The organism is Arcicella sp. (genome assembly GCF_964672035.1).
In genome coordinates this window covers 1-49,110 of sequence record NZ_CBABQS010000031.1, presented here as the reverse complement: position 1 = coordinate 49,110, position 49,110 = coordinate 1, and the positions used below count along the sequence as shown (strand labels likewise).

Annotated in this window: 43 protein-coding genes; 18 read left to right on the top strand and 25 right to left on the bottom strand. The window is 36.3% G+C overall.

Features of this window, described 5'->3' with window-relative positions; genetic code table 11:
• Window positions 1-552 precede the first annotated feature (552 nt).
• The 5 genes from rnc to AC1W31_RS10605 all read right to left on the bottom strand — a co-directional run bounded on the left by rnc (window position 553) and on the right by AC1W31_RS10605 (window position 4,749).
• Window positions 553-1,284: a ribonuclease III gene (gene rnc, locus AC1W31_RS10625; protein WP_481734420.1), complete on the bottom strand. Its 732-nt coding sequence runs from the start codon at window positions 1,282-1,284 to the stop codon at window positions 553-555.
• Window positions 1,285-1,453: 169 nt separating this feature from the next.
• Window positions 1,454-2,704 (bottom strand): beta-ketoacyl-ACP synthase II, encoded by a 1,251-nt coding sequence (gene fabF, locus AC1W31_RS10620; RefSeq protein WP_481734419.1) that lies wholly within the window; start codon window positions 2,702-2,704, stop codon window positions 1,454-1,456.
• Window positions 2,705-2,854: 150 nt separating this feature from the next.
• Entirely contained in the window at window positions 2,855-3,091 is a 237-nt protein-coding gene (locus AC1W31_RS10615; RefSeq protein WP_481734418.1) for an acyl carrier protein, read from the bottom strand.
• Window positions 3,092-3,213: 122 nt separating this feature from the next.
• Window positions 3,214-4,122, bottom strand: a complete 909-nt coding sequence (locus AC1W31_RS10610; RefSeq protein ID WP_481734417.1) for an ROK family protein — start codon at window positions 4,120-4,122, stop codon at window positions 3,214-3,216.
• A gap of 102 nt (window positions 4,123-4,224) precedes the next feature.
• Window positions 4,225-4,749, bottom strand: a complete 525-nt coding sequence (locus AC1W31_RS10605; protein ID WP_481734416.1) for a YkgJ family cysteine cluster protein — start codon at window positions 4,747-4,749, stop codon at window positions 4,225-4,227.
• A gap of 139 nt (window positions 4,750-4,888) precedes the next feature.
• On the opposite strand from AC1W31_RS10605, the gene AC1W31_RS10600 reads away from it, so the two are divergent.
• Window positions 4,889-5,719, top strand: coding sequence for a rhomboid family intramembrane serine protease (locus tag AC1W31_RS10600; RefSeq protein ID WP_481734415.1), 831 nt, complete (start codon window positions 4,889-4,891; stop codon window positions 5,717-5,719).
• 146 nt (window positions 5,720-5,865) lie between these two features.
• Here the strand turns inward: AC1W31_RS10600 and AC1W31_RS10595 are convergent, their stop codons facing one another.
• Window positions 5,866-6,378 (bottom strand): RNA polymerase sigma factor, encoded by a 513-nt coding sequence (locus AC1W31_RS10595; protein WP_481734414.1) that lies wholly within the window; start codon window positions 6,376-6,378, stop codon window positions 5,866-5,868.
• A gap of 544 nt (window positions 6,379-6,922) precedes the next feature.
• On the opposite strand from AC1W31_RS10595, the gene AC1W31_RS10590 reads away from it, so the two are divergent.
• From AC1W31_RS10590 to AC1W31_RS10575, 4 genes are all read left to right on the top strand, one after another.
• The gene (locus AC1W31_RS10590) at window positions 6,923-7,555 is read left to right on the top strand and encodes a hypothetical protein (RefSeq protein WP_481734413.1); all 633 of its coding nucleotides are present in this window, start codon (window positions 6,923-6,925) and stop codon (window positions 7,553-7,555) included.
• Window positions 7,556-7,652: 97 nt separating this feature from the next.
• Window positions 7,653-8,228, top strand: a complete 576-nt coding sequence (locus AC1W31_RS10585; RefSeq protein WP_481734412.1) for a DNA-3-methyladenine glycosylase I — start codon at window positions 7,653-7,655, stop codon at window positions 8,226-8,228.
• Window positions 8,229-8,370: 142 nt separating this feature from the next.
• A complete protein-coding gene (locus tag AC1W31_RS10580) occupies window positions 8,371-9,108 on the top strand; it encodes a polyprenol monophosphomannose synthase (protein ID WP_481734411.1) in 738 nt (245 codons plus the stop codon).
• A 95-nt stretch (window positions 9,109-9,203) separates the two neighbouring features.
• Entirely contained in the window at window positions 9,204-9,746 is a 543-nt protein-coding gene (locus tag AC1W31_RS10575; protein WP_481734410.1) for a CopD family protein, read from the top strand.
• Window positions 9,747-9,849: 103 nt separating this feature from the next.
• Here the strand turns inward: AC1W31_RS10575 and dxs are convergent, their stop codons facing one another.
• The 9 genes from dxs to AC1W31_RS10530 form a co-directional block, all read right to left on the bottom strand.
• Window positions 9,850-11,811: a 1-deoxy-D-xylulose-5-phosphate synthase gene (gene dxs / locus AC1W31_RS10570; RefSeq protein WP_481734409.1), complete on the bottom strand. Its 1,962-nt coding sequence runs from the start codon at window positions 11,809-11,811 to the stop codon at window positions 9,850-9,852.
• Window positions 11,812-11,983: 172 nt separating this feature from the next.
• Entirely contained in the window at window positions 11,984-12,112 is a 129-nt protein-coding gene (locus AC1W31_RS10565) for a hypothetical protein (protein ID WP_481734408.1), read from the bottom strand.
• 194 nt (window positions 12,113-12,306) lie between these two features.
• The gene (locus AC1W31_RS10560) at window positions 12,307-13,218 is read right to left on the bottom strand and encodes a rhomboid family intramembrane serine protease (protein ID WP_481734407.1); all 912 of its coding nucleotides are present in this window, start codon (window positions 13,216-13,218) and stop codon (window positions 12,307-12,309) included.
• Window positions 13,219-13,332: 114 nt separating this feature from the next.
• On the bottom strand, window positions 13,333-14,124 hold the full coding sequence (locus AC1W31_RS10555) for a rhomboid family intramembrane serine protease (protein ID WP_481734406.1): 792 nt from the start codon (window positions 14,122-14,124) through the stop codon (window positions 13,333-13,335).
• Between the two features lie 87 nt (window positions 14,125-14,211).
• Entirely contained in the window at window positions 14,212-15,702 is a 1,491-nt protein-coding gene (gene cysS / locus AC1W31_RS10550) for a cysteine--tRNA ligase (protein WP_481734405.1), read from the bottom strand.
• A complete protein-coding gene (locus AC1W31_RS10545) occupies window positions 15,703-16,086 on the bottom strand; it encodes a HEPN domain-containing protein (protein WP_481734404.1) in 384 nt (127 codons plus the stop codon).
• Window positions 16,079-16,405 carry a nucleotidyltransferase domain-containing protein gene (locus tag AC1W31_RS10540; RefSeq protein WP_481734403.1) on the bottom strand — a complete coding sequence of 109 codons (327 nt, stop codon included), beginning with the start codon at window positions 16,403-16,405 and terminating at the stop codon, window positions 16,079-16,081. The genes AC1W31_RS10545 and AC1W31_RS10540 overlap by 8 nt, the downstream gene beginning before the upstream one ends.
• Before the next feature lie 192 nt (window positions 16,406-16,597).
• Complete coding sequence (locus tag AC1W31_RS10535; protein ID WP_481734402.1) at window positions 16,598-17,587, bottom strand: DUF418 domain-containing protein; 990 nt, start codon at window positions 17,585-17,587, stop codon at window positions 16,598-16,600.
• Complete coding sequence (locus tag AC1W31_RS10530) at window positions 17,588-17,887, bottom strand: hypothetical protein (protein ID WP_481734401.1); 300 nt, start codon at window positions 17,885-17,887, stop codon at window positions 17,588-17,590.
• A 216-nt stretch (window positions 17,888-18,103) separates the two neighbouring features.
• Between AC1W31_RS10530 and AC1W31_RS10525 the strand changes: the two genes are divergently transcribed.
• Genes AC1W31_RS10525 through AC1W31_RS10515 form a run of 3 tightly spaced genes read left to right on the top strand, consistent with a single transcriptional unit; the run spans window position 18,104 to window position 21,200 of the window.
• Window positions 18,104-19,279, top strand: coding sequence for a hypothetical protein (locus AC1W31_RS10525; RefSeq protein ID WP_481734400.1), 1,176 nt, complete (start codon window positions 18,104-18,106; stop codon window positions 19,277-19,279).
• A 59-nt stretch (window positions 19,280-19,338) separates the two neighbouring features.
• A complete protein-coding gene (locus tag AC1W31_RS10520; RefSeq protein WP_481734399.1) occupies window positions 19,339-19,869 on the top strand; it encodes a DUF4296 domain-containing protein in 531 nt (176 codons plus the stop codon).
• Window positions 19,866-21,200, top strand: coding sequence for a DUF58 domain-containing protein (locus tag AC1W31_RS10515; RefSeq protein ID WP_481734398.1), 1,335 nt, complete (start codon window positions 19,866-19,868; stop codon window positions 21,198-21,200). Before AC1W31_RS10520 ends, AC1W31_RS10515 begins: the two co-directional genes overlap by 4 nt.
• A gap of 116 nt (window positions 21,201-21,316) precedes the next feature.
• Here AC1W31_RS10515 and AC1W31_RS10510 read toward each other — a convergent pair whose 3' ends face one another.
• Window positions 21,317-22,324 (bottom strand): Gfo/Idh/MocA family oxidoreductase, encoded by a 1,008-nt coding sequence (locus AC1W31_RS10510; RefSeq protein WP_481734397.1) that lies wholly within the window; start codon window positions 22,322-22,324, stop codon window positions 21,317-21,319.
• A 291-nt stretch (window positions 22,325-22,615) separates the two neighbouring features.
• Here AC1W31_RS10510 and AC1W31_RS10505 point away from each other — a divergent pair, with 291 nt between their 5' ends.
• Window positions 22,616-23,905 carry an ATP-binding protein gene (locus AC1W31_RS10505; protein ID WP_481734396.1) on the top strand — a complete coding sequence of 430 codons (1,290 nt, stop codon included), beginning with the start codon at window positions 22,616-22,618 and terminating at the stop codon, window positions 23,903-23,905.
• A gap of 100 nt (window positions 23,906-24,005) precedes the next feature.
• On the opposite strand, the gene ilvA is transcribed toward AC1W31_RS10505, so the two are convergent.
• Entirely contained in the window at window positions 24,006-25,274 is a 1,269-nt protein-coding gene (ilvA, locus tag AC1W31_RS10500) for a threonine ammonia-lyase IlvA (protein WP_481734395.1), read from the bottom strand.
• A gap of 301 nt (window positions 25,275-25,575) precedes the next feature.
• On the opposite strand from ilvA, the gene AC1W31_RS10495 reads away from it, so the two are divergent.
• A complete protein-coding gene (locus tag AC1W31_RS10495) occupies window positions 25,576-26,832 on the top strand; it encodes an efflux RND transporter periplasmic adaptor subunit (RefSeq protein ID WP_481734394.1) in 1,257 nt (418 codons plus the stop codon).
• Between the two features lie 94 nt (window positions 26,833-26,926).
• On the opposite strand, the gene AC1W31_RS10490 is transcribed toward AC1W31_RS10495, so the two are convergent.
• Window positions 26,927-27,274 (bottom strand): four helix bundle protein, encoded by a 348-nt coding sequence (locus tag AC1W31_RS10490; RefSeq protein ID WP_481734393.1) that lies wholly within the window; start codon window positions 27,272-27,274, stop codon window positions 26,927-26,929.
• A 141-nt stretch (window positions 27,275-27,415) separates the two neighbouring features.
• On the opposite strand from AC1W31_RS10490, the gene AC1W31_RS10485 reads away from it, so the two are divergent.
• The 5 genes from AC1W31_RS10485 (at window position 27,416) to AC1W31_RS10465 (ending at window position 36,302) form a co-directional block, all read left to right on the top strand.
• Window positions 27,416-28,093, top strand: a complete 678-nt coding sequence (locus AC1W31_RS10485) for an ABC transporter ATP-binding protein (RefSeq protein ID WP_481734392.1) — start codon at window positions 27,416-27,418, stop codon at window positions 28,091-28,093.
• A 217-nt stretch (window positions 28,094-28,310) separates the two neighbouring features.
• Window positions 28,311-28,667 (top strand): four helix bundle protein, encoded by a 357-nt coding sequence (locus AC1W31_RS10480; protein WP_481734391.1) that lies wholly within the window; start codon window positions 28,311-28,313, stop codon window positions 28,665-28,667.
• A 67-nt stretch (window positions 28,668-28,734) separates the two neighbouring features.
• Window positions 28,735-31,149 (top strand): ABC transporter permease, encoded by a 2,415-nt coding sequence (locus tag AC1W31_RS10475; protein WP_481734390.1) that lies wholly within the window; start codon window positions 28,735-28,737, stop codon window positions 31,147-31,149.
• 83 nt (window positions 31,150-31,232) lie between these two features.
• The gene (locus AC1W31_RS10470; RefSeq protein ID WP_481734388.1) at window positions 31,233-33,701 is read left to right on the top strand and encodes an ABC transporter permease; all 2,469 of its coding nucleotides are present in this window, start codon (window positions 31,233-31,235) and stop codon (window positions 33,699-33,701) included.
• Between the two features lie 174 nt (window positions 33,702-33,875).
• The gene (locus tag AC1W31_RS10465; RefSeq protein WP_481734387.1) at window positions 33,876-36,302 is read left to right on the top strand and encodes an ABC transporter permease; all 2,427 of its coding nucleotides are present in this window, start codon (window positions 33,876-33,878) and stop codon (window positions 36,300-36,302) included.
• Between the two features lie 80 nt (window positions 36,303-36,382).
• On the opposite strand, the gene AC1W31_RS10460 is transcribed toward AC1W31_RS10465, so the two are convergent.
• A complete protein-coding gene (locus tag AC1W31_RS10460; protein WP_481734386.1) occupies window positions 36,383-36,892 on the bottom strand; it encodes a Uma2 family endonuclease in 510 nt (169 codons plus the stop codon).
• Window positions 36,893-36,934: 42 nt separating this feature from the next.
• Between AC1W31_RS10460 and AC1W31_RS10455 the strand changes: the two genes are divergently transcribed.
• A complete protein-coding gene (locus AC1W31_RS10455) occupies window positions 36,935-39,319 on the top strand; it encodes an ABC transporter permease (protein WP_481734385.1) in 2,385 nt (794 codons plus the stop codon).
• Between the two features lie 129 nt (window positions 39,320-39,448).
• Complete coding sequence (locus AC1W31_RS10450; RefSeq protein WP_481734384.1) at window positions 39,449-39,991, top strand: hypothetical protein; 543 nt, start codon at window positions 39,449-39,451, stop codon at window positions 39,989-39,991.
• A gap of 112 nt (window positions 39,992-40,103) precedes the next feature.
• Here the strand turns inward: AC1W31_RS10450 and AC1W31_RS10445 are convergent, their stop codons facing one another.
• The 6 genes from AC1W31_RS10445 to AC1W31_RS10420 form a co-directional block, all read right to left on the bottom strand.
• Window positions 40,104-41,384 (bottom strand): adenylosuccinate synthase, encoded by a 1,281-nt coding sequence (locus AC1W31_RS10445; protein ID WP_481734383.1) that lies wholly within the window; start codon window positions 41,382-41,384, stop codon window positions 40,104-40,106.
• A 149-nt stretch (window positions 41,385-41,533) separates the two neighbouring features.
• Entirely contained in the window at window positions 41,534-42,787 is a 1,254-nt protein-coding gene (locus AC1W31_RS10440; protein WP_481734382.1) for an ATP-binding cassette domain-containing protein, read from the bottom strand.
• A gap of 142 nt (window positions 42,788-42,929) precedes the next feature.
• The gene (locus AC1W31_RS10435) at window positions 42,930-43,418 is read right to left on the bottom strand and encodes a Fur family transcriptional regulator (protein ID WP_481734381.1); all 489 of its coding nucleotides are present in this window, start codon (window positions 43,416-43,418) and stop codon (window positions 42,930-42,932) included.
• A gap of 284 nt (window positions 43,419-43,702) precedes the next feature.
• A complete protein-coding gene (locus AC1W31_RS10430) occupies window positions 43,703-45,949 on the bottom strand; it encodes a RelA/SpoT family protein (RefSeq protein ID WP_481734380.1) in 2,247 nt (748 codons plus the stop codon).
• 163 nt (window positions 45,950-46,112) lie between these two features.
• On the bottom strand, window positions 46,113-47,042 hold the full coding sequence (locus tag AC1W31_RS10425; protein ID WP_481734379.1) for a DUF6089 family protein: 930 nt from the start codon (window positions 47,040-47,042) through the stop codon (window positions 46,113-46,115).
• Between the two features lie 235 nt (window positions 47,043-47,277).
• Window positions 47,278-47,820 carry a YfiT family bacillithiol transferase gene (locus tag AC1W31_RS10420; RefSeq protein ID WP_481734378.1) on the bottom strand — a complete coding sequence of 181 codons (543 nt, stop codon included), beginning with the start codon at window positions 47,818-47,820 and terminating at the stop codon, window positions 47,278-47,280.
• A gap of 1,087 nt (window positions 47,821-48,907) precedes the next feature.
• Between AC1W31_RS10420 and AC1W31_RS10415 the strand changes: the two genes are divergently transcribed.
• Window positions 48,908-49,110 (top strand): DUF4377 domain-containing protein (locus AC1W31_RS10415; RefSeq protein WP_481734377.1); only part of this gene is annotated, 203 nt, incomplete at its 3' end.

Here is a 49,110-nt window from a genome sequence, read left to right as displayed (position 1 = left end):
AAAGGGCTTGATATTTTGAGAGAAGGTTTCAAAAATAACAACCAAAGATTTATTAAAATTTGGGATGAATTTTTGAATACATTTGCTCGATGGATTCAAATTCAACTATCTCATTATCAATACTTAACAAAAAACATCGGGTAGAGTAGGAAACGGGAAACGTTGTAAATGAATTTACGATAAAAATGCTAAAAATTAAAAGGTATTTTTAGCATTTTACATCATAACTTAAAATTAAACAAAGCTATCGTTGAGAACCTATTGTGAAACTTCCGCTCCAAATTTGAAGACTTGTCCAATCTAAGCCTTAGATAATGAGCCATCACTAATACAGCCCCATATCATTTTACCTTTAGAGGATACCCAAAAGTAACTACTACCTTGCGCAAGATGATGAAATTTCAGAAATGAAAACTGAAATATCCACCATGAAGGCAATGTTAGAAACTTTGCTAAATAAATTGGGTGGCTCAAATTTAAACATGACTTAAATTGAGAAAGCCTCTAATTTTTAAAAATTAGAGGCTTTCTCAATTTAAAATAAATATTTTCTCAACTCAACTCCATCCTCTCACAAGCTTTCATGGCAGCGGTTTGTTCGGCTTTCTTCTTAGAATATCCTTGCCCAATCGAAAACTCTTCTTCGGCTACAAAAATTGTGGCCGTAAATTCTTTGTTGTGCTTCGCTCCTTCTTCCACAATGTCAAATCTGATGGTTTTTCCTTCTTTCTGCGCCCACTCAATGATGAGGGATTTAAAATTGGGATTATTCGACACAACGGTATCAATATCAAAATGTTGCGTTAAAATTTTCTTGATGATAAATGAACGAGTAAAACGAAAACCTTTGTCCAAATAGATAGCTCCCATCAATGCCTCGAAAGCATCACCGTACATGGAAGTTCGGGTGAGAACAGTTTTACGGTTTCCGTCATATTCCACCAATTTGTCAATTCCCATTTTGCGAGCCACCACATTCAGCGACTCACGGCTTACCATTCTCGAACGAATTTCGGTTAAAAATCCTTCATCTTTAAAGGGGAATTTTTTAAATAAATATTCCGCCGTAATCATTCCCAAAACTGCATCTCCCAAAAATTCAAGGCGTTCATTTGACTCTCTATAGCTTTTAGAAACAGTTTCTTTCGACACCGAGGCGTGCATAAATGCCAAACGATACAGGGTAAGATTAGACGGACTTTCGCCTATGATGTGTTCGATGGCATTTTTCAGCTTTTTGTCCTTGGGGTCGCTGGAAAAAAAATCAAGAATGGGTGAAAGCATATATTTTAATTGACAATTGACAATCAATAATTAACAATTGGTTAAAGACAGTAAAGATTGATAACAAATGATTTTACGATAAAACCACCTTAAGGGTCATATCATAAAATACTATCTTAGCAATTAACTGATTAAATTATCAATTGTTAATTATCAATTGTTAACTGATTTATATTTTCTTAAAAATTACGGTAGCATTATGTCCTCCAAAACCAAAACCATTACTCAGCGCAATATTAATTTCACGGGGTTGAGCAGTATTTAAGGTCAAGTTTAGTGCATTATCTACTTCTGGATCATTGGTGAAATGATTAATGGTTGGGGGAACTAAATTATGCTGCATAGCCAAAATACAAGCAACTGCCTCAACAGCTCCTGCACCACCCAACAAGTGTCCAGTCATGGATTTTGTTGAACTGATGTTCATTTTATAAGCATGATCGCCAAAACAATCAATAATGGCTTTCAATTCCTGTGGGTCACCCAAAGGCGTTGAAGTACCATGGGTATTGATATAATCCACTTCTTCAGGTTTGATTCCAGCATCATCTAAGGCATCTTGCATAGATAATAATGCCCCTAAACCATCGGGATGTGGCGCTGTGATGTGATAAGCATCCGAAGAAAAACCTCCTCCGATTAATTCACAATATATTTTTGCCCCACGAGCAATTGCGTGGTCATAATCTTCTAAAATCAAGGCACCTGCTCCTTCTCCAACTACGAAACCATCACGGTCTTTATCGTAAGGGCGTGAGGCTGTTTTTGGGTCATCATTACGCTCTGACATTGCACGCATGGCGGTAAATCCACCAACACTGGCAATTGTTACAGCAGCTTCTGAACCTCCCGTTACGCAAATATTGATTCTACCCAAACGGATATAATTGAAAGCATCAATAATGGCATTATTTGCGGATGAACAAGCCGACACTGTGGCATAATTAGGTCCACGAAATCCATGACGAATCGAAATATTTCCTGAAGCCGAATCGGCAATCATTTTTGGAATGAAAAAGGGATTGAATTTTGGTATTCCTTCGGTTTTTGCGAAATAAAGTACTTCATCTTCAAAAGTTCTTAGTCCACCAATTCCTGAACCCCAAATTACTCCAACTTTATTTTTATCAATTGTTTCTAAATCAAGACCCGAATCTATGATGGCTTCATCAGAGGCAACGATACCGTATTGCGTAAATTGATCCATTCTTCGAGCATCCTTTAATGGAATAAATTTGGTAATATCAAAGTTTTTTAACTCACAAGCAAAACGAGTCCGAAACTTTTCAGCATCAAATTTCGTGATATAGTCGCAACCGCTCACACCGTTTTTAAGCCCCTCCCAAAATTCAGGAACGGTATTTCCGATTGGCGTCAAAGCACCAATACCCGTAACAACAACTCTTTTAAAACTCTTCATGTTTAAGCAATTCTCGTTTATAATAAAAGACAACCTTCAAATTTGAACAAATTAATCTGAAAATCAATAAAAATGTGCTAATCTGTCATAAAAAAATCGTTCAATCAGAACCATAATTTTATTTTCAAATTAGCACATAAAGAAGTTCAATTACTTAGCGTTTTCTTCAAGATATGTAATTGCTTGACCAACTGTTTGGATATTTTCAGCTTGATCATCTGGAATAGAAACGTTGAATTCCTTTTCAAATTCCATGATTAATTCTACTGTATCCAATGAGTCTGCACCCAAATCATTTGTGAATGAAGCCTCTGTTGTAACTTCTGCTGCGTCAACGCCCAATTTCTCGACGATAATGCTCTTTACTTTTTCTGCAATGTCTGCCATTTTAAGAACGAATTTTGGTTAGAAAAACGGTGCAAAGATGATGATAATTATTCTATTATCAAACTATTTTTTGCTTCCGTGCTTCTATGAAAAGAATTGTGTTAATTATTATAAAAATTTTACTAAAAACATAAGGAAGCCGCTCCTAAAAGTCCTGCATCATTACCCAAAGTAGCACGGGTGATATTCAGTCCATCAGCGTGATATTTGGTAAGCCAATGGGCAAATTTTGCTTTCATGGATGGCAAAATAAAATCGAAAGAGGCCGAAAGCCCTCCTCCTACTAAAATATGATTAATATCAAGAATGGCAATTAAATGGCAAAGATTTTCACCTAATAATTCTCCTACGCTGGCAAAAACCTGAAGGGCTAATGTATCGCCTTCCGAAGCCGCCGCAACCAATCCTGTTGTACTAATGGTTTCATCATCAGGTAATTGTGTAATTTCTTTATAGGTCTTACGCATAGCGTTAGCCATATCCAACAATTCATTTTTACCGATATTTCTCTCTAATACTTTCCCGTTAGCCGAGGGCGTATGTCCTGGTTCCATGGCATTGCCACGTCCCCCCGTAAATACTTTTTTGCCGATAATGGCAGCTCCACCTACGCCTGTACCTAAAGTAATAAAAATATAACTTTCTTGAATACGTTCTTCTCCAAAATAAAATTCACCTAAAGCGGCCGCATTTGCATCGTTTTCTAAGTAAAAATCAACGTTAGGAAAACGTTTTTTAAGAATTTCAACCATTGGAACATTGTTCAATTCAGGAATTGCGGTAATTTCAATGGGCGTGGTTCTGGCTAAATTAATCATTCCCGGCAAGCCAATTCCTACTTTCACTATATCTTTATTATCAATAAGTTGCAATGAAATTGCTTCACCTAAGCGTTCTTCAAAATGCCCTGATTTACGCCAACTCACAGTGTCGTGACTATAAAAATTAGAGATTTGTCCTGTCTCAGAATTTACGATTCCCATTTTGACGTTTGTTCCGCCAATATCAATACCTAAATACTCTGCTGCCATTAAATTGTCTTTTATTTTTTTAACTGTGGGTCGATAGTTTCAAAAGTCAAAATTAGTATTTATTTTTCAAAACATCACGGTTTATATTGAACCTTTATTAAATCATCGCACACTTTCATGCTTATCGCCTAATCCTGCACTTTTGAGTTGCTCGACAATTTCAAAGACGGCTGGACAAACTTGTGTATTCTCCAAAGTCAAAGGTAAAATTCCAGCAATATTTTTACGGTCAGTGTGCGGATATTCACGACAGGCTTTTGGGCGATGGTCGTAAATGGAACAATAATTATCCGAACCTAAAAACGTACACGGCGTTGAATTTAATACATAATCCTGGTCTGAATCAAGGTGCAAATGTTGCTTTACGAGTTCAGCAGGGCGAATTCTGAGATGTTTGGCAATTCTATCAATATCAACATCTTTGAAAATTGGACTCGTTGTTTTGCAACAATTGGCACATTTCAAACAGTCTATTTCGTCAAAAACTTCTTCATGTTTTACGTGAAATTCTTGGTCTAAATTCTTGAGTTTCTTATTTTTGAGACGGTCAAAGAATTTTTTATTTTCTGTAAATTTCAACCGATTTTGTCTGTGAAATTCCTTAATAGTTTCTTCTGTGTAAATCATGGAATGATGTTTGAGAATTCAAAATTACAGAATAATGAACTCAATTCACGAGATTTTAATTTGTTTGTAACATAGGTTTTAGATTTTAGGGGTTGCGGGTTAGGGATAAAATCTGCAAAACTGTCAAAATAAATAATATATGAGCAGTCCAATCACATTGCTTTTGACGTTAATCACCGTCATCTTTTCTTATCAAGGCTTACAAAATAAGTCATTTTTCGATAAATATGCCTTTAATATTGAGAGCATATTGAAGTACAAGGAATATTATCGCTTAATTTCTTCGGGATTTTTGCACGGTTCTTGGTGGCATTTACTCTTTAATTTATATGCTCTATTTTCTTTCGGTGAAACCCTTGAATCAGTCATTGGAAACACTAATTTTCTGTTTATCTACTTCGTGAGCTTGATTGGCGGAAACGTTTTATCACTTTATGTTCACCGTTTTGATAGTCAATATTCGGCCATTGGGGCATCTGGAGCAGTATGCGGGATAATTTTTGCCAGTATCGTCATCTTCCCTAACATGAAAATTGGGATGTTTCTGATGCCTTTTGCTATAACCAGCTGGATGTACGGATTGCTGTTTGTATTGATTTCCATTTACGGCATAAAATCACGTTTGAGCAACATCGGGCATGATGCGCATTTGGGTGGAGCTTTGCTTGGAATGTTGGTAGCGGTGGGACTGTATCCAGAAAGTTTACAAGACAATTATCTTCCAATTGTCTTGGTCGTTACGCCCACATTGGCATTTATCTTCTTGATTATTAAACACCCAGGTTATTTATTTATCGAAAAGTTTACCTTTAACCAGAAAGATTATAAAAGCATTGATGATGAATATAATGAACAAAAAAACGCTCGGCAACAAGAAATTGATGAGATTTTAGAGAAAATTCACGCTAAAGGTTTTGATAGTTTATCGGAGCGAGAGAAAGAAGCATTAGAGCGATTTTCGGAGAAATAATTTTTTAGTCTTTCAAACGTAAAAACAAAAAAGCCGAGCATTGCCCGACTTTTTGAACCTTCTTCTGTTAACCAAAAAACTAATCAATTATCTGTTTAAACTTGATTAAAGTGTTTATTGATGAAATATAACTCTTTAATAATCAACTAATTAGAGTAGGCATACATGTATAACCTATCCTTTAATTCTTTCCTCGCAATGTGAATTCTATTCTTTACTGTACCAATTGGAATATCTAATTTTTCTGCAATTTCATGGTATTTGAATCCTCTAAAGTGCATCATGAAAGGTGTTTTGTAAGCATCTTCTAATGAACCAACTGCTTTATTAATGTCATTCATCGCAAACGAACTGATCGCTTCATTATTTGTGCTACTTTCCATCGAATTGATAAAATGTAAATTATCGGTAGTATCAATAAATGTATTCTTTCTCACCATCCGTTGATAGTTAGTGATGAAAGTATTTTTCATGATTGTGTATAGCCAAGCTTTTAAGTTTGTGCCTTCGGTGTATTTATCACGATTTGTAAATGCCTTCAATAAAGTATCCTGTAATAAATCGTTAGCTTCTTCATAATCTCGAGTCAGCTTCATGGCAAAAGGCTTCAAAGATTTTGAAACTTTTCCGATATGAAATGTAAATTCTAAGGCTGTCATAATTTTAGCGATTTGATAATTTGTTGAACAAATTTACAAAAACATTAAACAAAAAACAAAACATTTTACGATAAATATTTTAAATATTATTTATTTGTTTATCTAACATTAAAATGTGCACGCTAAAATACTTGTTTATGATTCCTAAAACTATCAATATCTAAATATAACACATAACTATACGGAAAAACACTTCTTCCTATGTTCAATTTAAGTAATTATATCTGTTTAATTATTTTCAATAACTCATCAACAAAATTATTTGTTTTATTTGCCAATTTAAACAATACTATCATATTTGACGAGTCATAAATAACTCAGAAATCAATAATTATAATTCTAAAAATCTATGCCAATTAGTGATAGTTTATAAAATCCATCTACGTAATTATCGAATTATCAGACTGATCATAACCTTGGATTAAGTCTCAAATGAATATTAATTCTTAGAAAGAATGGATATTAAGAATTTAAGTTATCTCAAAGACACATTAACCAAGCATAAATTCGCTAATTTTACTATCATACATAAAACTTCAAAAATATGTCCTTTAAAAGTTTTTCTTTGCTAATTGCGCTCTTGCTTTCGGTTTATTCATCAATATTTTCACAAGGTAAAGTTGGGCATTTTTCTTTGGGTTTTCAAAGTGGTGTATTAGTGCCTTTTGGTGATAATAAAGGTATTGCCTCAGAGCAAATCGGAATTAGTAATGGGTTGACTTTCAAATATTTTCCGTCCGAACACTTTTCGATGGGCATGAGTTTGAGCATGATGAACAATCATTTTCAAGGCCAGATAAAAGCCAGTGACGTACCGATTACCCAAGTACCTTTTACTTTTGATTTTAATTGGTATCCGACCGATTGGCGATTGAAACCATATATTGGCTTTGGGGCAGGGTTGAGTTTTTTTACCGTTAAGCCAGTGAGCGGTTTGGTTAATACTTTAAAGGAAATTCCAGATACTTATACAACGCCTGCCTATTTAGCTTCGGGAAAGGGAGGATTGCAATATCGATTAAATGATCGATTTAGTATATATGCCGAGGGGGTGTACTATATGGTAAACGAACCTGGGGAAGCATTTCTTTGGAAACAAAATGACGGAACGGTTTATAGACAATTTTCTAATAAAGCCTCTTTTACGTTGGGATTATTATATCATTTTGATGAGTAATTTTCAAAATCGAAATACAATACGTAAACTTATTTTAATTATTGAGAATACAAAAACACCTTCTAATTAATACAGGAAGACTTTTTGCAGAATTATTATGGAAAGTAGTGAAAATATTCAACGTTGCCAATGGGTCAATAACGACCAAATTTATATTGACTATCATGACCATGAATGGGGTATCCCATTACATGATGATGATAAATTATTTGAATTTTTAATCCTCGAAGGTTTTCAAGCAGGATTGAGTTGGATTACGATTTTGCGAAAAAGGGATAATTTCAGAAAGGCTTTTGATAATTTTAAAGCCTTAAAAATTGTTAAATATGACGAGCATAAAATTTCAGCATTAATGCAAAATACAGGTATTATTCGCAATCGTTTGAAGATTAAAGGAACCATCACAAATGCGAGATTATTCCTTGAAATCCAACAAGAATTTGGGAGTTTTGATACCTATATTTGGCAGTTTACGAATGGACAAGTTATTAATAATCAACAAAATAGCACAAAATGCATTCCTGCAAGTAGTGCTATTTCAGATACCATGAGTAAAGCCTTAAAAAAGCGAGGATTTAAGTTTATTGGCACCACAATTTGCTATGCTTTTATGCAGGCAACTGGCATGGTGAACGACCATCTGATAAATTGTGTAAGTTATAAGCGATCATGAATTCCAAAATTTGGTGTGGTTTTCGTACCTTTGCAATCACACAGGAATGACAGGTTGCATAGAAAAATGAAAATCAGTAGATAAGATTTTTGGATAAATATTCTTATTTACTACTAATTCCTCTATTTTTAAATAATATTCAATGAATCCACGCATCGTAATTATTCCTACTTACAACGAAATTGAAAATATCGAAGCCATTATTCGTAAAGTTATGAGCCTTGAACCAACTTTCGATTTATTGATCGTTGACGATGGTTCGCCCGATGGTACCGGGCTGAAAGTAAAACAATTACAAACAGAATTTGGCACAAATCGTTTACATCTTCAAGAACGTCAAGGTAAATTAGGCTTAGGTACTGCCTACATTCACGGCTTCAAATATACCCTTAATTTGGGTTATGACTATATTTTTGAGATGGATGCCGATTTTTCTCACAATCCTGATGACTTAGTGAATCTCTATAATGCCTGTGCCAACAACGGTGCTGATATGGCCATTGGCTCACGTTATATAAATGGTGTAAATGTGGTCAATTGGCCCATGAGCCGAGTTTTAATGTCTTATTTTGCGGGATATTACGTTCGATTTATCACAGGAATTCCTATCATGGACGTTACGGCAGGTTTCAAATGTTATACGGCTAAAGTGCTGAAAACCATCAATTTAGATGCTATAAAATTTGTGGGATATGCCTTTCAAGTGGAGATGAAATTCACTTCGTGGAAATATGGTTTCAAGATTGTAGAAGTACCAATCATTTTTACTGACCGCACGAAAGGACAATCAAAGATGTCAGCAAATATCTTCCGTGAAGCTATTTTAGGCGTTATACAAATGAAATTTAATAGTTTTTTTAAAAAATATGATAGAGGATAAAGGGAGAGTGTAGTTATAAGAAATGGAGTAAAATATTTTACTTATTTTTTAATTTATTCCTTCTGTTCCATTATTTCGTTTATTTCCTTCAAAATATGACCTACGAACACGTCAAGGCAATCCATATCATCTTTGTAACCGCATGGTTTGCGGGACTTTTCTATTTACCACGCCTTTTTGTGTATCATACCGAAGCGAACCAAAAGCCTGTTGTGGAACGTGATATTTTGCAAAAAGAATACCTCAGAATGGCGAAAGTTTTATTCAACGCCATTATGATTCCAGCGATGTGGCTGACAATAATTTCTGGCATCACCATGGTTTATTGGACTTGGTGGGATTCTTTTGCTGCTCACGGTTGGTTGCATATCAAACTTTTATTCGTTTTGGGTTTGATTATTTACCATTTCTATTGTCGAAAAATAATTTTAGAATTACGTCAAAATAAATTTAGATTTACGGGGTTTCAATTACGCCTTTTCAATGAAATTGCTACCATTTTCCTTTTCGCCATTGTATTTTTGGTTGTGCTGAAAAACTCCGTTGATTGGATTTGGGGATTGGTTGGACTCTTAACTTTTGCAGTTGTCATTATGTCGGCTGTGAGAATTGTGAAGCGAATTCGGGAGAAGAAATAATATTAAAAATACATTAAAAACCCCAATCAAATCAGTTTGATTGGGGTTTTTAATGTTCAGCCTTCCCAAATAATTTAGAATTTTTGTAAAGATTATATACTTATTAATTCAATAGCAACGTAACTTCTTCCGTTTTCTCCTTTCTTTTGAGCGCTCCTGAAATTACCCTAACTGCCTCCGCAATACCTTCGGGGTCAAATCCGCATTCTTTATGGAGTTCAATTTGCTCTCCGTGCTCAACCACTCTATCAGGAATTCCGAGTCGTTTTACTTGAGCTGAATAACCATTATCCAACATAAATTCTGCCACTGCCGAACCAAATCCTCCTTGAATACAACCATCTTCTACGGTGATTACTTTATCGTATTTTTGGAAAATCTCGTGTAACATCGCTTCATCCAATGGTTTCACAAAACGCATATCGTAGTGGGCTGGATTGATGCCTTCTTTTTCCAACAATTCACAGGCAGTAACAGCATAATTTCCAATGTGTCCAAGCGTCAAAATCGCTACGTTCTCACCATCTTTAATTTTACGTCCTTTGCCAATTTCCATCAATTCAAATGGTGTTTTCCAATTAGGCATAACACCTTCTCCCCTTGGATAACGAATTGATATACAAGATTTTAAATCTTTAAAATTATCCTGAGAAACTGTAAACATAATGTCCCGTAATTCCTTTTCATTCATCGGAGCAAAGACAATCATATTTGGAATACATCTCATGTACGCAATATCATACGCCCCGTGATGCGTTGGACCATCGGCACCCGCAAAACCCGCACGGTCGAGACAGAAAATAACAGGTAATTCCTGAATCGCTACATCATGCACCACTTGGTCGTAGGCACGTTGCATGAAAGTTGAGTAAATATTACAAAAAACCGTCAATCCTTGTGTTGCCATACCTGCCGAAAATGTTACGGCGTGTTGTTCGGCAATGCCCACATCAAAAGCACGGTCGGGCATTGCTTTCATCATAATATTCAACGAACTTCCCGAAGGCATGGCGGGTGTAACCCCCATAATCTTGGCATTTTGTTCGGCTAATTCTACGATGGTATTTCCGAAAACCTCCTGATACTTAGGAGGTTGCGGAGTTAAATAAACTTTTTTCTTAATTTCTCCCGTGATTTTGTCGAATTTGCCGGGAGCGTGCCAAAGGGTTTGGTCTTTTTCGGCAAGGGCATAACCTTTACCTTTTGTGGTGATACAATGAAGAATTTTAGGACCGGGAATGTCTTTCAAATCATTCAAAACGGTTGCTAAATATTCAACGTCATGCCCATCAATTGGACCAAAATATCTTAGGTTCAATGATTCAAACAAGTTACTTTGTTTTAGCAAAGTAGCTTTTAAACCATTCTCAATTTTAGAAACAATGTCTTGCGCAGATTTGCCAAATGTGGACATTTTACCCAACAAATTCCAGACTTCATCTTTCACACGATTATAGGTGTGCGAAGTAGTAATATCCGTCAAATATTCTTTCAAGGCTCCAACGTTCGGGTCAATCGCCATGCAATTATCATTCAAAATAATTATCATGTTGTTCGAAATTGCGCCTGCATGATTCATTGCCTCGAATGCCATCCCTGCCGTCATTGACCCATCGCCAATGACCGCAATATGTTGACGGTCTTTTTCACCTTTATATTGCGAAGCCACCGACATCCCCAAAGCGGCCGAAATGGAAGTAGATGAATGACCCACGCCAAAAGCATCATATTCACTTTCTTTTCGTTTTGGGAAACCAGAAATTCCTCCGTAGAGACGATTGGTGTGGAACTGTTCCCTTCTACCCGTCAAGATTTTATGTCCGTAGGCTTGATGTCCTACGTCAAAAATTACTTGGTCATAAGGCGTATTGAAAATATAATGCAAAGCCACCGACAACTCAACCACCCCCAAAGATGCCCCAAAATGACCGCCAAACACAGAAACATCATCAATAATGTATTGACGAAGTTCATCACAAATTTGGAGTAATTCCGAGCGGTCTCGTTTCCTTAAATCCTCTGGGGAGTTAATTTGAGCCAATATTTTGCCAGGGGTGATTTTCATAAATGTCGTGTTGTCGAAATGATAAATAGATAACCATCAAAAATATGAAATGTTTGATGGTATTGTATTTAATAATACAAATTTACAAAATTTTTCTGAGGTTATCGTAAACGTAAAAACGGTCAAGAATTTTGGGCTTGACCGTTTTTGTTGGCAATGTATTGTATAAAATCTAAGCGAAATTTAAAGTATCTACTTTCATAGCTTCGTAAGCGGCAATCAATTTGTCCATTACTTCAGTTTTAGTATGAATTGAAGCTGATGTACTTACGCTATATTCTTCTCCTTCCTCTGCAGTCAATGTAAGAACATATTCATACAAACGTGAGGCAATCGCAAGTTTTTCTTCTTGAGTTATTGATTCACTAATTTATTTTTGATAGGATTTTAAGATAAGATTATTCATAGTTAGATAATGAAATCGGAATTATAGAAATTGCAAATCACTTTCTGCTTCATACCTAACCCCTAAATTCTAATCCTCAACACCTAAATTTACTTCTGCGAAGCCTTAAACAACTTTTGCTTTTCTTCCTTCGTTAAACTTTCATAGCCCGAACGAGAAATTTTATCTAAGATTTCATCTACTTCATCATCGTCTGGATACGCACCACCTACGCTTGCTGGCGTATTTGAATACATAGATTCTTTCTGACGGTGAACCACTTTGATGGTTGGTTTTTCAGTACGTTTGAAAAGATTTTGAAAGAATTCAACCGTAGTATCAATGGGCATTCCCCAATCTCGACCCGCTTGCAATTGTTTTACATATAAGTAACCCAATAAAGCTCCGCCCATGTGGACGATTCCTCCGCCAGCGTTTGTGCCAATGGCACCTGCCAAAGAAATTAAGAAGAAGAAAAGGGCAATATATTTAATTTTGACGGGCCCAATCAAGAACAAAAAGAAGGTATAATCAGGCATTAAAGTAGCGGCAGCAAACATAATTGCCATAACACTTCCCGATGCTCCGATAATTGTTGTGTTGATTGCCCCTTGATAATAAGGAATAAAATTGAAGGCAATTAAGGCTAATGCTCCGCCAAAAATTGCGCCCAATATGTACAAATTTATTAATCTACGGCTTCCTAAAAATTCTTGAATAATTGCCCCAAACCAATAAAGCATCAACATATTTGGCAACAAGTGCGAAATAGGATTGACCGCATGAAATAGAGAGTAGGTCAGAATTGTCCATGGACGAAAGAGAAATATAGACATGGCAGGTGTAACGCTGAAATAAGAAAGTAGCGTTTCAAAAATATCAGGTCTTTTGAAAAATACCGTTGCTGTAATCAAGAATACTAACATGACTACATAAACCGCCACATTCAACCATATTAGTTGAATTAAACCGTTGTTACGCTTGGCGAAAGCGTTTTTGAAGTCATCTAAAATTCCACTCATTTTATTTCCGAGGCGATCGTCGCTCGATTCGATAATTGTTAGTCCGATGTTTGTGTATCGTAATATAGTAACGTTTTAGCAAGCAAAAAGTTACGTAATAAAGATACAAAATTTTTAATAAAAACTATTCCGTTTTGTTCCCCAAATTTTAATTAAAATGAAAGCAAAAATCATACCCCCAATATGGGCAAAATGTGCAACATTATCGCCAGGCATTTTGTTGAGTCCCGCATAGATTTCGTATAGTGCATAAAAGGTTACAAAGTACTTAGCTTTAATGGGAAACGGGAAAAATAAAAGCATCAATTCGGTATTGGGAAATAGCAAACCAAAACCTGCCATAATACCAAAAACTGCTCCCGAAGCCCCAATCATCGGTGTGTTTAAAACAGCCTTCAAACTTTCTTCTGCTATAAAGACGGATTCTTTGAGGGTAACGTTGCTTGTATCCTGTAATAAAGTATAAACGCTTGATGGAATTCCTTCTGAATAAAATCCGGCTATTAAACTTTGAAACTTTGTTAAATCAGGATTTAAGATGTACGCTTCCGTAACGGCTTGTAGCGTTGAGAAATCATAATATTTTAATCCCATGTACAAAACGCCTGCCCCGATTCCCGTAACTAAATAAAAAATTAAGAATCTTTTTTCTCCCCAGTACATTTCTAAGATGGGCCCTAAAAAAAATAGCCCTAACATATTACTGAAAATATGTCCAATGTTTGAATGCACAAACATATACGTCACCAACTGAGTTGGGATGAATTGTTCGGAAGAAAAATAATGCAAACCGAATAACGAAACAATCATTCTATCGTATTGTGGATTGATTGACTGAACGCCAAAAACGATTATGTTAATGACAATAATTGCCTTAATAATAGGCGTTAAACTGGGTGTTCTCATGTGTAATTATTTGTGAGTTGTGAGTTGGTGAGTTGTGATTTTTGAGTCCGATGATAAATCATAACTCACCAATCACTAAATCACAACTTATTCTTCATAAGCCCAATCAATACGAGTTTTCATGTCCTTGATTACTAAGCCATTAGCTTTGAAATAAGTTCTAATTTCGTCGATTTTGTCGTATTGTTTAGCTTCTTTATATTCTCGGTAAAGTGATAACATTCCTTTGGCAAGGGCTTCAATTGAATTATTTGGTTCTTCTAAAATTCCCAAAATATCTTCAATAATAGCGACAAATTTTTCCTTCAAAAGGTTGAATGCTGTCTCGCCAATTTGGGCCGTTTGTACTTGTCCCATGTATAATTGATTAATTTTTTTCAAGAGATTGAATAAACCTGCAATCGCCACAGCAGTGTTTAAATCATCGTTCAATCCATCAAAACAGCCTTGAATTCCTTTTTCAATTTCAGCCATTTGCTTTTCATCAACAACTATTGAATCATCCGCTACGTATTCAATATTTTTAATGATTCTCAAGCCGTTAATCAAGCGTATATAACCCTTTTGAGCAGCTTTAAGTGCATCATTCGAGAAATCGAGCGTACTTCTGTACTGTGATTGCAACATAAAAAAACGCACCGTCATGGGACTGTAGGCCTGTTCTAACAACGGATGTGAACCCGCAAAAAGTTCGGCAGGAAGGAAAGAATTTCCGAGCGATTTAGACATTTTTTGACCATTTACGGTCAACATATTTGAGTGCATCCAATAACGAACGGGTTCACGTCCATTTGCTCCTTTGGCTTGAGCAATTTCGCATTCGTGATGTGGAAATTTCAAGTCCATTCCACCGCCGTGAATATCGAAACTATCACCTAAGTATTTGGTACTCATGCAAGTACATTCTAAATGCCAACCTGGAAAACCCGCTCCCCAAGGAGAATTCCAACGCATCAAATGTTCGGGAGCTGCTTTTTTCCAAAGCGCAAAATCAAGTGGACTACGTTTTTCGCCAACGCCCTCTAAATCACGAGATTCTGATAATAAATCTTCTAAAATACGACCAGATAATTTACCGTAATTACCGCCTTGTTCGTTGTATTTGGCAATATCGAAATAAACCGAACCGTTAGATTCGTAGGCTAAACCTTTATTAAGTAAGGTGGTAGTCGTTTCGATTTGTTCAACAATGTGTCCCGTAGCGGAAGGTTCAATACTCGGTGGAATAAAATTGAATTGGTCGAGAACCTTGTGAAAATCGTTGGTATAACGTTGCACAATTTCCATCGGCTCAAGTTGCTCTAACTTCGCCATTTTCCCGATTTTGTCTTCTCCTTCGTCACCATCGCCCACCAAATGCCCAACGTCTGTGATGTTACGGACATAACGAACTTTGTAACCCAAATGCGTCAAATAACGATTGAGCACATCGAAAGTCATAAAAGTACGGACGTTGCCCAAATGAACGTAATTATAAACGGTTGGTCCACAAACGTACATTCCCACATGTGGGGCGTTTATAGGGGTAAACAATTCTTTTTCTCGGCTGAGGGTATTGTATATTTTTAATGGTTGCATTTATTCAGTTATTTGATATTTTTCTTTTACAAAATTGATAAATTCTTCTACCATTTGTAGCGCTTTATCAATTTCTTCTTTTCCTATTTCTTCATCCAAATCGTAATCTGCAGTTTGCCTTTGGTCAAATAAAAAAGCTAAATTATTGCTAAATTCTTTGGGAATAATACCCGTTTTGATAAATATTCTTCCAAACTCACTAATTAAACCAGAATGAGTTTTTGAGTGAATATTTTTTTCGAGAAGTAAACTTCTGATTAAATAGAAATAAGCATAGTAGCAACGGTTCATGGCTACACGGTTTCTGTTATCTTTTGCATTGAAAACGGCATCATCTAATGTGCTTTCTGCGAGAGCAAGGGCATTTTTAATATCCTCATTCATATATAGTTATTCCTTCTTTTCTTACAAACCTATATAAGGCTTTTGTTGCTGTTTCAAATTTGGTAATGGATGTGGCAAACATCGAAACCCAAATATCATTTTTTAACGTTAATTCATTTAAAAGTTTATATGTAGAAGTAATTTCCTTTACTGCCCTTACTTCTTTATCTTTCAGAACAACCATAAAATCAATATCTGATTCTTCATTAAAATCCCCACGGGCATACGAGCCGTAGAGAATTATCTTCGACAGGCGGTCGCCATAATGATTTTTCATGGTTTCCGTAAAATCTTTTATGACAAGTGCTTTATCGACCATTAGATTAACATTTAGTTTCTCCTACAAAACTAATAAAAGTATAACGGAAAGAGATGATTTTCGTTCCAAAATGCGGATTTCCAAAAAGATTGCATTGAGTTTGTTTGAACCGAAAATAAAAAGGTTCAAGCGAGGACGCTTGAACCAAGTCAATAACAACGCTTAAACGTTCAAATATATCCTCAAATTTTTCTACCGCTTCATCTCCTGTTTTTTCCAATACGTCAAGCTTCTCCACAACCATTCAGCGGGGCCAAATTTGAAATAATGAAGCCATATATTGCTGAATATCAAACAAATAATCCATACACCCATCACAAAAAGATAGTTTTGGTAGATTTGTAATTTGGCAAACATTCCGAAGCCAAATCCGTAGAAAAATAAACCACAGAGAATGCTTTGGAGTAAATAATTGGATAAAGCCATTTGCCCCGCTTTGGAAAGAATTTTGACCAACCAATTAAACGCCCCCGACCTGTAAACGAGCATCAGTAGTCCAATGTGTCCGACCGTCATCATTAGTCGTTGAATATCCTGATATGCTCCCGTTGGAATCGTATAAGTTTCAAAGAAATTTTCAAGACCCTTTTCATCATAATAAGAGGAATTTACGTAACGAATTCTCATAAAAAGCCCCAAAGAATAGCCAATTAAAGCCATCAGGCCGTACTGTCGAGTCGTTAATTTATTGGTAAAAATACCTAATTTGAAAAAGCCCATGCCGATAAACATCATCAAGATAATGTCCCAGAAATTTGGGTTATAAAGCGTCCATTTTTGGTATTCGTCAGCGTCTTTCCATCTTTTATTAAATATCGTTTTGTAGTTGCCTCGCATCTCCCGAATATTAGAATTAATCTTGGCAGTATCTTTCTTCATCCAAGCAGACATTTCTTTAAATGTTGCTATATCTTCTTTTTGCTTAGGTTTTAACTTTTTGTGGAGTTTTAAAGAATCCGTCATTGCCGATTTATAGGCTTCGTATTTAGGTTTTCGTTGATCAATATACCGATAAGCACTTCTTCCAAAAAGCCAAAATGACAACACTAATCCTGTAATAATCAAATAATTAGCTTCTACTTTCCTAAATGGAAAAAGGAATAAACCACAAATGGCATAAAAATATAAAATATCACCATCCCAAAGCAGAATAAAAAAATTGAAAAGCCCGAAAACGAACATCTAAAGCAATCTTCGATAATAAATATCAATAGAATTTACATCATTATTTTTCGATAAAATAAGCATACAACTTGCCCCAAAAAGCATCGAAAATAACCCCCGCATCGTGCCTTCAAAAAAGACGGCTACAAAGATTTCTGAACGATAATTAATACCCGTATAATCAGTAAAATGCTGATACGGAAAAGACGGAAAAGAAAAACCTGGAATATTCATTAGAAGAATTCCGAGTACGGCTATTCCACGCAAAAAATCAATGGATTGATAACGACTTTGAAGATTGGGAGAAAGTTCTTGCACGGCTTTTAATTAATGGTTTACTAATATTATTTCAAAGATAAGAAGATTAGTGATTAGTTAGCTTTATAACTTAGTTTAAGGTTGGATGATTTATACAGTGGTTGAAGATGGAGTAAAAAAATTTATACTAATTTTCACTTGGTTACTACTTGGTTACTTTTTCACCTATTTACTCAAAATCCCCTATCTTTACAGAAAAATAAAACCCAAACCACCATGACAATTATTGAAGTCGCTGACGATAAAAAACTTCAACAAGAATTTCTTTTATTACCCGTAAAACTATACGCTGAAGATGCTAATTGGATTCGTCCACTCGACCAAGATATTGAGTACACTTTCGACCCAAAGAAAAATAAATATTTCAAACACGGTGAGGCCATTCGTTGGATTTTACAGGATTCGGAAGGAAAAACCATCGGGCGTGTTGCGGCTTTTATCAACCACGAAACCGCCACCAAAGAAGACCAACCTACGGGCGGAATGGGATTTTTTGAGTGTATTGAAGACGAATCTGCCGCTTTTTTATTATTTGAAACTTGTAAAAAATGGTTGGCTTTGAAAGGCATGGAAGCTATGGATGGCCCCATCAATTTTGGCGAAAGAGATTCCTTTTGGGGCTTGATGATAAAAGGCTGGCAATACGAACCAACCTACAAAATGCCGTGGACGAAGCAGTATTACATTTCGTTTTTCGACAACTTCGGTTTCAAAGATTATTTCCAACAATATATTTACGTTTCGCCAATTCGGGCAGCATCGGTAATGGACACGGTAGAGGACAAAGCTCGTAAGGTTTATGCCAATCCCGAATATACGTTTAGAAGCATAAAGAAGACTATATTAGCCAAATACGGAGAAGATTTCAGAACGATATTCAATGAAGCTTGGGCAAAATTTCCAGGCGTAAAAGAAATGAATGCTGAACAAGCGAAGAGCTTGGTAAACACCATGAAACCCATTATTGATGAGCAACTTACGTGGTTTGCTTACTCTGGAGAACGTCCAATTGCCTTCTTTATCGTTATTCCCGATATCAACCAGATTGTCAAACACTTAGATGGAAAATTTGGACTTTGGGAGAAATTAAAATTCTGGCTTTTGTTGCAACGGGGCGTTATTAATCGTACTTGTGGCGTTATTTTTGGCGTTGTTCCAGATTTTCAAGGAAAGGGAATCGAATCGGCAATTGCTTTACGTTTTCGCCAGGCTGGGCGTGACAATCCACATTATCAATATGATACAATTGACATGAATTGGGTGGGCGATTTTAATCCAAAAATGAACCGTTTCGTTTCGCAATTAGGCACCACTCGTGACAAAGAATTTATCACTTATCGTTATCTTTTTGATAGAACGAAAGAATTTAAACGTTGTCCGAGAGTAGGATAAGGGTTCTTAAAAAATCTTAATAATGATAAACTTATTCAAATTCACTGTAAATTTGAAATATGAGATTAAGAATTTTTCTACTTACGTTTTGGCTTATGGCCTGTGGTTCTGATGAAAAACCCGAAAATTTGATTCCTAAAGACAAAATGGCCAAGGTTTTGACTGAAATCCATATTTTAGAGGCTCAAATCAATAATTTTCATTTTCAACATGAAGATTCTTCGGTGTTCGTTTACCAAAAAATGAAGGTTCAACTATTAAAAACCTACGATTTAGACACGGCTACTTTCAGAAGCAGTTTTAAATATTATCTATTGAATCCAGATAAAATGAAAGAAATTTATGCTGAGGTTAAAAAGGCGTTGGAAGCCAAGAAAAAGCAAATTCAAGCAAAAGTTGATTTAGAAGCGAAAAAGAAGAAACTATTAGAGGAAAAAAAAGCTAAAACAATACCAAAAGCGATACAAAAAGCCGATAGTTTGATGCGGGTGAAAAATGAAATTAAAGCAAAAGAGGCCATAAAAAAACGCCTCTTTACTGATAAACTTTCTACTCATAAACTTGATAAAGCCACGCCCAAACTTCCATGAAAGCATTTTTAAAATCTCTTTATCTCTCAAATTTGGTATTTTATATCACTATTTTCTTGGTGGTAATGTTTGTTTTGGCGTTTGTTTTTCCCGTCTTATTTGGCATAACTCAAATGCTTTTTTTCGTTTTTATGCTGATGCTTTTGGTGGACGGAATCATGCTTTATCGCTCTAAAAAAGGCATTTTTGCCCGTCGTGAAGCACCTGATCGTTTGTCCAATGGCGATGAAAACCCACTGTCTATTTACCTCGAAAATCATTACGATTTCCCCGTTCAACTTCAAATTATTGATGAAATTCCCTTCCAGTTTCAGAAACGTGATTTAATGTTTCGTACTGCTTTGAAAGTTGCCGAAACTCAAATTTTGGAATATACTTTACGCCCCACAAAACGGGGTGAATATAGCTTTGGGGCAGTAAATATATATGTAAAAAGTCCGATAAGATTATTGAAACGTCGTTACCAATTTTCTCAAGATAAAATGGTGGCGGTTTATCCTTCTTTTTTGCAAATGAGAGCCTACGAATTGATGGCCATTTCAAATCGTTTGACGGAATTAGGAATTAAGAAAATTCGTAAAATTGGGCAAAGTCAGGAGTTTGAACAAATTCGTCAATATGTGCAAGGAGACGATATTAGAAGTATCAATTGGAAAGCTACCGCCCGACGTAACGACTTGATGGTCAATGCTTTTCAAGAAGAAAAATCACAAAATGTTTATTGTTTGATTGATAAAGGCAGGGTGATGCAAATGCCTTTTGAGGGACTTTCGTTATTGGATTACGCTATTAATGCAACCTTAGTCTTATCAAATATTGCGATTTACAAACAAGACAAAGCGGGAATAATTACGTTTTCTGACCGCATCGGACAAGTGCTACTTGCCGACCGAAAAGGGGGGCAAATGACCAAGATTTTGGACATTTTATACAAGCAAAAAACTCGCTTTTTAGAAACGGATTACGAAGCGCTTTATATACATACGAAGACCTATGTGCGCCAGCGAAGTTTGTTTTTGTTATATACTAATTTTGAAACGGTTACGTCTATGCGGAGGCAATTACCCTATTTTAGAAAATTAGCGAAAGACCATTTGCTCATCATCGTTTTTTTCGAGAATACTGAACTTCGGGCTTTATTGGACAAACCTACCCACACAACCGAAGAAATCTATTTGAAAACAATTGCGGAGAAATATTTTTACGAGAAACAGCAGATTATCAAGGAGTTAGGACAATTTGGCATTCAAGCATTATTGACTGCACCGCAAAATTTAACGGTCAATACAGTTAATAAATACTTGGAATTGAAGTCAAGGGGAATGATTTGAGTTTTCAGGTTATAAAGTTTCTTGTATTAACTTCCCGAAAGTTTAACCCCCAACGGAGTTGTTTCGGGAAGTTCAACGGCAAATAACTGATATCTTTACATTTACAATTTCCTTAACTACACCGATTTAATCTTTTCAATAATTTTAATTTGTTCCAAAATTTCTTCTGGTTTTATGAATAATTCCTTTCCATCCACAATAACATCGTGAAGATTTTGGAATAATAAAGCCCAATTTCCTTTTTCAGTTTCTACCGTTCCTTTGAAAACCAGACCATTCATTTCAGTAGTCAAAATGCCCGATTGTGTGATGGGTTCAATGCCAAAATCAACATCTTGGGGCATCATTCCTGCCTTTAAATGGTCTTCTTGCACATCGATTCCGTGTTTGGTAAATGAGCCTTTTTTACCGTGAATAATGTATCTTGGCGTATCTTCACGTACCAATAAACTGGATTTTAAGGTAACTTTTAGCTTTCCGTAGTCTAACTTTATATCAAAAGCATCGTCAATTTCAGAGTTTTCTCTTTGTGTAAAAGTCTGTCCCCAAACACCATTTGGTACGCCAAAAAGCGTGATAACTTGGTCAATGATATGAGCGCCTAAATCGTAAAGAATTCCATTAGCGGGACTTACAATTTCCTTCCACTTTTTGGGATTCAGAACAGGTTTGAAGCGATTAAAATGAATTTCAAAACTATGAATTTCTCCTAAAAAATCTCCATCAATTACTTTTTTGACCGTCATAAAATCAGAATCAAAACGGCGATTCTGGAATACTGTCAGTATTTTGCCTTGTTTTTTAGCCAATAAAATCAATTCTTCCGCTTCTTGAACGGTGGCGGTAAAAGGTTTTTCAACGAGAACGTGCTTACCCGCCAACAATGCCCGTTTGGCATATTCAAAATGGGTCAAACTCGGCGAACAAATACTTACTAAATCAATTTCTGAATCCGCCAAAACTTCATCCAAAGTTTTGGCAACTTGTACAGATGGGAAAAAATCTTGCGGATTTTGACTGTTAGAAACGATCGTTTTTAGGCTAAAATTTGGATTCGTTTCAAAAAATGGGGCTTGTAAATATCGTCCAGACAAACCAAAACCGATGAGGGCAACGTTGAGCATAATTTTTTAAATTTTTCAATTATAAATTGTTCGCAAATTTACGAAAATCGTTCTTCAAAAGAATGAATTCCATTTTCGAGTTGCTATATTAACACTTTTTATTTTCCTATTTATGCTGAATTGTTGTATGATGAATCCACCATAATATTGAAACCTATTTACCTACCAATTTCTACTCATTTCAGCCCATTAAGAAATTTTATACACTTTTTCCTTTGGAAAAGTGTGCTACCCATACATTTTTTCAAAGGAAAAAGTGTAATTTGTAAATCAATACATAAATTTATAGACATGAATAGATTTGCATTTCAAGAATTACTTAATTGGAAAAACTCAAAAATCAGGAAACCCTTAATCATTCAAGGGGCAAGGCAAGTAGGCAAAACTTGGTTGATGAAGGAATTTGGAAAAAGAGAATTCCAAAATGTAGTATATCTCAATTTTGAAAGTAGCAGTAGGTTGAGAGAATTATTTATTTCTGACTTTGATATTGAAAGAATTATTGCGGTTATTGAAATTGAAGTCAAGCAAAAAATAGATTCACAGAATACACTTCTCATTTTTGATGAAATTCAAGAAGCTGAAAAAGGATTAACGGCTCTAAAATATTTCTATGAACAAGCACCTGAGTATTTTATCGTAGCGGCGGGTTCATTATTAGGAATATCAAATCAAAAGAATAGCTCTTTTCCCGTGGGCAAAGTTGATTTAATTCCATTATTTCCGATGAGTTTTATGGAGTTTTTGGAAAATGTGGGCGAAGAGCAATTAGTGACCTCATTGCAAAATAAAAATTGGGAATTGATTACGGTCTTTCATGATAAATTAGTAGAAATTTTAAGGTTATATTATTTTGTTGGTGGCATGCCAGAAGTGGTTTTAAATTATATCGAAAACAAAAATTTAGATACCCTTAGAGCCATTCAACGAAAAATAATTGCGGGATACGAAAATGATTTTGCCAAACACGCTCCGAATGACATTGTTCCCAGAATAAGGTTAGTTTGGAATACCTTGATAAGTCAATTAGCCAAAGAAAATAGAAAATTTGTCTATGGTCAAATTAAAAAAGGAGCAAGAGCAAAAGATTTTGAAACCGCCATTAATTGGTTGGTGGATGCGGGTTTAGTCTTGAAAGTAAACAGAATTGAAAAGCCAACTTTACCATTAAATGCCTACGCAGATTTTGATGCCTTTAAATTATTTTTTATCGATATTGGCTTACTGAATGCAATTAGAGATTTAGATCAAAGAATTCTTTTAGAAAAAAATAATATCCTCACGGAGTTTAAAGGAGCTTTAACGGAACAATTTGTGTGTCAGCAATTGAAAATTAAGAAAGAATTATACTACTGGACAGCCTCCAATGCCACTGCCGAAGTTGATTTTGTGTTGCAATCACAAAATGAGATTATACCGATAGAGGTAAAAGCAGAGGAAAACCTAAAGTCCAAAAGTTTGAAGGTTTATGTCGAAAAATACGCTCCCAAAACTGCTATTAGAACATCTATGAGCAAATATCGACAAGAAGATTGGCTGACTAATATTCCTTTGTATGGGGTTTCGGAAGTGATAAACTGAGAAGGTTATTAGGTCAGAATGAAGATCAAGGAATGAAGAAGTGGTTTTACTTTTCCACTCTTCATTCCTTGTTCTCCATTCTGACTTTTTTAAAATGTAATTACACCAAAACCGAAAATAAATCAGGCTGTTCATTAAGTTCTTGATAAACAATATTCTCCGCCTTCATTCGCTCGATTAAGGCATGATAATCGTCCTTATTTTTTAACTCTACGCCCAACAAAACCGGACCAGATTCACGGTTGGTTTTCTTTTGATATTCGAATAAAGTAATATCATCGTCGGGGCCTAAAACGTTGTTTAGGAAGTTACGTAAAGCTCCCGCTCTTTGTGGAAAACGGACGACAAAATAATGTTTCAAGCCTTCGTAAAGCAATGAACGCTCCTTGATTTCTTCGGTGCGGGTAATGTCATTATTGCCCCCAGAAACCAAACAGACCACATTTTTGCCTTTTATTTGTTCTTTCATAAAATCCAAAGCCGCAATGGTCAATGCTCCTGCGGGTTCGGCTACGATGGCGGATTCGTTGTATAATTCCAAGATGGTCGTACATACTTTTCCTTCGGGAACGATGATGATTTCATCCAAATTTTGTTGACAAATGGCAAAGGTAATCTCGCCAACTCGTTTCACGGCAGCGCCGTCCACAAACCTATCCATCGTCTCCAATTCCACCACGTGACCCGCTTCAATACTTGCCTTCATGGATGCCGCTCCCGCAGGTTCAACGCCGATAATTTTGGTATGGGGAGAAAGTTGTTTGAAAACCGTTGAAATCCCCGCCGAAACGCCTCCGCCACCGATGGCAAGGAAAATATAATCTATTTTAACATCGGCATCTTTAAAAATTTCTAAACCTACCGTTGCTTGTCCCGTAATGACATCAATATCATCAAAAGCCGAGACAAAAGTGGCGTAATGTTCTTCGCAATATTGTTTGGCAGCTTTGGCGGCATCGTCGTAAGTATCGCCCACCATCATGATTTCAATATCATCTCGACCAAACATTTTCACCTGTTTAATCTTCTGATTTGGGGTGGTTGTGGGCATAAAAATCGTTCCTTTTACTTTCATTTTGTGACAGGCATACGCCAATCCTTGGGCATGATTACCCGCCGAAGCACACACAACCCCTTTGGCTAATTCAGCTTTTGAAAGCCTCGACATTTTGTTATATGCCCCCCTGATTTTGTAGGAACGAACAATTTGCAAATCTTCCCTTTTCAAGAAAATATTGGCTTCATAGCGTTCAGAGAGGATAATATTTTCCATCAAGGGCGTATGAACAGCAATGCCACGCAACCTTTCAGCGGCTTCGTAAACACTTTCTAAACTTGGGGAAATAAAAGTTTTGGCCTTGTTACTCATGGTTTTGTATTGATGGTAAAGTTAGTTTGATGATTATTGAAGTTAGTTCTGTCATTCCGACGAATAAATCGAATAAATTTATACCTCCGCAAATTAACAATAATAATCCCTATTTCAAAAAACGAACACCTGTCCGATTGCGTACAAAAACTGTATCAAAAGCGAACAGTTTTGTTTTGGATAAAATTCGTAATTAACTAAAAATCAGTAAGTTAATGTTTTGGCATCAATTTGTTAGATGTATTATCAAAACTTATTTAACATTCAACAAATTACCACTTACAATTCACTAATTAAAGTCATGGACAGAGTAATAGAAAAAAAGAAATGGTCAATGAAACGAATTCTTCCGATTGCGGGGGGCATTGCTTTGGTTGGCTTCATTGCAGCGGCGTATTTGAACACTACTGGCAAACCAAAATTGAACGTAGAACAAGACCGTTTGATGATTTCGGAGGTTTCAAAGGGCAATTTTCAAGAATTTATTCCCATTAATGGCGTTGTATTACCGATTCAAACCATCTATTTGGATGCCATCGAAGGCGGACGGGTGGAGGAACTCTATGCTGAAGATGGAGCGATGTTGAAGAAAGGTCAGCCGATTATGAAAATGGCAAATACGGATTTGGAATTGTCTTTGGCAAATCAGGAAACTTCGGTTTTTGGACTGCAAACACAAATGCAATATACCCGCAATTTGGCGGCTCAGGCTACGATTCAATACCAAAATTCACAGGCTGAAATTGATAATGGTGTGGCAGAAGCAGAACGACTTTTTAAATTAAACGAACGCCTTTACCGTGAAAAAGTGATTTCCGAACAAGATTATAAGGCTTCATTGAATGCGTACAATTATCAAAATCGTAGGAGGAAATTGGTTAGTCGTACTTTAGACCAAGATTCGGTAACGACCAATCAACAAATAAATCAGATGAAAGAAACCATCAAACGTAACCAAACGACTTTGGCCTTGATGCGTAAAAAAGCAGAAGATTTAATCGTGAAAGCTCCCGTGGATGGTCAATTAACGTCAAGAAATGCGGAGGTTGGGGAATTAAAAACTCGTGGACAAAGATTAGGTCAGATTGACGTATTGAGTGGTTTTAAAGTTCGGGCGGATATTGATGAACATTATATTTCAAGAGTTTTTATTGGCTTGATGGGCGAGTTTACCATTTCGGATAAAACCTATAAACTGAAAGTAAAAAAGGTTTATTCGCAAGTTACTAACGGACGTTTTCAGGTAGATATGGAATTTGTGGGAACACCCCCAAGCAATGTACGTCGTGGACAAACCTTGCAAGTACGCCTTTCTTTGAGTGATGATACTCAGGCGATTCTGTTAACCAAAGGTGGTTTTTACCAACAAACGGGAGGAAACTGGATTTTTAAAGTGAACGAAAACGGTACGAAGGCTTATAAAGTTGATATTCAATTAGGTCGTCAAAATCCTGAGTTTTATGAGGTGATGGGCGGTTTGAAAGTCGGCGATAAAGTAGTAACGAGTAGCTATGAAAATTATGGAGATATGCAGGAATTGGTGATTAAGAAGCAGTGAGGCATGAGGTGTGAGCAGTGAGGTATGAGCGGCGAGGTGTGAGCAGTGAGTTATGAGTCAATAAATCTGACATTCATACCTCATTGCTCAAAACTTACAACTTAGAAGAAAACCCGTGAATCATTTTTCTGATTTCGTTTATTTCTTTGTCAAAATACAAATATTGCTCTTCATCTAAATATTTTAAGTCTTTTGAAAGTAAAATTTGATATTCTAACTCTGATGCTGAACCTCGTGCGATGGTAAGAAATCTCTGTAAGTCGGGAATACTTTCACGTCCGCAACCTTCCGCAATATTTGTAGGAATAGATGAACAAGAACGTCGCATTTGAGAAACTAAACTAAAAAGTTCTTCTCTCGGAAATTTTGAAGTAACACTATAAATTTTTAATGTTAATTGATGGCTTCTTTGCCAAACAATTAATTTCTTAAAATCTCTCATTATAAGTGGTTTCTGTGTTTTACAAAATAAAATATTAGCAAACTAAGTAATTTTTGAATAAAAATGAAATATAAATCAAGCTGTGAACTTCGATTGAGTGAAAGCTCATTGCTCGAAGCTCATTGCTCAAATCTTAAAGTCATGTTAAAAATAACCGATTTAGAAAAAATCTATCGCACCGAAGACATCGAAACGGTGGCGCTTAATAAAATTTCTGTGGAAGTGAAAAGTGGCGAATTCGTTGCTATCATGGGGCCTTCTGGTTGTGGAAAATCTACGCTTTTGAATATCGTAGGTCTTTTGGATGATGCTGATACTGGAAGTTTTAAATTCAATAACGAAGAAGTGATTTCTTACAACGAACGTAAACGTGCCGACCTCCGCAAACGCAACATCGGTTTTGTGTTTCAATCCTTCAATTTGATTGATGAACTCACCGTATATGAAAATGTTGAATTGCCATTATTGTATTTGGGAATTGATGCCGACGAACGTAAAAAACGAGTAGAAGCAGTATTGGAAAAAGTCCAAATTATGCACCGCAGAAACCATTTTCCACAACAATTATCGGGTGGTCAGCAACAACGTTGTGCCGTAGCTCGTGCCGTAGTGAACAATCCAAAATTGATTCTTGCCGATGAGCCAACGGGTAATTTGGACTCAAAAAACGGTAATGAAGTCATGGAATTATTAACCGATTTGAATAGTAATGGAACGACAGTGGTAATGGTAACGCACTCCGAACATGATGCGAGATATGCACATCGGATTATTAGGATGTTGGATGGGCAGGTGGTAATGGAGAATGTCTTACAATAGGAGGAATGGAGACAGGAGTAAAGGAAACAGAAATAAAAGAGACAAAAACAAATTAAAAATGGGAACAGGTTTTGGAAATGGAATAGATATATAGAATTAGATGTACTCTGGCAGACTGAGATGTACTCTGGCAGACTGAAAGATAAAAGAGAGTTAGAGTTTTATCTCTCATACTTCATTTCTCCTGCCTCCTTTTCTCCTTTCGTACTATAAAATAATGAAGATTGAAAAATTTGAGGATTTGATTGTTTGGAAAGACTCAATGAGATTGGCGGTTGAAGTGTATGAACAACTAAAAGAATGTCGTGATTTTGGTTTTCGTGACCAAATACAACGTTCCAGTGTTTCTGTGCCTTCCAACATTGCTGAGGGTTATGAAAGGCAGTCAAATAAGGAGTTTATTCAATATTTATACATTGCAAAAGGCTCATGTGGAGAATTTAGAACCCAGATTAATTTAGCCATCAATGTTGGTATAATTGAGAAAGAAAAAGGAATGGAATTAATTGAAAAAACCAAGAAAATTTCAGCCATGCTTTACGGATTAATACAAACAAGAAAAGACAAATTTTAACGAAGGATTTTGAAGGATTAGGCAGGCAACATTCCTCCCTTCCTCCCATCTCCTTTCCTCCACAGATATGTTCAGAAATTACCTAAAAATCGCCTACCGAACTTTACTTCGTTACAAGGCATATACCGCCCTCAACGTTTTAGGTTTAACCCTCGGATTGACTTGCGCCATCTTGATTTTTATGATGGTAAAATTTCATTTGAGTTTTGACCAATATCATTCAAAAGCCGACCGTGTGGTGAGGATAGTTTCTTATTTCAACACGCCCGATGGTGAATTTTATACGCCCGGTGTGCCTGCTCCTTTGGGGGATGCTGCCCGCACCGAAATTGCTCCCTTAGAAAAAGTTTCGATGGTTTATAATGAAGATAACGTCACAGTTGCATTGATGGAAGGTGGCGTGCCCACCAAGAAATTTAAAGAAGAAAATGGAGGTGTGTTTTTTGTTGAACCTGATTTGTTTTCCATCCTTGATTTGAAGATTTTGAAAGGAAATATTCAAGATTTAAAACAACCAAATATCGTTTTTTTAACCGAAAAAATTGCCAAAAAATATTACGGAGACACCGACCCAATCGGGAAAATATTACGTTTTGATGCTCGATTGGATGTAAAAGTAGCAGGAATTATACAGAATTTTCCTTCAAATACTGACATAAAAGGCTCAATAATAGCCAGTTATGTTACTCGTAGTACGTTTGACTCTAACTGGGAGAAATACATGAAAAATCATTGGGGAGGCATTAATAGTGCAACCCAGTGTTATGCTTTGTTGAAAACCAATACAAGCGTTGCCCAAGTTCAAAAAATGACTCCTACCTTCATCGCAAAACATTACGAAAAAGCCGAAGATAGAAAATCTCGCTTATTGTACATTCAACCGCTTTCTGATATTCACTTCAACGACAATTATACGGGTGTAATTCCCAAAAGAATCATTACGACTTTGGGAATCATCGGTTTACTTTTATTGATTACCGCCTGTATTAATTTCGTAAACATGGCAACTGCTCAAGCCCTTAAACGCTCGAAAGAAGTGGGTGTTCGCAAGGTAATGGGGAGTTCGAGAAGGCAATTATTCTGGCAATTTATCGCCGAAACGACCATTATTGCTGTTTTAGCAGGCATTATTTCCTACATTTTATCAAGTGTATTATTTCCACTTTTAAGCAATTGGCAGGAAGAATTAATTGGTTATCGGATGATTTTCTCTGAATTAATTGACCTTCAGTTTTGGATGATTTTTATCCTAACTATCCTTTTAGTGGTCTTTGTCTCCGGCTCTTACCCAGGGTTTGTACTGAGTGGCTTTAATCCTGTAGTGGCTCTGAAAGGCAAAATAAGTACCCAAAGTTTAGGAGGAGTTTCGATTAGAAAAGCCTTGGTGGTAACCCAATTTGTGATTACCCAAATCTTGGTTATTGGAACAATTGTGGTGAGTTCTCAGATGAATTATTTCATCAAATCAGAAATGGGATTTAAACACGATGCTATCCTTCAAATGCCTGTTCCTCAGCAAGATGCGGTTAAATTACAGACTTTCAAAACACAAGTCAAGAGCATTCCATCCATTGAAAAAGTATCATATATATGGACACCACCGATGTCGCAAAGTCATAATACAACCGACGTAAAATATGACACTCGTCAAGAAAAAGAAAAATTCAGTTTAAACACAAAATTTGTGGATGAAGATTACTTAAATCTCTACGGGATTAAATTGTTGGCAGGACGAAATATTGCTAAGATAGATACCATGCGAGAGGCATTGGTCAATGAAGAACTGGTGAAACGTTTGGGTGAAAAATCTAATGATAAAGTCTTGAATAAAATCATAGAATTTAATGGTAAAAAAATAACAATCGTAGGCGTTGTACAGGATTATCACGTAATGACTTTACACGAAAAAATTCCTCCTTTGGCTATCACTTCCTCAACTGGAATGTATCGAACCATTGCCGTGAAAATGAACATGGCGGATGCTCAGAATACCATCAAAAAGTTGGATAAAATTTGGAGTGCCACCTTTCCAGATTTTGTGTTTGAATACGAATTTTATGACGAAGCCATTGGCAAAATGTACATCATGGAAACGGCAATGTTGGGTTTAATTCAAGCCTTTGCTTTGATAGCTATTTTGATTGGATGCCTTGGGTTATATGGTTTAGTGAGCTTCATGGTAGCACAAAAAACTAAAGAAATTGGCGTAAGAAAAGTACTTGGGGCTTCGGTAAGGCAGATTTTATGGTTATTTGGCAAAGAATTTTCTTTCTTAATCTTAATCGCTTTCATCATTGCTGCCCCTGCCGCATGGTGGGTTTTGAATGGCTGGTTACAAGATTTTGAATACAGAATCAGTATCGGCGTGGGTGTATTTGCGGTAGCCATTTTTATTACAGGAATGATTGCAGTAATAACGGTAGGTTGGCAATCTTCGAGGGCGGCATTGGCAAATCCTGTGAAGTCGTTAAGAACAGAATAATCAACGGTACATGGTTAAAGGTAAACGGATTTATATTTCCAACTATCGTTCACCATTTACCATTGCATTTAAACAATAAAAAAATGCTACAAAATTACCTAAAAATCGCCCTCCGAAACCTGCTCAGAAACAAGGTTTATTCGTTCATAAACATCCTCGGACTTGCCATTGGTGTGAGTGCCTGTTTGGTGATATTTCTCTTGGTGAGTTTTGAGTTGAGTTTTGAAAACTTCCAGCCCGACCGTGAACGGATTTATCGAATCGTTTCTGGTTTTAAAAATGCCGATGGCAGTGCAAATGTAGATGGCGGTTTATCGGCTCCCATGCCAGCGGTAATTCATCAAGAACTTACGGGAATAGAAAATCTTTCTGCTTGCCATATTTGGTATCCAAGAACATCCGTGCCAAATGACAAAAACGAAGTTCAAAACAGCCCTAAAACATGGAAAAATGACAATAATGAAGTACTGATTTGTGAGCCTCAATATTTTCAAATTTTTCGTTACGAATGGTTGCAAGGAAATCCTAAAAACACCTTAAATTCACCAAATGAAGTGGTTTTGACCCGTGGGAAAGCGGAGAAATATTTCGGAAAAATTCCCTTAGAACAAATCATAGGTAAGCAATTATACTACAATGATTCGCTGGTGGCTACTGTTACAGGTATCGTGAAAGAATTGCCTAAAAACACGGATTTTAAATTTGAAGATTTTATTTCTTTTAAAAGTATTGAACCCAAAAACTGGCGCAAAGAATTTCAATTGGACGAATGGACAAACACCAATTCATCATCCATAGCATTTATCAAACTCTCGGAAAAGTCGTCGGTGAGCGCCACAAATGCACAATTAAAAGGATTTCTAAAAAAATACCTCGACGCAAAAGACCAATGGAATGTTGGGCGTACACTCACATTACAGCCCTTATCGGATATGCACTACAATCCCGAAATTGGGGATAATTTTTCTCGTCAAGTGCATTTGCCTACGCTCTATGCACTCATCGGAATTGCCCTATTTTTATTGTTGATCGCCGCCATCAATTTTATCAATTTAGCCACTGCTCAATCTATCAATCGAGTGAAAGAAATTGGGGTTCGCAAAGTATTGGGAAGTAGCCGAAAAAGCCTCATTTTACAATTTATGTGTGAGACATTTGTGCTAACTTCGGTAGCCGTTTTTGCTTCCGTTTTATTCATTGAGCCAATCCTCTGGACCTTCAAAGATTTTGTACCTAAAGAATTGACTTTCAATTTTTTAGATTATAAAATTATCATTTTCTTAATCACAATTACCTTCGTTACAAGCCTCCTTTCTGGGCTTTACCCCGCTTGGATTATTTCTGCTTACACACCCGTAGCCTCGCTAAAAAACCAAGTTTCAAATGGTCAAAGTCGCACAGCATTTTTGCGTAAAGCCCTGATTACTTTTCAGTTTACTGCCTCGCAAGTCTTTATTTTGGGTACCATAATCGTAGCAACTCAAACCCATTTTATGGTCAATAAAGATTTGGGATTTAAGCGAGATGCCATCGTTCATTTTTATACCGATTGGCACGATACGACCAGTGACAAAAAGAAGGTTTTACTTAATAAATTAAGCCAATTACCTGACATTGAAATAGTTAGCCTCGGAGATGTTCCCGCAAAAAATGGTTTTTCCATGAATCGAGTAACGTATTTTGATGGAAAGAAAGAAATAAAATTAGATGTAAATAGAAGGTCGGTAGATGAAAATTACGTTCCGATGTTTGGGCTAAAAATCTTGGCGGGAAGGAATATTACCAACAGCGATTCTGCCAAAGAATTTGTAATTAATGAAACCTACGCCAAACTATTAGGCTTCAAAAAACCCGAACAAGCTTTAGGTAAAATGTTGATTTATTCAGGCGGAAAAGGCGATATAAACCTACCAATTGTGGGTGTAGTGGCTGATTTTCACTTACAACCTTTGCATAAAGCCATCAAACCATTGTATTTATTGTCCGAGAATAAATACGAAACCAGCATCAACGTAAAAATTCGGAGCAAGGATAAATCGGCCGCTGACTTTAAAGGTATTTTAGTCAAAATAGAAAAAGTATTCAAGGAAGTTTATCCCGAAGGACAATCATTTGAACCGACTTTTTTTGATGAAACGGTTGCCAAATTCTACGATGCTGAAAAACATTTTGCCCAAATATTAAACACCGCCACGGGCATTGCCATTTTAATTTCCTGCATGGGATTATTCGGTTTAGTGTCCTTCACGACGCAACAACGCACCAAAGAAATCGGTATTCGTAAAGTGTTGGGTGCCACGGTAACGCAAATCGTACAATTGCTTTCAAAAGATTTTCTACGGTTGGTTGTTCTCGGAATTGCCATTGCTTCACCCATCGCCTATTGGGCTATGACTAAATGGCTACAAAACTTTGCCTATAAAGTTGACATTTCGTGGTGGATTTTTGCTTTGGCGGGCATCATGGCGATTGTAATTACTTTACTGACAGTCAGTTATCAATCTATCAAAGCAGCCATGGCAAATCCTGTGAAGAGTTTACGAACGGAGTAAATTAGTAGCGAAAATTATTTCAAAACCGCACAAAAAGTGTTCATTTTCGGACACCTTTATTTTTTAATTATTTATAAGTAACTGAAAATTAAATACTTGAAACTTTGGCATAGCTTATGAATTATATATTTTAAAATACGATTGACAAGCTTCACAAAATAACTCAATTTTGCCATGATACGTAATTATTTAAAAATCGCACTCAGGAATCTTACTCGAAACAAGGTTTACGGCTTTGTGAACATTGCTGGTTTAGCCATGGGAATCACCGCATTTTTGCTCATTCTCGAATACGTTAGTTTAGAGAAAAGTGTCAATCAATTTCATCGCAATTTGCCCAATATGTACCGAATGCTTTGCCAAAATGCGCAAGGTGAAAGTTGGCCACAAGTAGAACCTGGCTGGGCAAGCAGAGCCAAAGAACGTTTTCCCGAAGTAAAAGATTTTTGCCGTTTTGAAGATGGCATTGCGCAAGGCGTAGTGATGAATGAAGCTAAAAATATCACTTTCAGAGAACAAAAAATTGGGTATGCCGAAGGTAATTTCTTTCAATTTTTCAGTTTTCCGCTTCAAAAAGGTTCACCCACTTCTTTTAATCGACCCGACGTAGTTTTCATTTCGGAGGCTTCCAATAAAAAATATTTTAATGGTGAATATTCCGTCGGTAAAACCCTAACGCTCAACAATCAATTTGGAAAACATATTTATACGATTGAAGGAATTTATACCAATATGGGTGAAGAATCCGACATTCAAATGGATATGGTTTTCTCGCTCGAAACGCTAAAAAATCCCGCAAATCTGAATGATAACGGTTGGGCCAATCTTGACAATATTGATTCTCAGTACATCAATATGTTTTTTTTGTTGAATGAGGAAACTGATTATCAGTCATTTGAAAAGAAAATGACCAATATGCGCCGTGAATTAGAGCAAGAAAAAGATGCAACTATTTTCCGTATTCAACCTGTTTCTGAAGTTCATTTAGCCTCTTCATTTTCGGATAAACTTAACCATACTGGTAACATAAAATACGTATATATGCTCATGGGAATTGCTTTTTTGATTTTGTTAATTGCGTGGTTCAACTATATCAATCTCAGCACCGCTAATGCGATGAAACGTGCCAATGAAGTAGGCGTGAGAAAAGTAGTTGGAGCGAGTAGGTGCAATCTTATTGGGCAGTTTTTAGGAGAATCGGTCTTGGTGAATGTGTTGGCATTTGCGTTGTCATTCTTCCTGATTACTTTATTGCAACCTTTATTTAATCAAATCATTGGCAAAGAACTTTCACTGATGATTCTTGGCAATTCTTCCGTTTGGATATATGGCATTGGCTTATTGATTTTTGGATCTTTGGCTTCGGGTGCTTATACCGCTTATGTGCTGTCCAATTTCAAGCCCATCGAAACACTCAAAGGAAAAATTGTTAATACCACAAAAGGTGTTCTATTACGCAAATCTCTGGTCGTTTCTCAATTTAGTATTTCCATTGCGCTAATACTATTCACCATTCTGATTTACAGACAGTTACAGTTTATGCAAAAGCAAAATTTGGGCATGAATATCAACCAATTATTGGTCATTCAAGGCCCACAAATTGGGAAAGACAGCACCTATAAAACTCGTAGAAATGCGTTTATAAATGCCGTAGTTCAACAAAGTTTTGTGAAAGATTATTGCATTTCTGGCAGCGTACCGAGTCGTTATTACAATTTTGCTACGGAAGGATTTACCTCTCCTAAATCAAAAGCGGGCGATGAAAACAAAGCCTATTCAATTGTTATAATGGGCGACCGCTACTTAAAAACCTACGATATAAAACTGAAAGCGGGTAGAAATTTCACCCCCGCCGAATGTGAAGTAGAATGGAACAAAAATAGTAAAATTTTACTCAACGAAAGAGCCATCAAATCATTGGGATTTACCTCCGCAGCCGAGGCCGTGAATGCCAAAATAAAGTGGGACGAACGCTATTTAGAAGTAATCGGGGTTGTGAAAGATTATAACCACCAAAGTCTTCAAACGGCGGTTGCCCCCATCATTTTCTATCCTCAAAATAATAGTGCTTATTTTTCAGTCCGTTTGATGGGCGATAAAATGCAAGAAAAAGTAGCTTCATTGGAAAAACTATACAAAACCTATTTTTCGGGTAATCCTTTTGAATACTTTTTTGCGGATGACAACTACAACAAACAGTATATCAGCGAACAACAATACGCTTCTTTATTCACTACGGCTTCGATTTGGGCAATTTTCATTGCTTGTTTAGGGCTTTTTGGTTTGGCAACTTTCACGGTAGAATCACGGACAAAAGAGATTGGCATTCGCAAAGTTTTAGGAGCGAGTGTGGGAAATATTACGGCATTATTATCAAAAGATTTCTTAAAATTAGTGTTTATTTCGGTGGTCATTGCCAGTCCAATCGCTGGTTATTTTATGAATATTTGGTTACAAGATTTTGCGTATAGAGTGGATATTTCTTGGTGGATTTTTGCGGTGGCGGGAATTATGGCCATTCTAATTGCCTTATTAACCGTTGGTTATCAATCCATCAAAGCAGCGTTGGCTAATCCTGTGAAAAGTTTACGTACGGAGTAATATTGAGGAGAAAGGGGAAAAATAAAGGAGAAATGACTGAAAGGTTAAAATAATTTCTTTAATCTTTCAGCCTATAGTATTTAAGAAAACACATCATTTACTGACAATTCAATCCCTGTTATTTTATCAATTAACGTCATGTCTTCAGTAAAAACTTGGCGTTGAGTTGGCGAAGAATAAACTACGATTACCTTAAAAATGGGTAATACAATCCAGCAAGATTTAACACCTGCGGCAAAGTAGCGTTTAGCTTTTTCAACTAGTTCATTTTCACGTTGGGTCGGAGAAAGTATTTCAATGGTAGTTAGAGGCATTTCTTTCATACCGATAACATCTTCTGAAAAATCAATTTCAGACTTAGGATAAATACAAATATCAGGAACAGAATCTGGCTTTTCGGGCATGATTATATCTAATTCTGAAAACAGATTATATGCATTCAAATAACGATATCCTATAATCATGGATAATTTTGATTGTATAAATCCGTGGTTTCTGCTTGGCATAGGTTTATTCCTTTCAATTTCGTATTGAGAAAGTGCTTCGGGTGGCGTTCCACTATCAATTACCTTTTCGACTAATAATTCCATAATCGTGTTTGTTTTTTTCAAATATACAAAAAAACTAAAATCATGTTACAAAATTTTCTAAAAATAGCCCTACGGAATCTCTTTCACAACAAAGTGTTTTCCTTTATCAATATTTCAGGCCTCAGCATTGGGTTGGCGTGTTGTATGTTGATTGTGCTTTATACCAAAGATGAGGTCAGTTACGACCGTTTTCATAAAAATGTGGAAAATATTTACCGCATCACTTCTACCGAAACTTCGCCGGAAGGAAAAGTGAATAAATTCGGAATTACGGGCATGGTTCCTGGGCCAACTTTTGCCAGACAAATTCCTGAAATTGATAAGTTTGTGCGCTTACAAGGCGAACGATTTAATATTAAAAAAGGAACCGATATACTCGCCCAAGAAGCCACAAAAGTGGATAGTTCTTTCTTCTCGGTTTTCACGTTTAATTTTGTGGAAGGTTCTCCCAAAACGGCTTTAAAAGACCCGCAATCCATCGTGATTACGGAGGAAGTTGCCGAGAAATATTTTGGCAAAAAATCAGCGCTCGGAAAAACTTTGTCCATTGATTATGAGGATGGTTTTCAGGAATTTACTATTTCGGGAGTCATTAAAAAATCACCCCAAAATTCTTCGATAAAAGTGGAACTACTTTTCCCTTTTCACCGAGATAAAAACCCTGACAATCAATGGATTAATTTCTATCTGAATACTTTTGTAACCTTAAAACCTTTTGCCAATCCCAAAGCGGTGGAAGCAAAATTTGCTCGTATTTACACCATTGATGCCAAAGAACAAATCGCAGAAGCCAAGAAAAGTTGGAATTATACCAGTAAAATTCAGTACGGCTTACAACCCATGTTGTCCATGCACCTTTCCACGGATTTTAAAGCTCAAAATGGACTTCACGATGACAGTAATCCCATGTATTCCTACGTGCTGACGGGGCTTGCTGCATTTTTATTGTTGATTGCTTGCATCAATTTTATCAATTTAACCGTGGCTCGTTCTGTAAAAAGAAGCAAAGAAATTGGTATCAGAAAAGTAATTGGTGGGGATAGAAAACAGTTGATTTATCAGTTTATGGGCGAATCTTTTGTATTAAGTTTAATCGCCTTTTTGTTCGCTTTTGTATTGGTTGAACTTACCTTACCCTTCTTTAATTCTTTAGCCAACAAAGCCCTTTCTTTATCTTATCTCTTTGATTATAAACTAATTATAGCTTATTTTCTCTTATTTATTTTAACAGAATTTTTAGCAGGATTTTATCCCGCCTTAGTACTGTCAGACTTGCGACCGGTGGATACACTTTATGGTCGTTTTAAATTTGCGAGTAAAAATTATTTGCAAAAAAGTTTGGTCGTTTTTCAGTTTTCTTTGGCGGCTTTTATGATGATGGCAACGTTGATTCTGTATTATCAATTTGATTTTCTGACGCACCAAAATTTGGGATACGATGATAAAAATATCGTAATGATTGAAACGGGCAGAATGACTCGCACAGAAACCGATGTTTTTAGAAATGAATTATTGAAAAATCTTGATGTTCAACAAGTTGCCCCTAAAAGTGCTGGTTTTTGGTTTACCTTAACAAAAGTGAATATCAAACAAGAAATAAATTTTGCGATGGATATTGTTGACCACGATTATTTGCCCACTTTCAAAATTCCAATCACCCAAGGGCGTAATTTCTCAAAGGATTTTCCTTCCGATTCTTCACAATCAGTGATGGTCAATGAAGCATTTGCAAAAGAAGCGGGCTGGAAAAATCCGATTGGACAAACCGTTGATTTCTTTTTTAACAAACGTAAATATCAAGTGGTAGGTGTCGTGAAAGATTATCATTTTTCTTCACTTTACGAAAAAATAAAACCTCAAATGTTTTCTACCGACCCCCAAAGAAGTGATTTTGGCATGTTGAACATCAAAATAAAGCCAACGAACACCCCAGCAACGCTTAAGTATATCGAGAAAATATTCAAGCAATTACGTCCAACTCGACCGTATTCCTACGAATTTAAGGATGATTCGAACTTGAAACAGTATGAAAAAGAAGCCAAATGGAAGCAGATAATTACCTTTTCAGCTGGCTTGATTATGTTTATTTCTTGCATTGGATTATTTGGTTTAGCGACGCTTTCAGCCGAAAAACGCACGAAAGAAATCGGAATTCGGAAGGTTTTGGGCGCAAGTGCTACGGTAATTGTAACGATGCTGACGAAGGATTTCCTAAGATTAGTGTTGATTTCGGTGATAATTTCCTTTCCTATCGCCTGGTTTTTAGCCAATAAATTCTTGGAAGATTATCCCTACCGAATACAATTAAATGTTTGGATGTTTGGCATGGTGGCTTTGTTGTTGGTTTTCATCACCATTCTCACGATTAGCTATCAAGCCTTAAAATCCGCTTTAGCAAATCCTGTGAAGAGTTTGCGGACGGAGTGATATAACCAATTGATTTTCAGAATTATAGATTCAATAAATATTCCTTAAAAACAAAATAATATACTCAAATAATTGTTATATTTGATGAATTAATATAATTTTTTTAATTTATCTTAAACAAATATATCAATGAAAAAGAATGTTTTTATGTTCGGAGCTATTTTGATATTTCTGATAGCTTACAGCAATGTAGGAAGAAATACTTCTGCATTGGGTCTTGATGAAGAGAAAGAAAAAAAGGCAATTTTTCAGGTTATTGAAAATGAAACAAGTTGTTTTTTCAAAAGAGATTATGAAGGATGGAAAAAGAATTATGTGCAGACAAATTACGCTTTTCAGGCTTGGAATGAAGAAAGCGGCACTTTTGACGCAAAAGTAGGTTGGAATGAAGTAGATGATAAAATCGGAAAATATATTAAAGCGAATCCATTAAATAGCAAATACAAAAGTGAACATCCAAGAATAGAAAGGAAAAATATTATAACTAAATTTTTTGGCGATGACGTAGCTTATTTAATTTGGGATCAATACAATAGCGACAAGCAAATATTGAATTACAGACACAGCAAAGAAACCAGAATTATGCAAAAAATGAACGGTGAGTGGAAAATTGTCAATATTTCAGCCTTCTGGGATTATAAAAACGTAATTCCTGCTGATAGTTTGAACTGAGGGAAATTGTAAAAAACAACGTACCTTGTTTAACTTGGATTAACTTCCCGAAAGTTTTACACTTTCGGGAAGTTCAACGGCAAAAATCAAAAATCGTACATCAAAAATTGAACTACGCCAATTTCCCTCTCAAAACACACTCATCACGGTCTGGACCAGTTGAGATAAAGTTGATAGGTAACTCTAATTTCTCTTCTAAGAATGCAATATATGCCGATAATTCAGTTGGTAATTCCTCAAACTTTCTGAATCCTTTCAACGAACAATTCCATCCTTTTAAAGTCTCATACACGGGCGTTACGATTGTATCCGTCATGTCATAAGGCAATTGTTCGGTGATTGTTCCGTCGGGTAATTGATAGGCAGTACAAACGTCAATATCTTCAAAAATATTCAAAACATCCGCCTTCATCATAATTAACTGCGTTACGCCGTTAATCATCATTGCATATTTCAAAGCAGGTAAATCTATCCAACCACAACGTCTCGGACGACCCGTCGTCGAGCCAAATTCTCTTCCTTCCTGACGCATTCTTTCGCCCACTTCATCCATCAATTCAGTTGGGAAAGGTCCCGAACCCACACGAGTCGCATAAGCCTTGAAAATTCCGTAAACTTCACCGATATTTTTTGGCGCAACACCCAAACCCGTACAAGCACCCGCCGTAACCGTATTTGAAGAAGTCACGAATGGATAAGAACCAAAATCAACATCTAACAAGGATCCTTGAGCGCCTTCGGCTAAAATAGTTTTATTGTCAGTAAGTGCCTGGTTTACAACGTACTCAGAATCAACCAATTGAAACGTTTTCATAAATTCAATGGCATCAAAGAATTCTTTTTCTGAGGCTTCAAGGTCATATTCAAATTTATAAACATCCAAAATTCCTTTGTGAATACTTACTAATTTGTCATATTTTGCCTTGAAATTCGGAGAAATCATATCACCTACCCGCAAACCTTGACGAGAGATTTTATCCGTATAAGTTGGTCCAATTCCTTTCAAAGTCGAACCAATTTTGGCATCACCTTTGGCTTTTTCGTAGCACGCATCCAACAAACGGTGCGTTGGCAAAATGATGGAAGCCTTTTTTGAAATCTCTAAATTTTCGAGAATATTGAGGTTGTATTTTGCCAAACCATCAATTTCTTTTTTGAAAATGATAGGGTCAAGTACCACGCCATTACCAATAATATTCTGCACTTCCGAACGGAAAATTCCCGAGGGTATTTGGTGCAAAACGTGCTTAAAACCGTCAAATTCAAGCGTATGTCCCGCATTTGGGCCACCTTGAAAACGGGCTACTACTTGATACTTTGGGGCCAAGACATCAACAATTTTACCTTTACCTTCGTCTCCCCACTGCAAACCTAACAATACATCTACTGCCATTTTATTATTTAGAATTCCCCTATTGGGGGTTATGAAATTTCAAAGTTGCAAAGATAAACAATCTGGAAAGAAAATATTTACTTTATCATGCCGTACATTGATAAATCTAATCCAAACTTAAAATTATCCATTATAGAAAAGATGTTTATTCAACCAAAAACCCTCCCAATCGACCCATTTTTCGTTGGAATTAATTCAAAAATCTTTTTCGGAAAAAGCCCTTCTTCGTCTTGGTGAGAAACGTACAAAATGGCCGTATTACTTTCATCCGCAATTTTATTAATCAACGAAACCACCAACAAACTATGGTAATCGTCGAGCCCAGCGATAGGTTCATCCAAAATCAGTAAAGGTGGGTGCTTTATCATGGCACGAACGACCAAAGCCATCCGTTGTTGTCCTGCCGAAAGCATAGAAAATAGCTTATCGGTGTGATTTTCCATGTCGATTAGTTTCAACCAAGATTTTGCCGTCCGTACTTCCGAATCAGATGGGTAAACGTATAATCCAATCGAATCATGAAATCCAGAAATCAACATTTGTTCCAAGGTATGTGTTGTACTGAACAAATCTGTCATACTGGGTGTAACGTAGCCAATATTCTCTTTAATCGTCCAAACGCTTTCGCCACTGCCTTTTTTTATACCAAAAAGGGTCAAGTTTTGTCCGTAACCTTTGGGATTATCACCCGTAATCATGGATAAAATCGTTGTTTTACCCGAACCATTTGGCCCTCTTAAATGCCAAAATTCCCCCTTCCGAATTGTCCAAGTGATATCTTGCAAAATTGGCTTTTCATGATAACTAACCCTAACATTTTGGAATTTTATCAAATCTTCTGGCACATTCTCATACACCCGCAAAGGCGCAGGAATTTCGCTGGAAAAATGATTCTCTTGTGTGGCGTGATATTGTTGAAGAAAGGCTTGTTTATCAGGTTGGAGTACGAAATTATTATTATTTTCAATCGTAATAATTTCGTCAATAAAAGGCAAAAAATCACGTTCACGATGCACCAATTGAATAAAAATAGTCTTTTTAGAGGCTTCGTAAAGCATGGTTTTCAAACTTTCACGAGTGGCAATGTCAAGGTTATCAAAAGGATTATCCAAAATCATAAAATCGAAATTTTGAGCGAGCAAATAATGCAGAAACACCCTTTTTTGCTCGCCACTCGACATAGATTTTAGACTTCTATGCAACGATTTTGTCACCTCCGTAAATCCATGACGGTCTTCTTCTTTCAAAATTTCGGTGATACTGATTTTAGAAAAAAGTACGCCTTCAATTTCGTTAAAATTGGCTAATACGCCCGTTAATTTTTTGGATAAGAGTTGTTCAGCTATTGAGGTTTTATCGCTTCCATTCGAAAGGAAAATGGCATAGTGGTTCAATGAATTCATATTTACTTCTTCTGTTTATACCCTACAAAATTAGACCACGGATTGTAGCGATTTAGCGGATTTCCACAGATTTTTTTATTTTATCGGTGTAAATCTGTTCAATCAGTACAATCCGTGGTCTAAATCATTTGTCGTAAGACAACTACGCCATTTCACGTTTTTCTACCACCATTGCCTTTTTAAATTCACAGTCTGTTTTGGTACAAGAACCATAAAAAATCAAGGAATGGTGCATGACATTAAACTGCAACATCTCACCAACCATGTTTTGAATCCCTTGTACTCTTGGGTCGCAAAATTCCGTAACGTGGTGACAGTCAGTGCATATTAAGTGATCGTGTTGTTTACGTCCATACGATTTTTCGTACTGTGCCTGATTTCCTCCGAACTGGTGTTTTACCACTAAGTCACACTCTACCAATACATCAAGCGTGTTATAAACCGTTGCCCGTGAGACTTGATATTTTTTGTTTTTCATGGAAATATACAATTCTTCGACATCAAAATGATCGTCACGAGAATAGATTTCTTCCAAAATCGCAAAGCGTTCGGGAGTTTTGCGAAGTCCCTTGTTTTCAAGGTACGCCGTGAATATTTTCTTGACTGAATCTATGTTGGAGTTAGACTGCATATTTTGAATTGGACTGCTTATTTATCTATTTAATTAGTTGTGGCTTCAATTAATTTGGACTAATTCTACATTATAACACAAAATAAATCAATTTTATTCAAATTATCAGATGGAATGTTGATTTAAAGGGGTATAGATGGATAAATTAAATTTTTTATGATTATTAAATTGCTCACGAATTCATTCTACTGTTCTCATGAATAGTGTTCTCATCAGACTAAAATCCGAGCGGTCCGCCGCTGCGATCCAATCCATTAAATCAGTGTGCCATCATACATCAATCATCACTCCCCACGCTCCACTTCAATCACCCCCTCCACTTGCTCCAAAGAATCCACTAATTTTTCCAAGTGAATCGTATCACTCACCATCAAGGCAATTTTTCCTTCAAAAATTCCTTCTTTCACACCGATAGAAAGGCTCTGAATATTTACTTTTAATTCCTGAGAAATCACCCTTGTTACGTCATTCATCAAGCTCATTCGATCCATGCCTCTGATCACTAAATGAGCCAAAAACGACATGGATATTTGACTCGTCCAAAAGGCTTTAATTACTCGGTCGCCGTGTCTCGAAAGCAATTCCGTCGAATTCGGGCAGGATGTCCGATGAATTTTGATGCCTTCGTTGATGGTTACAAACCCAAAAACATCATCGCCCGCAATGGGGTTACAACATTTTGCCAGCGTGTAATCTATCTTATCCATATCTTCCCCAATCAAAATTCCATCGGCATTTTTCTTATCACCGTGCAGTTTTTTCAACTCCTTGGTGATTGATTTCAAATCCGTTAAAGGCTCTTTGATTGACTTAGCTTCTTGCTTGCGTTCGTGAGCTTCACGGTCTGATTTCCAGCGCTTTAACTCATCTAACTGCACAAAACCTTTCCCAAAACGATAGAATAAATCGTTGGAATCTTTAGCGTTGAAATAGGCTCGCAACTGGTTGGTCACTTCCAAAGTCAAGGGCGAAATACCTAACACTTTCAAGCGATGTTCAATCATATCACGCCCCATCACCACGTGCGATTTATTGGCTTCTTTGATATAATCCTTAATGCGAGATTTTGCCTTGGTCGTCACCACAAACTTCAACCAATCTTCCGAGGGTTTTTGCTTCGGCGAGGTCATACATTCAATAATATCCCCCGTTTTGATTTTGTGACTCAATGGCACCAAACGATTGTTTACCTTCGCTCCAATACATTTCGCCCCAACTTCCGTATGAATTTCAAAGGCAAAATCCAAAGCCGTAGCTCCTTCTTTCAAGACCACCAATTTGCCTTTGGGTGTATAAACAAAAACCTCCTCATTGTACAAACTACTGCGAATATCATCCACCAAATCAACGGCTGACTGGGTTTTATCGTTAGAATCCAAAGCCTCTCTAATTTGGCTTAACCACGATTCAAAGGCAGTATTGGTACGGGTATCATTGCCTTTATATTTCCAGTGAGCGGCAAAACCTTTCTCGGCAATTTCATCCATTCGTACCGTTCTGATTTGCACTTCCACCCAACGTCCACGTTTGCCTCCGCCCATGACGGTTGTGTGCAAAGACTCATAACCGTTTGATTTTGGCGTAGAAATCCAGTCTTTCAAACGGTCGGGGTTGGGTTTATAATGGTCGGTTACCATCGAATAAACCGCCCAACAAGCCGCTTTTTCTTGCTCAGTTGGCACGTCCAAAATTACCCGAACGGCAAAAAGGTCATAAATTTCCTCGAAGGGCGTATTGTTCTTTTTGAGTTTATTATAAATCGAATAAATGGATTTTGGACGACCTTTTACCACGTGTTTGAAACCCATTTCCGTCAAATCTTTTTCGATGGGACGAATGAAATTCTGAATAAAATTCTCTCTGGAACTTTTGGTTTCTTTTAGTCTGCGGGCAACATCTTTGTAGGCTTCGGGCTCGGTATATTTCAAACACAAATCTTCTAATTCTGACTTGATAGCGTGCAAACCCAATCTGTGGGCGAGGGGAGCGTACAAATAAAACGTTTCAGAAGCGATTTTGAGTTGCTTGTCTCGTGCCATGCTTCCCAAAGTCCGCATATTATGAAGACGGTCGGCGAGCTTGATTAAGATTACCCGAATATCATCCGAAAGTGTCAATAACATTTTGCGAAAGTTCTCGGCTTGTTGCGAACTTCCGTGTTCAAAAACGCCCGTTATTTTGGTTAATCCGTCAATAATTTTGGCAACATTCTTACCAAAATCTACCTCAATCTCATCTAAACTAATTTCTGTGTCCTCTACTACATCATGCAATAAAGCGCACATAATAGAGGTTGGACCCAAGCCAATTTCTTCTACACAAATTTGGGCGACGGCAATTGGATGATAAATATAAGGTTCACCTGATTTCCGCCTCATGTCTTTGTGAGCTTCTGCCGACATCAAAAAGGCTTTTTTAATCAGTTTTGCATCATCATCTTGAAGGTATGGACGGGCGGTATGGAGTAATTTTCTGTACCGTTTGAGGATTTCCTTTCTTTCTTGTTCTAAATCAATTGCTGCGACTTCCACGGTTTAATATATTTGATTAGTGAATGGTTTTGTGGTATTGGTGATTATCTAAATTAATGTAATTGGAGGAGAATGGCAAACTTATGCGCATAAAAAAACTTCCCAAAAATGCTAAATCTTTCAGGAAGTTAATCAATTGAACTAAATAAAATCATCTAAAACTTTATCGAATCACAGGACATTTTATGCTTGGAGCAATATGATAAATAATTTTAAAGCTCGTCAGAATATACATATCATTCAGTTTTGATGAACTGTTTCTCGCACCCCCGCCCAATTCTGGAAAACTGCCAATGGGAAATAAATTGGGATCTGAAAAAGCAGGATCAACCCTTGTCGCATAATACGCTCTGGCAAAAGCCTCACGGTCACGCCCTGTCAAGGCCGCAATTTTCTCATTTTCACGGTGTCCCATGGCGGCTGATAAACTACTAATTCCCGTCAAATCTGCTTTATCAGCAAAATATCCGCCCACATCGTCCAGATAATCAGAGAAAGTATATCGAACGCCTACCTCAAATCCTAAATCCCAATTTTTATCTAATTTATATTTTACGCCAGCCCCAAACGGAATATTTACGTTCACCAAATTATAAGGTTGGTCGGGATAATTTGGCAACCCCTGCCCTTCAGTATTGAGTGGTTGCAAACTCACCCATTCGCCCGGAGAAGCCTCCGAACCTGTATAATCGGTCGGAACTTTTGCCATGGGGTTATGATGAAAAACGGCAATTCCTGCAAATAGATAGGGATTTAGTTGGGGCCGATTACGATAACTTCTGGTTTCGGGAATAAGATTATAAATTCCCGTGAATGCTAATTCTTGTACATCATTTCTAAAATGAGCATTCCGCATATACAATTGTTCTAAGCCCGCCACGCCTTCAAATTTATTATCATCCCCCGTAAGTCGCACCCATGTGAGGCTGGCACGACCACTAAAATGTGGCGTGAAATGTCGAGTAAAATCCACGCCAATATTCCAATTAATATTTTGTAAAGTTGATTGTATCGGACGATTATAAGGCGCTAAATCACCGTAATAATTGGATGTACCAATTCCGAAAGAAATATCAGAATGTTTTTCGTACATACTTTTTTGTCTGGAACCATCTGATTTAAATAAATTTGAGAAAAAAGACTGCGTATAGCAAGGAGTCGAGAAAACAATTAATGTGGTTAAGAAAACAGAGAAAAATAATATTCTCTGAAAACTAAACTCAATTATTTTTTCTTTTAAAAAGGCGCTCGTTTTCATTATAGTTTTATATGTTCGTTTCAATAACGATTAATGGTTAGGATTTATGCTATTTTAATGAGTTATCGGTTCAAATACCCATTCGTTTCCGAAGTTCGGTAATATGCGCCGTATGATGTTTACTATGCCAAGAATACATTCCCGTTACCGTTTTCAACATATTTAAATGCCTCGTTTCGGGGTGCATAAATTGCCGTGCGAACTGTTCCTCTGTCATTGATTTCAACAACATTACCCAACGTTTATGCATCACTTCCAACATCGTTAACGACCATTCGATAGGCGCATTTTTGCCATCTTCCAATTCCGCCCACAATTGCTCTTCGTAAGGTTTGATGGTTGGCACATCTTCCGTCAAAGCCAATTTAAAACGAATGAAAGCATTCGCATGAGAGTCCGCCACGTGATTTACCGTCTGCCTGATTGTCCATCCTCCTAAGCGATAAGGCAGTAATAACTGTTGCTCGTTCAATCCTTCTACCGATTTACGGAGTAATTCAGGAAGATTTTCAATGTCAGTAATCCAGCCCAAAAGCATTTCTTGAGAGATTTCGGTAGGTTTTTGAAAAGTGCCAATGGGATAGCGAAGTTGTTGTAAAGCAGGGTCTTGCATGAATATAAGCGTTATTGTTTCTTGATTTAATACAAATTAATAAATATGTTTTTCTAACTAAAAATTAAGTACATATACTCACAACTCTTTGATTTGACAGTTCTTGCCTCAATTATCATTTTTAATAAACCAATACCTACAAATAATTTCGTCTTTAATTATTTATACTTTATTAAATATTAAATTGAATGATTTTAAGAAAATATTATTTCGTCAAAAAGTTTTTTTAATTATTATTTGCACTTATAATTTTATGTAGTAACATCGAATAATCATTTCAGTAAAAATATCACTCGACACAAAAATTAATCTTTTCTAAATAAGGTAAACTAATTTTCTAAGTATAATTACTTGTAATTTTAAAAATAAATTGTCAGACAAAGATTTTGAAGAAATGATTATTACTTCATCAACAAATTTATAACATTTAGCGATTAACGTGATGATACTTTCTAAGTATTTCACTTTTCAATAAAATCTTTAAAATTTAATATTGAGATTGTTTTTGGATATTTCCATAAATCCTTTCTTTTCTGAAGAAAGGATTTTTTTTGCGATAAAATTTAGTATCAACAATTTAAACGCAATTTTAAGATAAATACCAAAATCCCTATTATTAAGAGAAATTGACGATTTATCCATAAAGTGAAAAATATAATTGGGAAAGTTATATTTTATTTGTCGAAAAATTTTATCTTTGCAGTATATTTAAAATAATCTCAATAAAAAACATCATAATTATCAGTTTTTGTCCATTCGGACAAACTTTTTATTACGAATTAAACAATCTCCTCTTTCATAACTATTTAACAGTGAACTGTAAAGCCTCAAAGAAATTTGGGGCTTTTGTTTTTTATGATCCTCAATCTTTAAAAGGCATCATTTTTGTGGGTTTTTAATTCACTAAGTAAGGATTATTTAAAACCCATAAAATTATATGAAAGTCAAACTGCTAATTTGTTTGAGTGCTATCTTCTTGTGCTTTACAACTACTAAATCTCCTACATTTAAGCTAAAATCACCCTTTAGAAAGCTCATTATTGGCGCAAAAATTGTTGATTGTTCGGGCGAAGGCAAATCCAAATGTATGATAGCAAAGAACTCTCCTGAGAAAAATTGGGAGTATTTTTATGACCAAATTGAAGGATTTAAACACGAACAAGGATTTGAATATCAATTACTTATCGAAATTGTGGATGTTCCCGAAGGTTTAGCGGATGGCTCAATATTTAAATACGTTTTAAAACGAATAATTAGCAAAACCGCCATCGAATCCAACATAATTACGAG

Excerpts from the sequence above, each read along its gene's own strand:
- rnc (WP_481734420.1), bottom strand. The coding sequence starts at position 1,284 with ATGCTTTCACCCATTCTTGATTTTTTTTCCAGCGACCCCAAGGACAAA.
- fabF (WP_481734419.1), bottom strand. The coding sequence starts at position 2,704 with ATGAAGAGTTTTAAAAGAGTTGTTGTTACGGGTATTGGTGCTTTGACG.
- AC1W31_RS10615 (WP_481734418.1), bottom strand. The coding sequence starts at position 3,091 with ATGGCAGACATTGCAGAAAAAGTAAAGAGCATTATCGTCGAGAAATTG.
- AC1W31_RS10610 (WP_481734417.1), bottom strand. The coding sequence starts at position 4,122 with ATGGCAGCAGAGTATTTAGGTATTGATATTGGCGGAACAAACGTCAAA.
- AC1W31_RS10605 (WP_481734416.1), bottom strand. The coding sequence starts at position 4,749 with ATGATTTACACAGAAGAAACTATTAAGGAATTTCACAGACAAAATCGG.
- AC1W31_RS10600 (WP_481734415.1), top strand. The coding sequence starts at position 4,889 with ATGAGCAGTCCAATCACATTGCTTTTGACGTTAATCACCGTCATCTTT.
- AC1W31_RS10595 (WP_481734414.1), bottom strand. The coding sequence starts at position 6,378 with ATGACAGCCTTAGAATTTACATTTCATATCGGAAAAGTTTCAAAATCT.
- AC1W31_RS10590 (WP_481734413.1), top strand. The coding sequence starts at position 6,923 with ATGTCCTTTAAAAGTTTTTCTTTGCTAATTGCGCTCTTGCTTTCGGTT.
- AC1W31_RS10585 (WP_481734412.1), top strand. The coding sequence starts at position 7,653 with ATGGAAAGTAGTGAAAATATTCAACGTTGCCAATGGGTCAATAACGAC.
- AC1W31_RS10580 (WP_481734411.1), top strand. The coding sequence starts at position 8,371 with ATGAATCCACGCATCGTAATTATTCCTACTTACAACGAAATTGAAAAT.
- AC1W31_RS10575 (WP_481734410.1), top strand. The coding sequence starts at position 9,204 with ATGACCTACGAACACGTCAAGGCAATCCATATCATCTTTGTAACCGCA.
- dxs (WP_481734409.1), bottom strand. The coding sequence starts at position 11,811 with ATGAAAATCACCCCTGGCAAAATATTGGCTCAAATTAACTCCCCAGAG.
- AC1W31_RS10560 (WP_481734407.1), bottom strand. The coding sequence starts at position 13,218 with ATGAGTGGAATTTTAGATGACTTCAAAAACGCTTTCGCCAAGCGTAAC.
- AC1W31_RS10555 (WP_481734406.1), bottom strand. The coding sequence starts at position 14,124 with ATGAGAACACCCAGTTTAACGCCTATTATTAAGGCAATTATTGTCATT.
- cysS (WP_481734405.1), bottom strand. The coding sequence starts at position 15,702 with ATGCAACCATTAAAAATATACAATACCCTCAGCCGAGAAAAAGAATTG.
- AC1W31_RS10545 (WP_481734404.1), bottom strand. The coding sequence starts at position 16,086 with ATGAATGAGGATATTAAAAATGCCCTTGCTCTCGCAGAAAGCACATTA.
- AC1W31_RS10540 (WP_481734403.1), bottom strand. The coding sequence starts at position 16,405 with ATGGTCGATAAAGCACTTGTCATAAAAGATTTTACGGAAACCATGAAA.
- AC1W31_RS10535 (WP_481734402.1), bottom strand. The coding sequence starts at position 17,587 with ATGTTCGTTTTCGGGCTTTTCAATTTTTTTATTCTGCTTTGGGATGGT.
- AC1W31_RS10525 (WP_481734400.1), top strand. The coding sequence starts at position 18,104 with ATGACAATTATTGAAGTCGCTGACGATAAAAAACTTCAACAAGAATTT.
- AC1W31_RS10520 (WP_481734399.1), top strand. The coding sequence starts at position 19,339 with ATGAGATTAAGAATTTTTCTACTTACGTTTTGGCTTATGGCCTGTGGT.
- AC1W31_RS10515 (WP_481734398.1), top strand. The coding sequence starts at position 19,866 with ATGAAAGCATTTTTAAAATCTCTTTATCTCTCAAATTTGGTATTTTAT.
- AC1W31_RS10510 (WP_481734397.1), bottom strand. The coding sequence starts at position 22,324 with ATGCTCAACGTTGCCCTCATCGGTTTTGGTTTGTCTGGACGATATTTA.
- AC1W31_RS10505 (WP_481734396.1), top strand. The coding sequence starts at position 22,616 with ATGAATAGATTTGCATTTCAAGAATTACTTAATTGGAAAAACTCAAAA.
- ilvA (WP_481734395.1), bottom strand. The coding sequence starts at position 25,274 with ATGAGTAACAAGGCCAAAACTTTTATTTCCCCAAGTTTAGAAAGTGTT.
- AC1W31_RS10495 (WP_481734394.1), top strand. The coding sequence starts at position 25,576 with ATGGACAGAGTAATAGAAAAAAAGAAATGGTCAATGAAACGAATTCTT.
- AC1W31_RS10490 (WP_481734393.1), bottom strand. The coding sequence starts at position 27,274 with ATGAGAGATTTTAAGAAATTAATTGTTTGGCAAAGAAGCCATCAATTA.
- AC1W31_RS10485 (WP_481734392.1), top strand. The coding sequence starts at position 27,416 with ATGTTAAAAATAACCGATTTAGAAAAAATCTATCGCACCGAAGACATC.
- AC1W31_RS10480 (WP_481734391.1), top strand. The coding sequence starts at position 28,311 with ATGAAGATTGAAAAATTTGAGGATTTGATTGTTTGGAAAGACTCAATG.
- AC1W31_RS10475 (WP_481734390.1), top strand. The coding sequence starts at position 28,735 with ATGTTCAGAAATTACCTAAAAATCGCCTACCGAACTTTACTTCGTTAC.
- AC1W31_RS10470 (WP_481734388.1), top strand. The coding sequence starts at position 31,233 with ATGCTACAAAATTACCTAAAAATCGCCCTCCGAAACCTGCTCAGAAAC.
- AC1W31_RS10465 (WP_481734387.1), top strand. The coding sequence starts at position 33,876 with ATGATACGTAATTATTTAAAAATCGCACTCAGGAATCTTACTCGAAAC.
- AC1W31_RS10460 (WP_481734386.1), bottom strand. The coding sequence starts at position 36,892 with ATGGAATTATTAGTCGAAAAGGTAATTGATAGTGGAACGCCACCCGAA.
- AC1W31_RS10455 (WP_481734385.1), top strand. The coding sequence starts at position 36,935 with ATGTTACAAAATTTTCTAAAAATAGCCCTACGGAATCTCTTTCACAAC.
- AC1W31_RS10450 (WP_481734384.1), top strand. The coding sequence starts at position 39,449 with ATGAAAAAGAATGTTTTTATGTTCGGAGCTATTTTGATATTTCTGATA.
- AC1W31_RS10445 (WP_481734383.1), bottom strand. The coding sequence starts at position 41,384 with ATGGCAGTAGATGTATTGTTAGGTTTGCAGTGGGGAGACGAAGGTAAA.
- AC1W31_RS10440 (WP_481734382.1), bottom strand. The coding sequence starts at position 42,787 with ATGAATTCATTGAACCACTATGCCATTTTCCTTTCGAATGGAAGCGAT.
- AC1W31_RS10435 (WP_481734381.1), bottom strand. The coding sequence starts at position 43,418 with ATGCAGTCTAACTCCAACATAGATTCAGTCAAGAAAATATTCACGGCG.
- AC1W31_RS10425 (WP_481734379.1), bottom strand. The coding sequence starts at position 47,042 with ATGTACGAAAAACATTCTGATATTTCTTTCGGAATTGGTACATCCAAT.
- AC1W31_RS10420 (WP_481734378.1), bottom strand. The coding sequence starts at position 47,820 with ATGCAAGACCCTGCTTTACAACAACTTCGCTATCCCATTGGCACTTTT.